The organism is Bacillus sp. A015 (genome assembly GCF_053851875.1).
The window spans coordinates 1-57671 of the sequence record NZ_JBSPZB010000021.1; the positions used below are offsets into that span (position 1 = coordinate 1).

General features: G+C 42.4%; 54 protein-coding genes and 3 pseudogenes (1 of these 57 running past the window's edge). 42 read left to right on the forward strand and 15 right to left on the reverse strand.

Going from position 1 to position 57671, the window contains the following annotated elements:
- Positions 1 to 136: 136 nt before the first annotated feature.
- Both ACSLGF_RS15480 and ACSLGF_RS15485 read right to left on the reverse strand, forming a co-directional pair.
- Positions 137 to 1102 (reverse strand): sensor histidine kinase, encoded by a 966-nt coding sequence (locus ACSLGF_RS15480; protein WP_456006978.1) that lies wholly within the window; start codon positions 1100 to 1102, stop codon positions 137 to 139.
- 11 nt (positions 1103 to 1113) lie between these two features.
- Positions 1114 to 1815 carry a LytR/AlgR family response regulator transcription factor gene (locus ACSLGF_RS15485; RefSeq protein ID WP_456006980.1) on the reverse strand — a complete coding sequence of 234 codons (702 nt, stop codon included), beginning with the start codon at positions 1813 to 1815 and terminating at the stop codon, positions 1114 to 1116.
- Positions 1816 to 1976: 161 nt separating this feature from the next.
- Between ACSLGF_RS15485 and ACSLGF_RS15490 the strand changes: the two genes are divergently transcribed.
- The gene (locus ACSLGF_RS15490; RefSeq protein ID WP_456006982.1) at positions 1977 to 2717 is read left to right on the forward strand and encodes an ATP-binding cassette domain-containing protein; all 741 of its coding nucleotides are present in this window, start codon (positions 1977 to 1979) and stop codon (positions 2715 to 2717) included.
- On the forward strand, positions 2717 to 3892 hold the full coding sequence (locus ACSLGF_RS15495; protein ID WP_456006984.1) for an ABC transporter permease: 1176 nt from the start codon (positions 2717 to 2719) through the stop codon (positions 3890 to 3892). Before ACSLGF_RS15490 ends, ACSLGF_RS15495 begins: the two co-directional genes overlap by 1 nt.
- Positions 3893 to 3948: 56 nt before the next feature.
- On the opposite strand, the gene ACSLGF_RS15500 is transcribed toward ACSLGF_RS15495, so the two are convergent.
- Positions 3949 to 4500, reverse strand: coding sequence for a hypothetical protein (locus tag ACSLGF_RS15500; RefSeq protein WP_456006986.1), 552 nt, complete (start codon positions 4498 to 4500; stop codon positions 3949 to 3951).
- A gap of 948 nt (positions 4501 to 5448) precedes the next feature.
- Positions 5449 to 6510, reverse strand: coding sequence for a DUF4352 domain-containing protein (locus tag ACSLGF_RS15505; protein ID WP_456006988.1), 1062 nt, complete (start codon positions 6508 to 6510; stop codon positions 5449 to 5451).
- A 538-nt stretch (positions 6511 to 7048) separates the two neighbouring features.
- Here ACSLGF_RS15505 and ACSLGF_RS15510 point away from each other — a divergent pair.
- A complete protein-coding gene (locus ACSLGF_RS15510; RefSeq protein ID WP_099726149.1) occupies positions 7049 to 7477 on the forward strand; it encodes a cell wall hydrolase in 429 nt (142 codons plus the stop codon).
- A gap of 117 nt (positions 7478 to 7594) precedes the next feature.
- Positions 7595 to 7963: pseudogene (locus ACSLGF_RS15515) on the forward strand (SDR family NAD(P)-dependent oxidoreductase); the annotation flags it as partial.
- Positions 7964 to 8031: 68 nt separating this feature from the next.
- On the opposite strand, the gene ACSLGF_RS15520 reads toward ACSLGF_RS15515, so the two are convergent.
- Positions 8032 to 9072, reverse strand: a complete 1041-nt coding sequence (locus ACSLGF_RS15520) for an acyltransferase family protein (protein ID WP_456006990.1) — start codon at positions 9070 to 9072, stop codon at positions 8032 to 8034.
- Between the two features lie 211 nt (positions 9073 to 9283).
- Positions 9284 to 10276 carry an LLM class flavin-dependent oxidoreductase gene (locus ACSLGF_RS15525; protein WP_456006992.1) on the reverse strand — a complete coding sequence of 331 codons (993 nt, stop codon included), beginning with the start codon at positions 10274 to 10276 and terminating at the stop codon, positions 9284 to 9286.
- A gap of 409 nt (positions 10277 to 10685) precedes the next feature.
- On the opposite strand from ACSLGF_RS15525, the gene ACSLGF_RS15530 reads away from it, so the two are divergent.
- The 18 genes and pseudogenes from ACSLGF_RS15530 to ACSLGF_RS15615 all read left to right on the forward strand — a co-directional run bounded on the left by ACSLGF_RS15530 (position 10686) and on the right by ACSLGF_RS15615 (position 28865).
- On the forward strand, positions 10686 to 11288 hold the full coding sequence (locus ACSLGF_RS15530; protein WP_058015234.1) for a TerD family protein: 603 nt from the start codon (positions 10686 to 10688) through the stop codon (positions 11286 to 11288).
- Between the two features lie 21 nt (positions 11289 to 11309).
- Positions 11310 to 11891, forward strand: a complete 582-nt coding sequence (locus tag ACSLGF_RS15535) for a TerD family protein (protein ID WP_456006994.1) — start codon at positions 11310 to 11312, stop codon at positions 11889 to 11891.
- Between the two features lie 41 nt (positions 11892 to 11932).
- Complete coding sequence (locus ACSLGF_RS15540) at positions 11933 to 12511, forward strand: TerD family protein (protein WP_456006996.1); 579 nt, start codon at positions 11933 to 11935, stop codon at positions 12509 to 12511.
- Positions 12512 to 12651: 140 nt separating this feature from the next.
- Positions 12652 to 13431, forward strand: coding sequence for a TerC family protein (locus tag ACSLGF_RS15545; protein ID WP_456006998.1), 780 nt, complete (start codon positions 12652 to 12654; stop codon positions 13429 to 13431).
- A gap of 99 nt (positions 13432 to 13530) precedes the next feature.
- Entirely contained in the window at positions 13531 to 14718 is a 1188-nt protein-coding gene (locus ACSLGF_RS15550; protein WP_456007000.1) for an HpcH/HpaI aldolase/citrate lyase family protein, read from the forward strand.
- Positions 14708 to 16039, forward strand: coding sequence for a phosphoribosyltransferase family protein (locus tag ACSLGF_RS15555; RefSeq protein ID WP_456007080.1), 1332 nt, complete (start codon positions 14708 to 14710; stop codon positions 16037 to 16039). Before ACSLGF_RS15550 ends, ACSLGF_RS15555 begins: the two co-directional genes overlap by 11 nt.
- A complete protein-coding gene (locus tag ACSLGF_RS15560; RefSeq protein WP_456007001.1) occupies positions 16032 to 17141 on the forward strand; it encodes a cysteine protease StiP family protein in 1110 nt (369 codons plus the stop codon). The genes ACSLGF_RS15555 and ACSLGF_RS15560 overlap by 8 nt, the downstream gene beginning before the upstream one ends.
- Positions 17138 to 17953, forward strand: coding sequence for an HAD family hydrolase (locus ACSLGF_RS15565; RefSeq protein ID WP_456007003.1), 816 nt, complete (start codon positions 17138 to 17140; stop codon positions 17951 to 17953). Before ACSLGF_RS15560 ends, ACSLGF_RS15565 begins: the two co-directional genes overlap by 4 nt.
- Positions 17954 to 18023: 70 nt before the next feature.
- Positions 18024 to 19640: a YceG family protein gene (locus ACSLGF_RS15570; RefSeq protein WP_456007004.1), complete on the forward strand. Its 1617-nt coding sequence runs from the start codon at positions 18024 to 18026 to the stop codon at positions 19638 to 19640.
- A gap of 14 nt (positions 19641 to 19654) precedes the next feature.
- Positions 19655 to 20749: a toxic anion resistance protein gene (locus tag ACSLGF_RS15575; protein ID WP_456007006.1), complete on the forward strand. Its 1095-nt coding sequence runs from the start codon at positions 19655 to 19657 to the stop codon at positions 20747 to 20749.
- Positions 20750 to 21148: 399 nt separating this feature from the next.
- Positions 21149 to 22378: a quaternary amine ABC transporter ATP-binding protein gene (locus ACSLGF_RS15580; RefSeq protein ID WP_099726138.1), complete on the forward strand. Its 1230-nt coding sequence runs from the start codon at positions 21149 to 21151 to the stop codon at positions 22376 to 22378.
- Entirely contained in the window at positions 22379 to 23233 is an 855-nt protein-coding gene (gene opuAB, locus ACSLGF_RS15585) for a glycine/proline betaine ABC transporter permease subunit OpuAB (RefSeq protein ID WP_456007008.1), read from the forward strand. It begins immediately after the preceding gene.
- Complete coding sequence (locus ACSLGF_RS15590) at positions 23233 to 24117, forward strand: glycine betaine ABC transporter substrate-binding protein (RefSeq protein ID WP_456007010.1); 885 nt, start codon at positions 23233 to 23235, stop codon at positions 24115 to 24117. Before opuAB ends, ACSLGF_RS15590 begins: the two co-directional genes overlap by 1 nt.
- Positions 24118 to 24226: 109 nt before the next feature.
- Positions 24227 to 24982: an alpha/beta fold hydrolase gene (locus ACSLGF_RS15595; RefSeq protein WP_456007012.1), complete on the forward strand. Its 756-nt coding sequence runs from the start codon at positions 24227 to 24229 to the stop codon at positions 24980 to 24982.
- 115 nt (positions 24983 to 25097) lie between these two features.
- A pseudogene (locus tag ACSLGF_RS15600) lies at positions 25098 to 25391 on the forward strand (SDR family NAD(P)-dependent oxidoreductase); the annotation flags it as partial.
- A 44-nt stretch (positions 25392 to 25435) separates the two neighbouring features.
- Positions 25436 to 26035: pseudogene (locus ACSLGF_RS15605) on the forward strand (YfcC family protein); the annotation flags it as partial.
- Between the two features lie 216 nt (positions 26036 to 26251).
- Positions 26252 to 27199 carry an L-lactate dehydrogenase gene (locus tag ACSLGF_RS15610; protein ID WP_456007014.1) on the forward strand — a complete coding sequence of 316 codons (948 nt, stop codon included), beginning with the start codon at positions 26252 to 26254 and terminating at the stop codon, positions 27197 to 27199.
- Between the two features lie 43 nt (positions 27200 to 27242).
- The gene (locus tag ACSLGF_RS15615; RefSeq protein WP_456007016.1) at positions 27243 to 28865 is read left to right on the forward strand and encodes an L-lactate permease; all 1623 of its coding nucleotides are present in this window, start codon (positions 27243 to 27245) and stop codon (positions 28863 to 28865) included.
- Positions 28866 to 29040: 175 nt separating this feature from the next.
- On the opposite strand, the gene ACSLGF_RS15620 is transcribed toward ACSLGF_RS15615, so the two are convergent.
- Positions 29041 to 30030 carry a LacI family DNA-binding transcriptional regulator gene (locus tag ACSLGF_RS15620; RefSeq protein ID WP_456007018.1) on the reverse strand — a complete coding sequence of 330 codons (990 nt, stop codon included), beginning with the start codon at positions 30028 to 30030 and terminating at the stop codon, positions 29041 to 29043.
- Between the two features lie 109 nt (positions 30031 to 30139).
- Here ACSLGF_RS15620 and ACSLGF_RS15625 point away from each other — a divergent pair, with 109 nt between their 5' ends.
- The 7 genes from ACSLGF_RS15625 (at position 30140) to ACSLGF_RS15655 (ending at position 36817) form a co-directional block, all read left to right on the forward strand.
- Complete coding sequence (locus ACSLGF_RS15625) at positions 30140 to 31465, forward strand: DegT/DnrJ/EryC1/StrS family aminotransferase (protein WP_456007020.1); 1326 nt, start codon at positions 30140 to 30142, stop codon at positions 31463 to 31465.
- Positions 31440 to 32306: an HAD-IIB family hydrolase gene (locus ACSLGF_RS15630; protein ID WP_456007022.1), complete on the forward strand. Its 867-nt coding sequence runs from the start codon at positions 31440 to 31442 to the stop codon at positions 32304 to 32306. The genes ACSLGF_RS15625 and ACSLGF_RS15630 overlap by 26 nt, the downstream gene beginning before the upstream one ends.
- Positions 32303 to 33349, forward strand: coding sequence for a Gfo/Idh/MocA family protein (locus ACSLGF_RS15635; protein ID WP_456007024.1), 1047 nt, complete (start codon positions 32303 to 32305; stop codon positions 33347 to 33349). The genes ACSLGF_RS15630 and ACSLGF_RS15635 overlap by 4 nt, the downstream gene beginning before the upstream one ends.
- A 54-nt stretch (positions 33350 to 33403) precedes the next feature.
- Positions 33404 to 34591 (forward strand): MFS transporter, encoded by a 1188-nt coding sequence (locus ACSLGF_RS15640; protein WP_456007026.1) that lies wholly within the window; start codon positions 33404 to 33406, stop codon positions 34589 to 34591.
- Between the two features lie 121 nt (positions 34592 to 34712).
- Positions 34713 to 35342: a LysE family translocator gene (locus tag ACSLGF_RS15645; RefSeq protein ID WP_456007028.1), complete on the forward strand. Its 630-nt coding sequence runs from the start codon at positions 34713 to 34715 to the stop codon at positions 35340 to 35342.
- Between the two features lie 111 nt (positions 35343 to 35453).
- A complete protein-coding gene (locus ACSLGF_RS15650; RefSeq protein WP_456007030.1) occupies positions 35454 to 35837 on the forward strand; it encodes a UPF0715 family protein in 384 nt (127 codons plus the stop codon).
- A gap of 221 nt (positions 35838 to 36058) precedes the next feature.
- Entirely contained in the window at positions 36059 to 36817 is a 759-nt protein-coding gene (locus ACSLGF_RS15655) for a YqcI/YcgG family protein (RefSeq protein ID WP_456007032.1), read from the forward strand.
- Here ACSLGF_RS15655 and ACSLGF_RS15660 read toward each other — a convergent pair.
- The gene (locus ACSLGF_RS15660) at positions 36812 to 38161 is read right to left on the reverse strand and encodes an amino acid permease (RefSeq protein ID WP_456007034.1); all 1350 of its coding nucleotides are present in this window, start codon (positions 38159 to 38161) and stop codon (positions 36812 to 36814) included. The genes ACSLGF_RS15655 and ACSLGF_RS15660 overlap by 6 nt on opposite strands.
- A 79-nt stretch (positions 38162 to 38240) precedes the next feature.
- On the opposite strand from ACSLGF_RS15660, the gene ACSLGF_RS15665 reads away from it, so the two are divergent.
- The 3 genes from ACSLGF_RS15665 (at position 38241) to ACSLGF_RS15675 (ending at position 40819) form a co-directional block, all read left to right on the forward strand.
- Complete coding sequence (locus tag ACSLGF_RS15665; protein WP_456007036.1) at positions 38241 to 38837, forward strand: DUF1989 domain-containing protein; 597 nt, start codon at positions 38241 to 38243, stop codon at positions 38835 to 38837.
- Between the two features lie 198 nt (positions 38838 to 39035).
- Positions 39036 to 39857 carry an ammonia-dependent NAD(+) synthetase gene (gene nadE / locus ACSLGF_RS15670; RefSeq protein WP_099726120.1) on the forward strand — a complete coding sequence of 274 codons (822 nt, stop codon included), beginning with the start codon at positions 39036 to 39038 and terminating at the stop codon, positions 39855 to 39857.
- Between the two features lie 404 nt (positions 39858 to 40261).
- The gene (locus ACSLGF_RS15675) at positions 40262 to 40819 is read left to right on the forward strand and encodes a shikimate kinase (protein WP_456007038.1); all 558 of its coding nucleotides are present in this window, start codon (positions 40262 to 40264) and stop codon (positions 40817 to 40819) included.
- Between the two features lie 204 nt (positions 40820 to 41023).
- Here the strand turns inward: ACSLGF_RS15675 and ACSLGF_RS15680 are convergent, their stop codons facing one another.
- Positions 41024 to 41809: a carbon-nitrogen family hydrolase gene (locus ACSLGF_RS15680; protein WP_456007082.1), complete on the reverse strand. Its 786-nt coding sequence runs from the start codon at positions 41807 to 41809 to the stop codon at positions 41024 to 41026.
- Positions 41810 to 42074: 265 nt separating this feature from the next.
- On the opposite strand from ACSLGF_RS15680, the gene ACSLGF_RS15685 reads away from it, so the two are divergent.
- A complete protein-coding gene (locus tag ACSLGF_RS15685; RefSeq protein ID WP_456007040.1) occupies positions 42075 to 43031 on the forward strand; it encodes an acetylxylan esterase in 957 nt (318 codons plus the stop codon).
- A gap of 236 nt (positions 43032 to 43267) precedes the next feature.
- Here ACSLGF_RS15685 and ACSLGF_RS15690 read toward each other — a convergent pair whose 3' ends face one another.
- On the reverse strand, positions 43268 to 43582 hold the full coding sequence (locus ACSLGF_RS15690) for a hypothetical protein (protein ID WP_456007042.1): 315 nt from the start codon (positions 43580 to 43582) through the stop codon (positions 43268 to 43270).
- Between the two features lie 60 nt (positions 43583 to 43642).
- Between ACSLGF_RS15690 and ACSLGF_RS15695 the strand changes: the two genes are divergently transcribed.
- The 5 genes from ACSLGF_RS15695 to ACSLGF_RS15715 all read left to right on the forward strand — a co-directional run bounded on the left by ACSLGF_RS15695 (position 43643) and on the right by ACSLGF_RS15715 (position 49884).
- Positions 43643 to 44446 (forward strand): nucleotidyltransferase domain-containing protein, encoded by an 804-nt coding sequence (locus ACSLGF_RS15695; RefSeq protein ID WP_456007044.1) that lies wholly within the window; start codon positions 43643 to 43645, stop codon positions 44444 to 44446.
- A gap of 161 nt (positions 44447 to 44607) precedes the next feature.
- Positions 44608 to 45525, forward strand: a complete 918-nt coding sequence (locus ACSLGF_RS15700; protein WP_456007046.1) for a proline dehydrogenase family protein — start codon at positions 44608 to 44610, stop codon at positions 45523 to 45525.
- A gap of 23 nt (positions 45526 to 45548) precedes the next feature.
- A complete protein-coding gene (gene pruA / locus ACSLGF_RS15705) occupies positions 45549 to 47096 on the forward strand; it encodes an L-glutamate gamma-semialdehyde dehydrogenase (protein ID WP_456007048.1) in 1548 nt (515 codons plus the stop codon).
- Between the two features lie 126 nt (positions 47097 to 47222).
- Positions 47223 to 48455 carry a PucR family transcriptional regulator gene (locus tag ACSLGF_RS15710; protein WP_456007050.1) on the forward strand — a complete coding sequence of 411 codons (1233 nt, stop codon included), beginning with the start codon at positions 47223 to 47225 and terminating at the stop codon, positions 48453 to 48455.
- A gap of 130 nt (positions 48456 to 48585) precedes the next feature.
- Positions 48586 to 49884, forward strand: coding sequence for an arsenic transporter (locus ACSLGF_RS15715; protein ID WP_456007052.1), 1299 nt, complete (start codon positions 48586 to 48588; stop codon positions 49882 to 49884).
- Between the two features lie 89 nt (positions 49885 to 49973).
- Here the strand turns inward: ACSLGF_RS15715 and ACSLGF_RS15720 are convergent, their stop codons facing one another.
- Together ACSLGF_RS15720 and ACSLGF_RS15725 are read right to left on the reverse strand one after the other, a co-directional pair.
- Entirely contained in the window at positions 49974 to 50651 is a 678-nt protein-coding gene (locus ACSLGF_RS15720; RefSeq protein WP_456007054.1) for an amino acid ABC transporter permease, read from the reverse strand.
- 12 nt (positions 50652 to 50663) lie between these two features.
- On the reverse strand, positions 50664 to 51479 hold the full coding sequence (locus ACSLGF_RS15725) for a transporter substrate-binding domain-containing protein (RefSeq protein ID WP_456007084.1): 816 nt from the start codon (positions 51477 to 51479) through the stop codon (positions 50664 to 50666).
- Between the two features lie 239 nt (positions 51480 to 51718).
- On the opposite strand from ACSLGF_RS15725, the gene ACSLGF_RS15730 reads away from it, so the two are divergent.
- A complete protein-coding gene (locus ACSLGF_RS15730) occupies positions 51719 to 52048 on the forward strand; it encodes a YckD family protein (RefSeq protein ID WP_456007056.1) in 330 nt (109 codons plus the stop codon).
- Positions 52049 to 52094: 46 nt separating this feature from the next.
- Here the strand turns inward: ACSLGF_RS15730 and ACSLGF_RS15735 are convergent, their stop codons facing one another.
- Positions 52095 to 52862 carry an MBL fold metallo-hydrolase gene (locus tag ACSLGF_RS15735; protein WP_456007058.1) on the reverse strand — a complete coding sequence of 256 codons (768 nt, stop codon included), beginning with the start codon at positions 52860 to 52862 and terminating at the stop codon, positions 52095 to 52097.
- A gap of 116 nt (positions 52863 to 52978) precedes the next feature.
- Here ACSLGF_RS15735 and ACSLGF_RS15740 point away from each other — a divergent pair, with 116 nt between their 5' ends.
- Positions 52979 to 53398: an Lrp/AsnC family transcriptional regulator gene (locus ACSLGF_RS15740; protein ID WP_456007060.1), complete on the forward strand. Its 420-nt coding sequence runs from the start codon at positions 52979 to 52981 to the stop codon at positions 53396 to 53398.
- 24 nt (positions 53399 to 53422) lie between these two features.
- A complete protein-coding gene (locus ACSLGF_RS15745; protein ID WP_456007062.1) occupies positions 53423 to 54229 on the forward strand; it encodes an aminoglycoside N(3)-acetyltransferase in 807 nt (268 codons plus the stop codon).
- A gap of 1 nt (position 54230) precedes the next feature.
- Here ACSLGF_RS15745 and ACSLGF_RS15750 read toward each other — a convergent pair whose 3' ends face one another.
- Entirely contained in the window at positions 54231 to 54617 is a 387-nt protein-coding gene (locus tag ACSLGF_RS15750) for a competence protein ComJ (protein ID WP_456007064.1), read from the reverse strand.
- Positions 54618 to 54825: 208 nt separating this feature from the next.
- On the reverse strand, positions 54826 to 55254 hold the full coding sequence (locus ACSLGF_RS15755; RefSeq protein ID WP_456007066.1) for a NucA/NucB deoxyribonuclease domain-containing protein: 429 nt from the start codon (positions 55252 to 55254) through the stop codon (positions 54826 to 54828).
- A gap of 367 nt (positions 55255 to 55621) precedes the next feature.
- Between ACSLGF_RS15755 and ACSLGF_RS15760 the strand changes: the two genes are divergently transcribed.
- On the forward strand, positions 55622 to 57671 hold the 5' portion of the coding sequence (locus ACSLGF_RS15760; RefSeq protein WP_456007068.1) for a hydantoinase/oxoprolinase family protein. 20 nt of this gene lie beyond the right edge of the window; only the first 2050 of its 2070 coding nucleotides appear in the window; the start codon lies at positions 55622 to 55624; the stop codon falls past the right edge of the window.

A 57671-nucleotide genomic window follows, 5' to 3' on the forward strand; every position in this document is an offset into this window, starting at 1 on the left:
AGCGAAGCTAGGCTAGGTGTGTGGGAGGCCTTTTTCATTAAATCTCATCCATCATACTTACGTTGAAAATAAAAAAGATTGTAGAAAAACATGAGTTTCTCTACAATCTGAAGGTGCGCAGCTGCACCTTATTTTTTTATGTCATCGTGAGAGGGATTTTGATCACGAGCCGAAAATTTGGAGAACGGTAAGTGAAATCGAGCGTACCGTCTGCTTTTTCAACAAGCTGATGGATGATATAAGTCCCCATTCCTTGGTGATCACCGCCTTTTGTGGAACGGCCAAAAGTTTTGAACAAATGATCTAATACGTGTTTCTCCATTCCTCTTGTGCTGTTTTCACAATGGATCAAAAATAGCCCGCTCCGTATAGAGGTCGTGACCGAGATGCTGCCCTCTTTCCCGGCTTGCTTCGCTTCAATTGCTGCATCAAGGGCATTGTCGAGCAGGTTGCCAGTAAAACTCACCTGATCAGCCTTAGAAAATGGAAGAGAAGAAAATGGTGCTTGAAGATCTACGGAAAGTGCAATGTTCTCTTTTTCAGCCCGCTGGAAAAAGGGATGAAGGGTTGAGGCCAGATAAGCGTTTTCCCCTTTGATCCAAGGGAAATGTTTGACGTATTGTTGAATCAAATCCTTGATATCATGATCGTCTTTCGACGAGGAAAAGGCATTTAAATGTCTGGCTGTTTCATGATGTTTACTGCGCAGCTCAAGCAGCAATTCATTGGTTCTCGATTCTGCGTTTGTCAGCTCTTGAAGCCGTCCGTTTAACCGGCGCTCCGTCTGCATCATCTTCAATGTAAGGAGATCTGCTGTGATCATGATCATGAAAGCCAAAAGATGGTGCAGCCCATTCCCTTGAGTCAGAAAAAGAGAAAGCCCTGCGCAGGTGATCAGCACAAAAGCACCTAATATCACGTATCCACTGATACTAGGCCAAAACCTTTTGTACATGAAGAATGTATAAAGACAAATGACACAAAAGGTGAGGAGCCACAAAACCACTGACGTCACCGGAAGAAAAGCTTCAGCAGTTGCTTGAAACGCAAGACCTAACCATATGAGAGCATATATGCGGAATCCAAAATAGAAAGCGTTCACGTTCGTTCTCCTTAAAAGTAGTATTTCTTAAAGTATTCTAATTGCTGCTTGGTCATCATGGCCTTTTTATCAGTGCCTTCAAAAGACACGACAAATGAATTTTTGGCATACGCCGAAAAGTTCTTAATGTAATGAATATTGATGATAAACGAGCGATGAGAGCGAATAAAATCCTTCTCAGCTAAATCGCCCTTTAACTCGTTTAATGTCTGGTACGTTTGGATATCTCCTGTTGTTGTGACAATGGTCGTTGATCGGCCTGTACGTTCAACAAAAATGACATCCTTCTTCTGCAGCACATGGATATCTGACTGCTGCTTGATGAGAAGCCGTCCATGAATGCTTTTCTCCTGCTTGGTTGACATGTAGCGCTCTAAGGATTTGGCGATTCGATCGGCGTGGTATGGCTTCATAATATAATCATGTACATTCAAATCAAACGCATGGACCGCATATCCGCTGTTTCCTGTCACAAATACAACATCGACATTCAGTGCGTGAGAGTGAATGAGGTCCGCTAATTCATAGCCGGACATTCCAGGCATTTCAATGTCTGCAAACAACAGATCAATGTCTCCCTGTTTGACCTTCTCGTATGCATCCTCTGCTGACTGCGTGACAAAGACAATGTCAACAGCCTCCATTCTGCCGACAATGGCGTGCAGCTTTTCTAAATCCACTCGGTAATCATCGACAAGACCTACTTTTATCATAAAAATCACCTATGACCATTCTTATTATTTGTCTATTTTATCATTTGTTTTTTTAAAATTGATCATTTCAAGACAGAAAAAGGACGTTTCGCGACATTTTTATGTCAGGCAGGCATCATTTTTTCTATCATAGACTTAGAAAGACGAAAGGGGCGAACCAAATGATTACTCTCAGCGATTGCAGCTGCTGGTTTAAAGATAAGAAAAAAATCGTGAAGGCGATGAAGCATATGACGTTCTCCGTGAAGGAAGGGGAAGTCGTTGGCATCCTAGGAGAAAATGGTGCAGGAAAAACCACATTATTGCGCGCCGTTGCGACTTTATTAGAGCCTACTCATGGAACCGTGAATGTTGCGGGCTTTGATACAGTAAAAGAAGCAACAGAAGTGAAGAAACGAATTGGTGTCTTATTTGGCGGAGAGACGGGGCTTTACGACCGTCTGACGGCTCGAGAAAACCTTGAATACTTTGGCAAATTATATGGCTTAGATCAGCATGAAATCAAAGCAAGAATAGAGGATTTAGCAAAGCGGTTCGGAATGAGACAATATATGGATCGTAAGGTGAAAGGATTCTCACGGGGGATGAAACAAAAGGTGGCGATTGCCAGAACATTGATTCATGATCCTGACATTATCTTATTTGATGAACCGACAACAGGCTTAGACATCACGTCAAGTAATATTTTCAGAGATTTTATTCATCAGCTTAAACAGCAAAATAAAACCATCCTATTTTCAAGCCACATCATGGAAGAAGTCAGTCTGCTTTGTGACAGTGTCATGATGATTCATCAAGGAGAGCTTGTGTACAAAGGCACACTCCCAGAATTATATGCACAGGAACAAAGTGAAGACTTGAACTATATCTTTATGTCGAAGCTCGCAAGGGGGATTTCATAATGTGGAAAACCGTATTTTTAAAAGAAATGACAGATGCGTTAAGGGACCGGAAAACGCTCCTCTTAACAGTGCTGATACCCCTTTTGACGATGCTTGGACTGGTGTTCTTCTATGAAAGCATGATCGCAGATCCAGGGGATGAAACCTATACGGTCGCAGTCAATGAAAAGCTTCCATCCGAAATGAATCAAATGATCAAAGAGGTCAAAAACATTCATCTTGAAACATTTGATGACCCGCAGCAAGCTGTCAAGGACGGTGAGGCAAATGCTTACCTGGAAATGCCGAAAGAGGCAGACGAAATGCTTCAGCATCAAAAGTCATTTGCAATTAAAATCCATGGGTATACAACGGACGATGATTCGGTCATAGCGGTTCAAATGCTGCAATCATTGCTGGAGCAGTACCAAAACCAAGTGGTGGAAAAGCGTTTAGCAAACGATCAGATCAACACGTCCGTTATTCATCCGTTTGAGGTACAGTCCGTTGATGTAGAAGAAGGCGAAGAAGGGGAAAACGGAATGACCGCTATGCTTTTGTCGATTCTCCTTCCTATGATTTTAGTAACTTCCGTCATCTCAGGCGCTTTGCCAGCTGCGCTTGATATTGTAGCGGGTGAAAAGGACCGAAAATCGATTGAAGCATTGTTCCTGACACCTGCCAGCAGACTCCAGATTCTCATAGGAAAATGGCTCGCTGTCTCCATGTTCGGTATTTTAAGTGGAATTGTGGCGATCGGCATGCTGCTTTTATCCACGCTGCTTTTTACAGAAAAGCTAAAACAAGCACTGAACTTTGGTGATCAAATGTGGAGCATTATCGCCGTCATGTTTGCGGCGCTTATCATCTTCTCATTCATGGTATCGATGATTGAACTGCTGCTCAGTGTCGTTTCAAGCTCAGTGAAAGAAGCACAGTCGTACATGTCCATGATCATTACACTAGGTGTGCTCCCGATGTTCTTTACCATGAGAGCAGGTGCTACGCAGCTAGATACGTATTACTTTGCGATCCCATTCTTAAATATTCATGCGCTGTGTAAGCAATTGATGTTTGGGATCATTGATCCAATGTCGATTGCACTCACCCTAGGCTCTACTGCGCTCGTTGTGGTTATCTTATTTGTGGCCGTTAGAGTCATGTTTATGAAAGAAAAATGGATGCTTGCCAAATAAAGAAACGCCCTCTATGATAGAGGGCGTTTTCAGGTGAATGCCGATCACCGTATTTTTCAGTTTAAAAAACCGAATTGATCCAAGTTCTCTAAATAAAATTGAAAATACTCGTCATGAATATCAACTGGATATTCTTCTAACCCATTTTCAATAATTGCACCTACAATTAAAGCATTTATATACCTATCAAGCTTTTCGCAGCTAGCTCTTACTTGAGATTCTGAAATATATAACCCATCTTTACTTTCTAAAATGATATCAATTCTTCTACCTTCTTGTTCATCAAGCAATAAGTGATTATACTCCCATTCTTTTACTCTCTTGGGGTTTAAGGGATGTTCACGATTATCAAGTATTTCTTCACGATGATTCTTTTTTTCCTCATTTGAAAACAATTGAATCAATATACTCGGATCATCAATGACAAAACATTTATATATCTTAGTATATTCAAAGTGATCATCATTTACTAAATCTAAAATTTTTGTTTTTGAAAATTCTCTAGCTTGAAATTTAGACGTTATCATCTCAACGACTTGTTCTTTAGTAAAAATCAATTGATCTTTTTTATATAAATACTGTTTATATAGCTTTTCGTAATTATACATTATTCACCTCTATTAACTATTTAACAGGACCTCCGTAGAATGAATGAGCTTTTGGAGTTCTTTTATAGGGGTGCCAGTGATAATAATACCCTTTCTTCGGCTTACCCTTGTACAAATCTACTTCCTTTATTGGTTTACCATTTCGATTAGCTCCAGCTGCAACAACTTCTGCCTGACTAGAAGAAATAGACCAAATATCCTTTTTTGACTTCATTCTAGCGATTGCTTGCGATTTACTTAGTCCTTTTCCAACATATACTCCACCTCGGATAACAGCTTCATAATGATTATATTTTTTTTGTTTTTAGACCTGTGCTTGTTGGCTTGTGTAGCAATTACATAACCAGTTCCTGCAACAACAATCACCGCACCAGTATGAAATAAAGCAGTCATAACACTACCTTAAAAAATGATTTAATTTCATGGTAAATTTTCTCTTTGATGTGGTTACTAATTCTAGCATAATAACAATGATAAAAAGTTTAAAATTACCTTAAAATGAGCATATAGAATCTTTTTTTTTGAATATTTTATTAAAATGGAATTATTTATATTTCGAAGAGTTTTATTAAGGAATAACTTAAATAGAAAAAAAGAGTTGGTGAATGAAAATGATGGTTTACTTTTATAATGAGTTAGGAAAGAAGCTAGATTTATAATATAGTTCAATAGAAATAAAGAATGAGAAGTACATTTTTTTACCTCGAGTTTACATTTCATCTTTAACACAAATAAGCAGAAAAAAATCTTAAGTACAAAAAAGAATAATCAGGATTGAATATCTCATAGTGATCAAGCTAAAGAAATGGAACACTGATTATAGAAAGAAATGTTGTCAAGGGTAAGATAACTTGACTATATTCTGGTTTTTTATGATAGAGGGGGTTCACGTTCGCCAAACCAGATTATAAATCATAACAAAAAAACCCCGGGGAACGGGGTTTTTCATTAGTTCTTGATGAACTTTTCAACCAATGAGCTTGTTTTGTAATCGTTTAAATCAAGTTTCCATTGGTCGATGTCATTTTTCTTCATGTTGACTTCCACTGTTTCTTCAGAAGATGATGGCCCTAATTTTTTAAACTCTTCTGGGTAGATCGAGAGTAAATATTTTTGTGCATCATCGTAAGACGCTGTACGGTTTTTGCTGTAGAACTCAGTTGCTTTCTCTTTCAAACGATCGACAAGCGAACTTGCATCAATCGGTGTAAGGGTCACAGTCACGATTGCTTTATCACGACTGATGGCTTTTGTTTTTGTTGATACTTTTGCTTTTTCAGCTAATGTTTCTTTCACAGCTTTTAGAAGCTTATCAAGGTTTTCGTCTTTCGCTGCGCTAGATGAAATACCAGATGAGGAGATATAGCCCTGTTTGAATGATTTATCAAATTCGTTCACAACTGTTGATTTGTTATCACCAGTTAATTTTTCGAAATCGTCGTTTTTCTTACCAAAAATCATGACATCAATATAAGAAGAAAGAGCTTTTGCAGATGCTTGAAGTGTATCTGCTTTTTTCATTAAGTCTTTTCCTTTAATATCAAATTCTAGTGTTTTATTATCTTTTTTCGATCCAGTACTAGGCTCTGTGTAAACAAGTTGATAGTCTTTGTCTTTATCAACAACATAGAAAAGACCGCCTTTTGATACTTTTCCTGCATTTAGAGAGCTTGCAGATAATACTTCGTTGTAGTCATCTGGAGAGATTGTAGACACCTGTGCGTCATCTTGGTAAAGCGTAAAGTTGCTTTTATCAACATTAAGAGGCTCTTTGCTGATGTTTTTCACAGATACGTTCACTTTTAGTACATACTGATCGTCCTGTACAGATGTATCGTATTGAGGTGGTAATGTGTACTCAGCACTTTCTACCTTTACTTCTGCTGCATCAAGGGATTTTTTTGTATCGTTTTCTTTCGCAGCTGTTTTGTCTTTTCCGCCACTACAAGCAGCAGCGACAACAGTTACACACAAAATTAGAAGAAACAGGGATAATTTCTTTTTAAACATGACAAGTTTTCCTCCTCGGGTTTATGGTGAATTTCATTGGAAATCTTTAGCTCATATCATTCTTTTTGCATAAAAAGAAAAATACTGTATGTTTTTTACTGTAGAATGAAGCGAAAGTACTGCCAATACCTTAGTGCGTTTCGAAGATTGATCAGCTTCAAGTAGTGAAAATGACACTAAGTTGAGAGGAGAAACTTGTATTTTATTGTTTGTTATCTCCTGTAAAAACTCAACATTTTATATTTTAAGGTTTTGAGTCGGATTGTTGAATAGGTTCAAATGACTGTTTTTGAAGAAGGTGCAGCAATTAGAAGGATTTTCATGACTTGTAAATGAGTCTATGGTAATGAATATTTTTTCCTGCTATGTGTATGATTGCTTGGTTTGTGTGTTGTTGACAGAGAGACACATGTCCAGCGAAATCTTGAGATGTATAGACAGGCTGTCGACACTGAACGTGCTTTTTCATGTCAAAATGGCAGTCATCTACACAGAAATGCCACATAAAATAAAAGAGAAATGAGAAGGAGGTGGATGTATGGCAGTGGTAAGAGCGACAAGCTCTGATATTGATTTAATGGCCAGACTGCTGAGAGCGGAAGCAGAAGGTGAAGGGAAGCAAGGGATGCTGCTTGTAGGAAATGTAGGCATCAATCGTTTGCGTGCCAACTGCTCTGACTTTAAAGGGCTGCGTACGATTCCACAAATGATTTATCAGGAGCATGCGTTTGAAGCGGTCACGCATGGCTATTTTTATCAGCGGGCACGAGAAACTGAAAAAGCACTTGCGCGAAGGAATATCAACGGAGAACGATTTTGGCCTGCGAAATTCAGCCTTTGGTATTTTAAACCGCCTGGAAATTGTCCACCCACTTGGTACAATCAGCCGTTTGTGGCAAGGTATAAGTCGCATTGTTTTTATCAGCCAACAGCTGAAACGTGTGAAAATGTCTATAACACCTTTTAGATTGATGAACAGCACAATCCTCTTTGAACGAATACAGGGGGTTGTGTTTTTCTTTTTTTCAAAATGGGTAACCATTGTGTATCAACAAGGTGAAGCGCGTGATTGGAGGAAATGAAGATGTATCAAGATTTAAAAGGGAAAACAGCCATTGTCACAGGTTCCTCAAAAGGAATTGGACAAGCCGTCGCATTGCGGTTTGGACAAGAGCAAATGAATGTGGTTGTGAACTATAAAGGTGATGAAGATGGAGCTGAAGAGACAGTACAAGCCATTCAGCAGCACTGAGGTCAAGCGGTGAAAGTACATGCTGATGTCCCCAAAGAGGAAGGAATTCAAGCCATAATGGATACGGCACTGGAACATTTCTATACAGTGGGTGTGTTCGTCAATAATTCAGGTTTTAACGGCGAAGAAGCGGTGCCGCATGAGATGACACTGGACCAATGGCAAAAAGTTATTGATGTGAATATCACAGGCACCACATTATTTGTGGATGGAGGAATGACGCTTTATCCTTCTCAAATCAATGATTAATAGAAAAAACATCCGTCCGATTAGCCGGCGGATGTTTTTTGTTCGTAGCGGTGTGCTGCTTTGGCTGGTTTGCCGAGCAGCATAGGATACTTGCTCAGGAAGGAAATGCATGGCACCATGAGCAGCAATGTGCCGATCGTATAAAAGAGTGTCCAAGAGAGCTGCGCTGTATCAGAAATATTGATGCCAAGTCCATAATAAACAAATGCTTTCATGATATCGATGCCGGCAAACTGCAGGACGAGAATGACAATGGAATTTCGTCCGAGATACGTCAAAATAGGGGATGTTTTCAATTTGAAGCTTAAATAAATAACAGCAGATGAACCGAGCAGTGCACATACATAGAAAATGAATAGATCGCCATAGTCGTTAACGCGCATATCGATTCGAGAATTAAAGCTTTGCATGTAAGCCGTCAGCACAAACAGACCTGTGCATAGCAGAAGAGTTGGATCTGTTTTTAATTCCACAAACCATTGCTTTGCCAAAAATCCAATCGAATAAAACACAACAGCCGTCAAGGCAACATTGGCATTCCAAGGAAGACTTTGATCTAAAAGAAAAGTAGAAGCATATCCAGCACCCCCGCAAAGAACAGTCAGTAAAATCAAGGCGGCGGGTTTTCCTTTTGTCAGGCGGTGCATAAAGAAAAATAAGATTTCCACTAAAAAGAGTGTCGTTAAAAACCAGATCGCTGGGTTATGTGTCAGCCTTGCTTCATCTGCATTGGATATAAAAATACCTGTAAATGGAACGAAGGGATCAATATCCGTTTGCCCCTTGAATGCGAAAAAACGAGTAACGGAGAACCAGAAAACATACGTAATGATGGAGAAATAGAGATACGGTAAGAGTAAGCTTTTGGCTTTCTTCTGAATAAATGACATAGCAGGGTGTGAAGATGATCGAAACATCATGCCTGATAGTAAAAAGAAAAGCGGCATATGAAAAGAGTAAATGAATTGCTTTAACGAATCTGGAATGGGCACATGCGCCATGACCACCAGCAGAATGCCGATTCCTTTTGCTGCATCTACCCAATCGAGTCTTTTTTTCATTGCCTATCATCTCCTACCCTCTCAGCATCGTGAACCGTTCATTCAATCTGTACCTCTACTATATAAAAGGTACACCTTTCATGCGTTTACAGTTCGCTAACGATTAGAAGACACATTTGCGATCAGATGACAGACGGAAGTTTTTTGACATCTCTATGTTACATTTCCCATTTTTTATGACAATGTAAAAAAGAAGCCAAGAGGATTGGCTTCAAAATAGTTGTGCTATTCGCTTGAAGGAGCGCTGTTTTTCTAGTGGGTCAAATGAATTGTTCAAAATCATGATGTCATCCGTTTGATAGCGATCCATTAAGATCTGTAATTGCTCTTTCACTGTTTGCTTCGAGCCAACAATCATTCGTCGGCGGTTTTGTAACACTTTTTTCTTTTCCTGTGCGGTGTAGTGATATTCAGCTGCTTCTTCTAAAGAAGGAACGCGGCTATCTAGTCCCTTTTCAACACGAAGCAGCCATAAATCTGTACTCCTGGCGATCCGGTCGGCCTCCTCATCTGTTTCACCGCAGATCACAAAGACAGCAAACATAGATTGAGGTTGGCGGGAAAAAACAGACGGAGAAAAGTGTGACCGATACGTCTCAAATGCTTGCTTGCCGCGCGCAGGGTGGATAAAGTGGCCAAAAATATAGTTGATGCCAAGCTCCGCCGCCTGCTTGGCACTATTTTCTCCTAGTCCAAGCAGCCAAACCGGCGGATGAGAATCAACAAGCGGAGCCGCTTTTACCCCTGCATGCGGATGACCGGAAGGCAGACTGTCTGATAAGTAAAAAAGCAGATCCTTCAGCTGGCGGTCAAACTGAGACAGGTCTTTATTCACGCCGTCCGTCAAAGCGAGTCTCGTCCTTTCAATCCCCCCTGGAGATTTGCCGACACCAATCTCAATTCGTCCAGGATAAAGAGCTTCAAGCTGCCGCGTGACCTCCGCTACTTTAAAAGGACTGTACTGCGGAAGTAAAATACCGCCAGACCCTGTACGCAAGGTCGATGTATGAGCCGCAATATGAGCCATTAATATTTCAGGCGCTGTACTAGCGAGCCCTCTTGTGCTGTGGTGTTCAGCGAACCAATAGCGCTCATACCCAAGTGTTTCAGCAAGCTGTGCCAGCTGCGTTGTGTGAATCAATGTCTCCTGCGCTGTCTGACCCTTAGGAATGGCGACTTGATCTAATATATGAAGTGATGGCATCATCAACATCCTTTCATCAACACGTTGAATGTTCTCTATGCACAAGTATAAAGAAATTCATGGATGGAAGGAAACGAAAGGGTTTATCCTCCAAACGAATGCATTTATATTTTCTATATCAACATATGAAACCTTGCCCACACTCCGTTTATCAGTAAGGGCTGTTTACCGGGAGCATTCGACAATGTTTCACATGAAACACTTCGATTACGACATGGATCTTTCTTTAAAAAAATATCATGTTGTTGAAACCTATCATGAACATAGATCGTATATACTAGTAAATAGAAAAAAGAGTAAGAGGCTCCAATGTCATTTCATGAATTTTGTCGAATTTTCATGTATGATGATTTTAATAGGGTCCATCGCTTAATAAATAGATTGTTATTATGCTTGAGGAGTGATTGATTTGGCGATTACATTAGAAAAAGGTCAACGTATTGATTTAACAAAAGGGAAAGCAGGGCTAACGAATATTCTGGTTGGACTTGGCTGGGACCCTGTATCACAAGGCGGCGGTTTTTTAGGCAAGCTGTTTGGCGGCGGAGGCGGCGCTGATATTGATTGTGACGCTTCAGTACTGATGCTGAAAAATGATAAGTTTACTGAAAATAAAGATTTGATTTATTTTGGCAACTTGAAAAGCAAATGCGGCAGTGTCGAGCATACAGGTGACAACCTGACAGGAGAAGGAGACGGAGATGATGAACAAGTCCTCGTCAACTTAAGCAAGGTGCCAGGCAATGTGAATAAATTGGTGTTTGTCGTGAACATCTATGATGCCCTTAGAAGGAACCAACACTTTGGTATGATTCAGAATGCTTACATTCGCATCGTTGATCGTTCAAATAATCAAGAATTAGTGAAATATAATTTGAAAGATGAGTATGCAGGAAAAACCTCATTAATCGTCGGAGAACTTTATCGTCACGAGAATGATTGGAAGTTTGCGGCTGTTGGAAATGGTACAAATGATGCGAAGCTAGCCGATATTACGAGAAATTACATTTAACTCAGAAGGGAGAGGTTCCTAGTGGGAATTTCTTTAGCGAAAGGTCAAAAAATTGATTTAACAAAAACGAATCCAGGTTTAACAAAAGTGGTAGTAGGTCTTGGCTGGGACGTAAATAAGTATGACGGCGGACATGACTTTGATCTAGACGCAAGTGTATTCCTTTTAGATGCGGCAGGTAAAGCGAGCTCTCCATCTGACTTTGTCTTTTACAATCAAACAACTGGCGGAGGCGGCAGTGTCGTACATACAGGCGATAACCGCACTGGAGAAGGAGACGGAGATGACGAGCAGGTCAATGTCGACCTTTCAGCTGTGCCGGCGAGTGTTGAGAAGATTTCATTTGTCATTACGATTCATGATGCAGAAGCACGCAGTCAAAATTTCGGACAGGTGTCTAACGCATATGTACGTATTTTAAATGCGGCATCGAATGAAGAGCTCATTCGTTATGATTTGGCAGAGGACTTCTCAATAGAGACAGCCATTATTGTAGGTGAATTATACCGTCATGGCGGGGAATGGAAGTTCTCAGCTGTCGGATCGGGCTATCAAGGCGGACTTGCACGTATTGCAACGGACTTCGGCTTAGATATCGGGTAACGACTAGTTTTCATATTTTCAAAGACAGGAGAGAAACGAATATGGCGATTCAGCTTTCAAAAGGACAACGTGTCGATTTAACAAAAACCAACCCAGGGCTGACAAAAGTGATGATCGGACTTGGCTGGGATACGAATAAATATTCTGGCGGAGCCGAATTTGATTTGGACGCTTCGGCTTTCTTAGTGGATGCAAACAATCGTTGTCAGCAAGATACAGACTTTGTGTTCTATAATAATCTTCAACATCCGAGCGGCTGTGTCACTCATACAGGTGATAACCGGACGGGTGAAGGAGATGGAGATGACGAGCAAATTCTCGTTGATTTCTCAAAAATTCCTGCTAACATTGATCGTATCGGAATTACAGTTACGATCCATGATGCAGAGACGCGCAGCCAGAATTTTGGACAAGTCTCGAATGCATTTGTTCGTGTTGTAAATGAAGAGGGCGGGGAAGAATTGATTCGCTTTGATTTAGGGGAAGACTTCTCAATTGAAACAGCTGTCGTGGTGTGTGAATTGTACCGCCACGGAAGCGATTGGAAGTTTAACGCAATCGGAAGCGGATTCTCTGGCGGACTTGCAGCTCTTTGTCAAAATTATGGGTTAGAAGTGTAAATAAGAGAAACAAATCAATTCGAGAGGCGCTGTCAATGACTCATATGAGGGTCTTTTCCAAAGTGAGAAAGAAACAGCGATCAAGAATAGCAGCAGGCGAAAGCCTGCTGATGCTTCTAAACTTATAGGAGGAAAACCAGTTGGACATTTTGAAACATATGTTGGACACGTATGCCTCGTTTTTTGATTGGCATATGTGGGCAGAGGTATTATCAAACCCTGTCTCTTGGGGGCTCATTGGGACCCTTGTTGTGCTTGAAGGATTGTTATCAGCAGATAACGCACTTGTATTAGCGGTCATGGTGAAACATTTACCAGAAAAACAGCGTAAAAAGGCATTAACCTACGGATTAATTGGCGCTTATTTCTTCCGTTTTCTATTCATTGGCGTAGGGATGCTGCTCATTAAGTTCTGGTGGATTAAGGTTCTAGGAGCTGCATACTTAGCTTGGCTTGTCATTAAGCACTTCTGGTTAGGTGATGGAGATGACGAAGCGAAGGAATTGAAAAAAGAAGGCTGGATGATTCGTGTATTTGGTGTCTTCTGGGCAACCGTTATTTCTGTAGAAATTATGGACCTTGCCTTCTCGGTTGACAGTATTCTTGCTGCATTCGCTGTATCTGAGGAAGTATGGATTCTTCTATTAGGCGGAATGCTTGGCATTCTCATGATGCGTACAGTGGCACAGTTATTCCTTGTTCTCATTGACCGTATACCAGAGCTTGAGAATACAGCATTTATTCTCATTGGGATTATCGCAGCCAAAATGGCATTGAGTGCGGCTCATATTGAAATCCCGCATCTTGTATTTTTTGCGATTATTATCCTAGCCTTTATCGGAACGTTTATTGTTCATAAAATCAATAAGAAGAAACATCAAGATGTGACAAATGAAGCTGCGGCTTCAAAAGAAGAATAGGACGATCAAAAAGGAATGGAGTTGACTAGCGGCTCCATCCTTTTTTGAATTATCAAGTCATTTGTTCGATTTTCTCTAAACAACAGGAGGTGGCACAGCATGCGATATTTTCGATTTTTATCAGAGGCGAGGCAGCACGATATTTTTTTGAAGCGGCCGGCGGCGATTCATTCAATGACGCCAAAGCATGTACTTGCGCATGCATTAGGTGCTACTTTGTATATGCCTGCGACAAGACAGGATGTAGCAGACATGCTGCTTTCGCAGAAATATGAAGCGCTTTGCTCTGTTGTGTTTTGTTTGGAGGATGCCATCGGTGATCAAGAAGTGGACATGGCCGAACAGAATGTAGTGGCACAATTGGCCAGTCTCAAGGAGAAATTAACTCGTTTTCCTGAAACAGCTGAACATTTGCCGCTTTTATTTATTCGGGTGCGTTCGCCGAAGCAGCTGCTCAAAATGGCAGACTTGCTCGGTTCGTCTCTTCATTTACTTACGGGTTTTGTGTTCCCGAAGTGTTCCGTTCATAATGCAAAGGAATATTTGAACAGCCTGAAACGGGCTTCAGCACAAACGAAGACGACACTTTATGGAATGCCCATTTTGGAAACACCCGATTTATTAGAAAAAGAGACGAGATATGCGGTGTTGTCTGAGTTAAAGCAGATCATGCTGGGTGACGAGGAATATATTTTGAATATTCGCATTGGGGCAACAGATCTTTGTGGGTTGTATGGCATTCGCCGTGATCGCGAGACCACCATCTATGAGATCAGACTCATTGCTGATTTGATCACAGATATCATCAATTATTTTGGCCGTTCTTTTGTGATATCTGGTGCTGTATGGGAACATTTTGGCCCGGCACGAAAAGAACAGAAGCCATTCATCCGTGCGCTCTCTAAGGGCGTGGAGTCTTTTTCATCTGAGTTCGATCCTGTACAAGGCTTACTCAAGGAGACAAGGCTGGATGTGGCAAACGGCATACATGGAAAGACAGTGATTCATCCAACACATCTTAAGCCAGTTCAAAGCATGTACGTTGTGACAAAGGAAGAGTATATGGATGCATTAAGCATTTTGGAACATGCAGATGGCACAGTTGGTGTGATGAAGAGTGTATTCTCTAATAAGATGAATGAAACGAAGCCGCATTATCGTTGGGCAGAGCACATTTTAATTAAGTCAGACATTTATGGGGTGTTTCATGAAAATAGAAGCTATATCGACATACTCACAGAAGCAGAAGCTTCATACGCTGAACATCTTGGAACATATGGAGGTTGACCTTGACCTCAAAGAAGGTGCGCTTCAGCTTGAAAAAGAGCATCTTTTTGAGATGGCGGCAAGGGTGAATAAAAAAAGAGCCTTTTTATTTGTTAGTAAGGTGCTCGGTAAACATATTCCCGTTCATCCAGTGAAACCGCTCCTTGTTTCGGGTCTTTTGGCAATGGCTTATGCCAAAGAGCAAACGGGCAAGACGCCCCTGCATCAAGACCGTCTAGTAGAGGCACTTAAGACGGAAGACCACGCAACGTTAACAGAAGCCTATGAAGCGCTCAAAAAAGAGAAGCTTTCGGCAGGCAAACAGCCTATCGTGATCGGTTTTGCTGAAACGGCAACAGCACTTGGTCATGGTGTGTATGACGTGATAGAAGGGGCATCTTACATTCATACGACACGTGAACAGCTGCTAGATCTTGATCCTGCATTGGTATTTGAAGAAGAGCATTCACATGCAACGGATCAGCTTTGTTATGCAGACGAAGCATTACTTCGCACAGACCGCCCCATTGTGTTAGTAGATGATGAAGTCACGACAGGCCGCACAAATATCAACATCATTCGGGACCTTCATGCAAAGTACCCGCGGAATTCTTATACCATTCTTTCCATTTTGGACTGGCGGACAGAGGAGCACGAGGAAGCCATGCTTCAGCTTCAAGAAGAGCTTGGTATTCACATCACAGCATTGTCTTTATTAAAAGGGCAGATGGTCTTTCGGGGCAAAACATTGGATGAGCCTGCTTATTCATATGAGATTACTGAGCAAGAGAATAGACCAGATCTCTCTTTTCATTCCCTTCAATCTTTCTTTAGGCAAGTTCCATATTCACTTTCTCATGCAACAAATTTGGCTGGTCATACGCCATATATACATGAAACAGGTCGTTTTGGTTTAAACGAAGCGGATACGGACGCCATCGATCAAGCAGCTGCTGAGGCTGGGCTGAAACTAAAGAAGGAGCGAAAAGGGAAACAGACACTCTGTTTAGGAACAGGTGAGCTGATGTATGTGCCGATGAGACTTGCTGCACATATGGGAGACGGCGTTCTCTTTCATTCAACGACGAGAAGCCCGATCCATCCGGTCGAAAAGGATGGATATGCTGTTCAGAATGGGTTTACGTTTATGAGTCCAGAGGATGCTCGAATTCAGCACTACGTGTACAACATACCAAAAGATCAATACGATGATGTATTTCTCTTTTTCGAGAAAAAGGTCTCTCAGAAGGCATTGCTTCCGTTTGTTCACTTATTTGCCGAGCGGCATGTGAAGCATGTGCATATTGTGACTTTATCAGACGAGGTGAAGGTGAATGGCTAATGTGTATACAAAAATGGGAAGCTATCCAGAGCAGGATGTAACCTTCTTACTCAAGGATTTATCATCAATTGAGATGGAGAAAAGTACAGAGGAGCGAGAACGTTCTATTCAGAGCGGTGCGCATTATTCAGAAATGCTGCCAATTGAATATAAGCCAACGGCATCTTATATGACCTTATTCTATCAATCTCTTGAAGAAAGTAAGCAAAAGGTAGCAGAAGCAGTAGCGGTTGTGGCAGAACAAATTGTGAAAAAGCGAGGCTTCCAAACCGTGCTTTGCAGCTTGGCTCGGGCTGGGACACCGATCGGGGTGCTCATCAAACGGTATATTCGAAAGACGTATGGTCTCGATCTGCCTCATTACAGCATCTCTATTATTCGAGACCGAGGAATAGACGAGAATGCCCTGCATTATATGCTCAACAAACATCCGGGCTTTGAGGTTGCCTTTATTGATGGTTGGACTGGAAAAGGTGCTATTTCCAAAGAGCTTCAAAAGGCTGTGATTGAGTTTGAACATAAATATGGGATTCGTCTTTCTAGTGAGCTGGCTGTACTGGCTGATCCTGGCTACTGTACAAATATATACGGAACAAGAGAGGATTTTCTTATTCCAAGTGCCTGCCTGAATTCGACGGTATCGGGACTTGTTAGTCGAACGGTATTAAATAACCGCTGGATCAATGCCGATGATTTCCATGGAGCCAAGTATTACGAAGAGCTGCTGGATGAGGACGTGTCCAATCTGTATGTAGATACGATTGAAGAAGCATTTTCTCGTCTCGGACCAAATGTAAAAGAGAAAGCAGAGACCATTCTCGCGCAAGGGACGCCTGCAGATTGGCGGGGGATGACGTCCATTGAAGCGATCGGTCAGGAATTCGGAATTGAAAATACACATTTGATTAAGCCGGGTGTTGGTGAGACGACCCGCGTGCTGCTCAGAAGAATCCCTTGGAAAATCCTGATTCAGCCTAGGTCTCAGGAGAAGCTGAAGCATATTTTGCTTTTGGCAGAGGACAGAGGCGTTCCAGTCATTGAATATGCGAATATGTCCTATACGTGCTGCGGATTAATTCGCCCAATGGAGCAATCGTCATGAAGAAATGTGCGTTTGCCAGTGATTTAGACCGGACGCTGATATACTCACATCGAATGCTTGAGCAGTATGCGTATGAGGGATTATATGATTTAGTTGAGGTGCTGGATGAACGGCCGCTTTCCTATATGTCTGTTGAAACGAAAAAATCCTTACAGACGATTCATCAAACAGGCTGGTTCATCCCAGTGACGACAAGAACGACTGCACAATATGAACGGATCACCTTCTTTCAACAAGAGCTCAAACCGGAGTATGCCGTCACGACAAATGGCGGCTGTATCCTTCATCACGGTAAGCCGCTTGAGGATTGGCAGGTCATTGTTGATGAGAGACTCAGAGAGTGTATGCCAGTCAGAGATATGCTGAGAGCCATCTCTGAACTTCCGGTTGCCGCATGGGTCAAGCGCACCCGGACAGCAGAGAGAATATTTCTTTATTTGATCATGAAGGACGAGTATCTTTCTCACATTCCGCTTGCTGAATTGAAGCTGTGGGGCGAGGAGAGAGGCTGGCAGGTTTCACTTCAGGGCCGGAAGCTCTATTTTATTCCACAGCCGCTCAATAAGTGGGCTGCTGTTGCTTTTCTAAAGGAAAGGCTACAGCTTGAATACGTATATGGTGCGGGCGATTCCTTGTTAGATGCAGATCTCATTCGTCAGGCGGATACGGGCTTTGCCCCAAGGCATGGGGAAGTTCTCGACTTTGACCCATCACTTGAGCCGACAGCAGCATTTGGCATGGCTGCGGCAGATGAAATCACCGCTTGTGTCATAGAGCAGATGACCACTGCAAAAAAGCCTTCAATTCGATAGCAGAAGTAGAAGGCTGAATGATATGATAGTAGTAGCTTTCGAGAAAATATAGGAGAAAGGAAGGAGCGGCGTGAGCTATAAAGAAATCAATGTTACCCATACACGGGCGGAGCAGGAAGCCTGGAAAAACGTGCTGAAAAAGCCGCTCCCTGAACGAGACGGCTATGTAAAGGACGAGCATACGTTATCCTTGCCGCATCTCGCCGCCCGGGTCCTTGGAACTCCGCATGATGCAACCGATTATTTTATTTATTTACATGAATTATTTGAAACAGATGGCATGCATATTTTAAGTGAAACACTCAATCGTCATATTGAGCCGGAGCATTTTCAAGCTCTTCAACGAATTCATTTGATTAACCAAGAAGAAAAGGGATTGTCCGTGAATCGCTTTGTGGCTTTTTTAGATGGCGAACAGCTGATTGTACGCCATCCAAACCCTGTGATGAACCGGCATATCCGCCTTTCATTGATCAAGGTGTTTGAGCATTTCAAGCAGCTGCATGAGGGCGGATTTCAGCATCCCGATTTCCGCCGCGTCCTACTAGATGTGGTGAAGTTTTCAAATAACCATCTAGGGCCATGGCTGAAGGAAGTAAATGTAGAAGAAAAAATGCCGGCAGTCATTTGGTATGGAGAGGCGAATAAAAGTCAGCTTTATTTTCTTTACTATGTCATGCTGATTGGCTGTGATGTTGTGCTATTTCATCCAGAAGGCAAGGATCCGTTCCGCGAATTAGATCCAGAAGAAAAGCTGACTTTTATTGATCAGTATCCGGGGACTTCAGAACTTGAGCCGTTCCCTACTGAAAAGCCTGAGAGAAAATCAACGGTGGCGTACCGCTCGACAAGAGAGCTTGAAGAGGTGCTTCACACGGAAGATTCAATGCTGTATAAGCCGTGGCAATTCAGAGATCATACACCTCATTCCATTACGTTAAAGACAACGTATGACGAGCTGTTTTTAATTGCGAAAGAACGATCTTTTATCCGCCCTAATTTCAAAGCAGACCGGGACACAATACAAATTCCGAATCTTTTTGCGAAAATGATGGGGGTCACGCGAGACAAGCGTGAATACTGGGACCGTATCCACACATTAATGGAGGGGAAAGAGACGAAGACCATTCGCCATTTCCCTTTTACGAAAGAAGTGTCTTCGAATTATCAATTTCATTATCAGCATGCACTTTCTCCAGCTGGAGAGATTGATCCTGAATTATTAATGAAAAGCAATGTGTGGCAGTTTTCTCATTTATATGAGGGCACGCAGCGCGCGATGGCAGAGGCGATATCTCGAATCTGTCAGCATCCGAAGCTATTAAAAGAAGGCCATGAGACCGAATTAGATGTCCGCATTTATTTATTCAAGCAGGTTCTGCATATCAGCCACGATCTCATTGAACTCATTCAAACCTTTGATTATGCACAAACCGTACCGAAAGTGATTTTATACCATACGGAATACAATGGTGAGCTGACTCGTTCTGATGCGGCTGCCCTGATTTTTCTGAATGAAATGGGTGTGGATCTTTTCGTGTATCATCCGGCGGGATATCAGTGTATAGAGCGGTATATAGATGACCAATTATTTGATACACATTGGCTCGATGAGATGGTCATGAACCAGGAGTTTAAAGAGCCGTCCATCGTCAGAAAGTTATTTCAATCCATTAAAAACCGATAAGGAGATCAAAGCTTATGACAAATACAAACGGAAATGACATCATTTCAATTGATAAAGAGGAAATCACCATTGAGAAGGCAGACGACATTCGCGTTCAGCTTCGAAATGAACCAGAAGTGCAGAACATTGCGAGACAGATTGATGCGAAAAATCAGCTGGAGCTGCTTGAATACGGAAAGCAGCCAGCCGTCGAAATTTCTAAGTTCTCTGATCGTATCCTTTCCATGATGCGTTCAACAAGCGTCACAGACTCAGGTACGATGCTCACGCAGCTTGGAAAGATTATGGATCGTTTTGATAAAAATGATTTTGACGAACCAAAGGGTGGTTTTTTGTCAAAAATCTTTAAGCGCGGCGGCAGCATGATCGAAAAGATTTTCAGTAAATATCAAACACTCGGTGCAGAAATTGAAAAAATCAATGTGGAAATCAGTAAATATAAAGACGAAATGACCAAATCCACTGTAACGCTTGAAGAAATGTATGAGCATAACATTCAATACTATATGGAGCTTGAAAAATATGTCGTAGCAGGTCAAATGAAAATCGAAGAATTAAAGCAATTGGTTCCATCTTATGAAGAAAAAGCGGCTGGTGGGAACCAGCTGGCACAAATGGAGCTTGATACGCTTCGTAATGGCATTCAAGCGCTGGAAGAGCGTGTATATGACCTTGATATGGCACGGATGGTGGCTCTTCAAACGGCACCGCAAATCCGTTTGCTGCAGCGTGGTAATACGAAATTGATCGGGAAAATCAACTCTGCCTTCATCATCACCATTCCAATTTTCAAAAATGGAATCATTCAAGCTGTCACAGCGAAGAGACAAAAGCTTGTGGCTGATTCAATGAGTGAGCTGGACAGAAGAACAAATGAAATGCTGAAGCGAAATGCTGAAAATATCTCTAGTCAAAGTGTTGAGATTGCCAAGTTATCCGGCCGTCCAAGTATCGACATTGAAACGATCGAATCCTCCTTTAATACGATTGTACAGGGGATGAAAGAGACGAAGCAGATCGAAGAGGAAAACAAACGATTACGCGAAGATGGAACAAAACGTATGCTCGAGCTTCAAGATAATATTAAGCGGGCTGCCCTAGAGTCCTAAAAAAACGAGCTGTCTGTAACAAAAGTTGCAGGCAGTTTTTTATAAATTTTATTAAAATTTGAATGAAAAAGGTTTTTATGTGACCATTTTCGGGTAAATCCTTTTCAGGGGAATGGTTCACCCATCAATGAAAAGTCCGGTGTCATGAGCATTCGACTTATTTTTTAGCACAATTAGGAATTCACAGTAAAATATTGTCTGATGAGAGAAAATACCCCGTAAAATATGTAGTTTATGAAGCATTCTATAGGATTTAAGAGTAAAACGGCGTATGGTCTCTAATCACCAGACCTCTATATGGAATTCATACATATTGTGCGGAAATAAGCGAATTCTAAAGATTGTTCGCATCATAACGCTTATGTTACGGTTATAAAGATGCTAATTTGGAGGGAAAAAATGAATTCTGAAGAGAGAAATATCAAGATCAAGATAAATAATGTATCTAAAATTTTCGGTAAAAATGCAAAAAAAGCATCTCAAATGCTTGAACAAGGGAAAACAAAAAGAGATATCCTAAAAGAGACTGGCGCAACAGTTGGTGTCAATCGAGCAAATTTTGATGTTTATGACGGCGAGATATTTGTCATCATGGGGCTATCAGGGAGCGGAAAGTCCACACTTGTGCGGCTGCTAAATAGGTTAATCGAACCAACCTCCGGAGAAATATATATTGATGGGGATATGATAACAAATATGTCAAAGGATCAATTGCGTGAAGTGAGACGAAAAAAGATGAGCATGGTCTTCCAAAACTTCGCATTGTTCCCGCATCGTACAATTCTGGAGAACACAGAATACGGACTTGAATTGCAAGGTGTAGAAAAAGAAAAACGAAAGCAAAAAGCAATGGATGCACTCAAGCTTGTAGGTCTTGAAGGGTTTGAGGATCAGTATCCAAACCAATTAAGTGGAGGAATGCAGCAACGTGTCGGACTAGCTCGGGCACTTGCAAATGATCCAGACATTTTATTAATGGATGAAGCATTCAGTGCGCTTGATCCACTTATTAGAAAGGACATGCAAGACGAGTTATTAGACCTGCATAGTTCGGTCGGCAAAACAATTGTTTTTATTACACATGATTTAGATGAAGCTCTTAGAATTGGTGATCGTATTGTATTAATGAAGGACGGTAACATTGTACAAATTGGTACACCAGAAGAGATATTAATGAATCCTTCAAACGAATATGTAGAGCGATTTGTTGAGGATGTAGATTTGTCTAAAGTGTTGACAGCTGGGAATATTATGAAAAGAGCTGAAACGGTTCAGATTGATAAGGGGCCAAGAGTTGCTCTAACCTTAATGAAAAACTTGGGTATATCTTCGATTTATGCTGTTGATAAACAAAATCGCCTGTTGGGGGTCATTTCTGCTGAAGAGGCGCAGCGTGCAACGGAAAATCAACTGACTTTAAAAGATGTGATCCATCAAAATATGAAAACCATTCACCAAGATACGGTTTTAACCGATCTTTTTGAACTTGTTTCGGAATCCAATATCCCAATTGCTGTAGTAGACGATAAAAACCGTATGAAGGGTATCGTTGTGAAAGGAGCACTCATTGGAGCGCTTGCAGGAAACGATCAATACATTAATTTAATTCATACACAGGAGGTGAACTAAATGCTATCTTTATCATCACTTCCTAGAATCCCTTTAGCAGATTGGATTGATCAATTTATTGATTGGTTAACTGCGACTTTTGGCGGTATATTTGATGGTATTGCTAATGGTTTAGCTGCATTTGTTCAAATGATTACAGATGGTTTAGGATTTGTTCCACCCATCATTTTGACGATTATTTTTGCTGGTCTTACGTGGTTTATTAGTAAAAGAGGAATTGCTATCTTTGCTTTAGTTGGTTTCTTTATTATTGATTATCTAGGCTATTGGAGTGCCATGTTACAGACATTATCCTTGGTCTTAACATCTGTTATCATTTCGATTATTATCGGTATTCCAATTGGCATTTGGGCTTCACAGAAAAATACAGTTAGGCAGATTGTTACACCTATTTTAGACTTAATGCAGACGATGCCTGCTTTTGTTTATCTGTTACCTGCTATTTTCTTCTTTAATATTGGGGTAGTACCTGGAGTTGTAGCTTCTGTTATTTTTGCGATGCCTCCAACGATTAGAATGACGATATTAGGTATCCAACAAGTTCCGGCTACTTTAATTGAAGCGACTGAGGCATTTGGTTCGACAACGAGTCAACGATTAATTAAAGTACAGCTGCCACTTGCGACAAAGACCATTATGGCAGGGATTAACCAAAGCATTATGTTAGCCTTATCTATGGTTGTCATTGCATCAATGGTTGGTGCGCCTGGATTAGGTGAAGAAGTATACCGAGCTGTGACTCAATTGAAAACAGGAACTGGTGTAGAGGCAGGGATTGCCATCGTTATTTTGGCTATTGTTCTTGACCGAATTACACAAAACATAAAAACCAAAAAAACTAAGGGGGACGTTTAATGTTTAAGAAAATTGTAGGGATAAGTGCGGCGGCGATTTTGACTTTGGGATTAGCTGCTTGTGGTAGTGCAACAAATAATAAAGATGCAACAGTTGGAGAACAGGTGAAGTATAAAATTACTGGAATTGACCCAGGTGCGGGAATTATGGAAGCTGCGGATAATGCTTTAAAGGATTACGATTTATCTAAGTGGTCAGTGACTTCAGGATCTAGTTCTTCTATGACAGCGTCTTTAAAGAAAGCTTATGATAAAAAAGAACCGATCATCATCACTGGATGGAATCCTCATTGGATGTTTTCTAAGTATGATTTGAAGTATTTAAAAGACCCTAAAGGTGTGTTTGGTGACGCAGAAGAAATTCACACAATCACAAGGAAAGGTTTTGCAGAGGATCAACCTCAAGCAAATCAACTACTTAGTCAGTTTAACTGGTCTGAAGATGACATGGGAGAAGTAATGCTTGCGATCCAAGAAGGGAAAAAGCCAAAGGATGCGGCTGCGGACTTTGTGAAGAAGCATAAGGATTTAGTAAGTAAATGGACTAAAGGTGTAGATAAGGTAAATGGAGAAAAAATGAAACTTGTCTACGTTGCTTGGGATAGTGAAATTGCTAGTACAAATGTGGTAGGAAAAGTGTTAGAGGATTTAGGTTATAACGTCACATTGACTCAAGTTGAAGCTGGTCCAATGTGGACAGCGATTGCTGATGGAAGCGCAGATGCTTCACTTGCAGCATGGCTGCCACAAACACATAAAGTATACGCAGAGAAATTTAAAGGCAAATATGAAGATGTAGGTATAAGTATGAAAGGCGTTAAAATTGGTCTAGTTGTTCCGACATATATGAAGAACGTGAATTCCATTGAGGATTTGAAAAAATAGCCAATTTTGTGATCGTTCCCTTATAATAGAAGGGAGCATATGGAAAAAGCAGTCTGCTCAAAAAGCGGCTGCTTTTTTCTTATACATAAGGATGGTGGACGAGTTGTCGATGATGGATAAGCCAATCATGATTTTCCTGCATGGCGGAGGAGTAAGCAGCTGGATGTGGCAGGAACAGATTGAAACATTTAAAGAAGTATATGATTGCTATACCCCTGATCTCATCGGTCACGGGACAAGAGCAAATGAACAGCCGTTTTCCATGCGAGAAAGCACCCGTGAGATCATCTCATGGATTGAGGAGCATGCGCACGGCCGTACAGTCATTCTCATTGGATTCTCTCTAGGTGCCCAGATTGCCGTTGATCTGTTATCGAGAGAGCCAGACATCGTAGACATAGCCGTGATCAATAGCGCCCTTGTGATGCCATTGCCGTGGCTCTATTTGATGGTGAAGCCTATTTTACCTCTTACGTACCCGTTATTAAAGAAAGATTGGTTTATCCAGCAGCAAGCTGAAAAGATGGGGATTCCAAAGCATGTACTGGAACATTATGCGGCTGATTCGAAACATTTGCAAAAGGAAATTCTTCTTACAATGTTTCAAGAAAACCTTCATTACAAGCTATCAGACACGTTTCAGCAAGCAAAAGCACGGATTCTTGTGACAGTGGGAGAAAGGGAAAGAGGCATCATGAAACGGTCAGCGAAAAAAATAACGAATGCACACCCAAAGGCAGAAGGATTCATCGTTCCAGCCATTGGACATACGTTTACTTTTGAAAAGAAAGACCTCTTTACCGAAATGATCAAATGCTTTGTAGAGGCACGTGAGTTACCAGCAGAATTAATAGAAATCAGGTAGTCATGCCATGAGGAAGTGAAGACAGGCATAAAAGGGGCAACCGTGTCTTAGAATTTGTATGATATAGGTATAAACATGCATACAGCTGAGCTGTTGCACGACTGGCAGCTCGTGAATTACCTACATCCAAGCATTGCTTCCGCACGTAAGGAAATCTGAGAATGGAAAGATCCTCGTGATTGGCTCTACTGCGGGACTCGACCATACGAACCTGCCGCAGGTTTCCTTTGTAGCGTCTAAATTTGGATTGCGCGGGATTGTGAATGCACTGAGAGAGCATGTGAGAAAAGATAAAATATCCGTGACCTGCATCAATCTAGGAGAGCTTGCGAGATGCGTGATTCATTTATCAAGGGTATCTTGTGTGAAAGAAATCAACGTCCCAGCGATGACAGATTTGAATGCTTAAATGGTCGTGATAAAGTAGACCACCCGCTTTAAGAAAAGACGGGTGGCTTTTTATATGGTGCGCTTCAACTTGGCTGGACCGATAAGGAAATGGCGGGTGTGTTCATTTTTATGGCAATTGCTGCTGGACTGCTCGGCGGATTAGCAGCCAATGATATTGCGAAAACGTTTATTGTCGGCTGTCAAAGCCTTGTATACGGCGCACTTATTGTCGGGATGGCACGCTTCATTTCAGTTATTCTAGAAAACGGTAAATTGCTTGATACAGTGGTCAATGGCTTGGCGAGTATGCTGACAGGATTTAGTCCAATTGCTGGTGCGATCGGGATGTATATTGCGAGTGCGCTCCTTCACTTTTTGATTTCATCAGGGTCAGGAGAAGCTGTTGTCTTTATTCCGATTCTTGCGCCGCTGGCTGATTTAATGGGCATCACCAGACAAGTAGCTGTAGAAGCAGTCATGCTTGGAGAAGGAGTGGTCAACTGTATCAATCCTACTTCAGGTGTGTTGATGGCTGTGCTTGCTGCAAGTGGTATTCCTTATGTGAAGTGGCTGCGTTTTATGGTGCCGCTTGCGCTCATTTGGTTTGTCATCGGTCTTGTGTTTATTTGTATCGGAGTGATGATCAACTGGGGACCTTATTAAACATGTATGAAGCTGCTGAAGAGAGTTTGGCAGCTTTTTTCTTGTGGAAATAGTATGGAAACAGTGGGTTTGAAACCACAATAAGTTTGTTCACAAATTCGCTACATATTTTTTTGAGTCACCTTCTTGCAAAAGTTTGTGAAATGTTGCACAATAATAATGTGAAATACTTCACAAATAAAAGCAACCTAGTTTTACTCAGGAGGATGAGGAAACATGACAAACGAAAAAGTAAACAAAGTAGCACTTATTGGAGCAGGTTTCGTCGGCAGTAGTTATGCCTTTACATTAATAAATCAAGCGATCACAGACGAATTGGTTGTGATTGATCTGAATCAAGATAAAGCAATGGGTGACGTAATGGATTTAAACCACGGGAAAGCATTTGCCCCGCATCCTGTGAATACGTGGTATGGAGATTATGAGGATTGTAAGGATGCAGATATTGTGTGTATCTGTGCTGGAGTGAACCAAAAGCCAGGTGAAACGAGACTTGACCTTGTTGAGAAAAATTTAAATATCTTTAAAGGCATTGTAGACAATGTGATGAAAAGCGGATTCGATGGCATTTTTTTAGTTGCCACAAACCCTGTTGATATTTTGACATATGCCACTTGGAAATTCAGTGGACTTCCAAAAGAACGAGTGATTGGTAGTGGGACCACTCTTGATACCGCAAGATTTAGATACATGCTCAGTGAGTATTTTGAAGCAGCGGCACACAACGTGCATGCGTACATCATTGGAGAGCATGGTGATACAGAGCTTGCTGTTTGGAGTCATGCGAATATCGGGAGTGTACCGATTACAGAATTAATGAAGAGAAATGATCAATACAAACAAGAAGACTTAGATGAAATCATGGAAAATGTCCGTCACGCCGCATACCAAATTATTGAGAAAAAAGGTGCCACTTACTACGGCGTAGCGATGAGTTTAGCCCGCATCACAAGAGCGATCTTGCACAATGAAAACAGCATTTTGACTGTCAGCACTTATTTAGATGGAGAGTACGGAGCAGAAGATGTCTACATTGGTGTACCTGCCCTTGTGAACCGAAATGGTGCAACAGAAATTATGGAGCTTGCACTGAACGAGACAGAAAAAGAAAAGTTCGCACACAGTGTGAATGTGCTAAAAGAGATTTTGGCTCCTCATTTTTAATCAATCAAAGGCAACCTATCTGAGCAGAAAAGGATGAATCACTATGTGGCAGCAAATATATAATCCGTTTGGTAATGAGTTCGTGAGTGCATTGGTGGCAATGCTTCCAATTTTATTTTTTCTACTTGCATTAACCGTATTTAAGTTAAAAGGTGTTTTAGCCGCTTGTTTTACCTTAATCGTCAGTTTTGTAACAGCTGTTTTCTTCTTTCATATGCCAGTTGAAAAGGCACTATCTGCTGTGCTGCTCGGTATATCTAATGGGCTGTGGCCGATTGGATATATCGTCATCATGGCCGTATGGCTCTATAAAATTGCTGTGACATCTGGAAAATTTGATGTCATTCGTTCTAGTATTGCAGGAATATCTCAAGATCAACGTCTTCAGCTCTTATTAATTGGTTTTAGTTTTAACGCATTTTTAGAAGGAGCAGCTGGGTTTGGGGTACCGATAGCGATCAGTGCCGCCCTCTTAACAGAGCTTGGATTTAAACCACTTAAAGCCGCAATGCTCTGCTTAATTGCCAATGCTGCGTCTGGCGCATTTGGTGCAGTGGGCATCCCAGTCATTACAGGGGCGCAAATGGGCAATATGACGCCGCTCGCTTTATCTCAAACCCTTGTGTATACGATCCCATTTATTTCTTTCTGTATCCCGTTTCTACTCATTCTGATTGTAGACGGCTTCAAAGGGATCAAAGAAACGCTGCCAGCCTTGCTTGTTGTTAGTGGAAGTTATGCGATTTTGCAAGCTGTAACGATGGTGACGATGGGTCCTGAGCTTGCCAACATTATTTCAGCCTTAGCAAGTATGGGAATTTTGGCTTTATTTCTTCGAAAATGGCAGCCAAAACACATTTATCGTGAAGAAGGAGCACCAGCCATTGAACAGAAACACACGTATCGCGGAGTTGAAGTCTTGAAAGCATGGTCTCCATTCTATATTTTAACTGCCGTTATTACTGTATGGAGTCTGCCAGCATTTAAAGCATTGTTTGCTGTAGGAGGACCACTCAACTGGACGACGGTTTTAGTGAAAATGCCGTTTCTACATCAGCAAATTGTGAAATTACCACCAATTGCACAAACAGAAACCCCCATTGATGCGATCTTTAAAATTGATGTCATCAGTGCAACAGGTACTGCCATTTTCATTGCGGTCATGCTGACAGGATTGTTTAGTAAACATATTAAATTAACAGAAGGCGCTGCCTGCTTAAAAGCAGCGGTGAAGGAGCTGTGGGTACCTGTTCTCACCATTTGTTTTATCATGGGCTTTGCAGGCTTGGCGAACTTTGCCGGACTGAGCTCTGCAATTGGACTTGCGCTTGCAAAAACAGGCGATTTGTTCCCGCTTGTCAGCCCAGTACTTGGCTGGATCGGCGTGTTTATTACGGGATCTGTCGTGAGTAACAACGCATTATTCGGTAACCTTCAAGCGGTTACTGCTTCTCAAATCGGCTCACAGGCAGGTTTGTTAATCGGTGCGAATACGACCGGTGGGGTCATGGCGAAGTTAATTTCTCCACAATCAATCGCCATCGCTACAGCAGCCGTTGGAGAAACAGGTAAAGAATCTGAGCTATTCCAAAAGACAGTGAAGTACAGCGTCATCCTGCTTGCCATCGTGTGTATATGGACGTTCATTCTTGCTCAATTTGTATAGGTTTTAAAAAAGACTGAGAGCCATCTCAGTCTTTTAGCGTGTAGACAAACCCTCGCATTCTGTGTCAGTCCTGCGTGCCGGTGCTCACGAATCTCAAATTCGCTCCGCTCCTCGTCCTTCCTATACTTCAAAGGTTTTCTATCACGCTGAGAGTCATCTCAGTCTCTTCTTTTGTTTATGTAGATTCTCTTGTCACGAGCCGGGTAGGCAGCTGAATATGTTCACGCTGTAATGGTTTTTGGTCTTGCAGGAGCTGGATCATTTGCTGCACAGACCGCTGGCCAAGCTCTACGATCGGGATGTCGATGGTGGTGATCGTTGGAGCCGTCACCTCGCAAATGTCTTGGTTGTCGTAGCCGATAACCGCTAGATCCTCGGGGATTTGATAACCATATGAAATGGCCTGTTTAATGAGCCCTGCTGCGACTTGATCATTGCCGGTAAAAATCGCATCAGGTGTATCCGGCATGCCATGGATCAAATCCATTAAGCGAAAGCCGTCTTCAATGGTAAAGGCTTCCCCAAACAGCCAATCTTCATTTAGCGGCAAATCGTGAGCAGAAAGCGCATCAAGATAGCCCTGTCTTCTTTGTTTCTGTGCCTCACTACTTTCTGTATCAAAGCAAAACCCAATCGATTTACGTCCTGACCGAATCAAATAGTCAACAGCTTTATAGGCGGCTTCGCGCTCATCGTATCCAATAATCGGGATGTCTGCTGTTTGATGATATTCATTCGCCATGACAATGGGGCCGTTTGCTAAAAATGGCTCGATCTTTTCCCACTTATTTTCTAATGCCCCCAAGATGACACCATCTACTTCTTTTCTTTTTAATAATTGAAGCCCTTCAATCTCTAGTGATTCTTGGTAAAACGTCTGGAGCACGATAGCTTTATACCCTTGATCCAGTGCTTCCTTTGAAATGCCTTTAATCAATTGTGCAAAAAAAGGATGGTCCACAGCCGGGACAGACACAGCAATGGTCTTTGTCTGATGTGAACGAAGGGTGCGAGCCGCTGAACTCGGTGTATACTCCATTTCCTTCATCACCTGTAAAATGTGCTGCCGCTTTTCCTCTGACACATATGGATGATGATTCAGCACCCTAGAAACAGTAGTGGTTGAAACCCCGCAGCGCTTGGCAATTTCATAAATTGTACACATATTAACAAATCCTTTACACAAAGTTATTGTTCTGAAATCGATAACATCATTTACAATGTGAAACAAGTTAAATATTAACAAATGGAATTGACTAATTGGAGGGAATGGAATGCAAATATTGACGAAGATATCAGGTAAAAGCAAGGATTATCTACCTTTGCTGGATATGATCAATCAAGGTGTTCAAGTAAAGTCTGATTCAGTTGAAAAGCATCTAGCGAATGAAAAGCTGGTGACGTTCCTGGAGCAAGATATTGAGCGCGCGGGCTTGGAAAAAATTCTCTTCCATTATAAACAAAATAAGGAAAAAAAGATACCATTCCTGCCAGTTGATAAATTGATTTCAGAGGATGAGATCGATGATATTATGCAGGTGTTGAAAGAAGTATTGAATTCTGGCCGTTTTACCTCAGGGCCATATATTCCACGTTTTGAAAAAACGCTCGCTGAGTACTTAGGGAAAAAATATGTCATTGCCACGTCAAGTGGAACAGATGCCCTCATGATCAGCCTCATATCAGCAGGCGTCCATCCAGGAGACGAGGTCATTCTGCCAGCCAATAGCTTTGCTGCAACAGAAAATGCAGTACTTGCCATTGGGGCTGCTCCGGTTTTTGCCGATATTGACCCAGACACCTACTGTCTGGCACCGAGTGAAATAGAGAAGCATATCACGGATAAGACGGTATGCATTCTTCCGGTTCATTTATATGGAAAGCAAGCGGATATGAAGGCCATTTCGGCAATTGCGAAGCAGCATGGTCTGAAAATCATTGAGGATGGCTGTCAGGCGATTGGCAGCAGCGACCTTGGGGCATTTGGAGATGGACTTGTTCTCAGCTTTAACCCATACAAAAATCTCGGAGTCTGCGGAAAGGCAGGAGCCATCGCAACGAATGATAAAGCCTTAGCCGAAAAATGCATGGAGATCAGCTATCACGGCTTTGAACCTGGAAAGAAAAATGTCAAACGCAGTGACTACGGCTTTAATTCCAAGATCGATAACTTGCAGGCAGCGATCGGACTAGAAAGGATGAAGTATTTAGGTCTGCAAAACTTTAAACGTTTTTACTTAGCAAAGCGATACATTGATCAGCTGCAAACGCTTGAGGATGAAGGGTATATTAAGCTTTCGAAGTTGACGGATGATCATGTATGGCATCTATTCCCAATCAGGGTGCTGAAAGGAGACCGAGATGAGCTGGCGGCGCAATTGCTGGAGATGGGCATAGAGACAGATGTCTATTACCCAATTCTATCGCATCAGCATCAAACAAATCTTGTTTCTAAAAAGTATAAACAAACGACGCTTCCGCACACAGAAAAAGCAGCACAGCAATTGCTCCATTTGCCGCTTTATCCAGGAATGCCGCCGCAAGATCAGGAGAAAGTCATCGAGGGGGTCCGTCATGTTATCAAATCTTCCATTCAATAAAGAGCTGTTAAATCAGCCGCAGAACCCTCAGTGGATCGTCTTCTGTGACTTTGATGAAACCTATTATTCTCACGGGATGACGGAGAAGCAGAGAGAGGATGTAAAGCGGCTGGAAGCATTTGTGGCAGAAAAGAGCGAAGCAGGGCAGCTCATGCTGGGCTGGGTAACGGGAAGCAGCCTCGATTCTGTCACGAGCAAAATGGAAAAAGGCGGCTTCAGCCAATTTCCGCATTTCATTGCGTCGAACTTAGGGACTGAAATTGTGTATACGTCGGATGCTCATTTTGGACAGCCAGATGCGGAATGGATGAAACGGCTGGATGCGCAGGGTTTTTCAGATGAAAAAATCGAAGACATCCTGCAAACCGTACGTGAAAAGGGGATTACCCTCAGGCCGCAAACGCAGCTGGGCAGCTCAGGATATAAGAAAAATTTCTATTATCAGGAGCAGAATGAACGGACAGATCTTCATCATCTCTCGTTCATACAAACACTTGCCAAAGAGCGGGGTGTGGCAGTCAACATCAACAAATGCAACCCACTCGCAGGAGACCCTGCGGATTGCTATGATGTCGATTTTTTACCAGTCGGGACAGGAAAGGATGAAATTGTCCGCTTTATGCTGAGTCAATATGATCTATCAAAAGACCAAGGCTTTGCCTTTGGTGATAGTGGGAACGATTTGCGGATGCTTCAATCCGTCACGCACGGGTTTCTCGTTCAAAATGCGACGGCCGAGGCCAAACGGCACCATCACCAAATTTGTCATCATGGGTATGCAAAAGGAATCTACGAAACACTGAAAACAGTGATGTATAAACATGAGGAGGCACATTCATGAAGAAAATTGGAATTGTTGGAGCAGGGAATATTGCAAAAGCACATGCAAGAGCATTATCAACGATCAAAGGTGCAGAATTATCCGGAGTCTATGATTTGCACGAATCAGTCGCACAGGGATTCATTAAACAGTACGGCGGGCGGGTGTATTCAAGTATCGATACGCTAGCGGATGCATCTGATGGGTTGATTATTGCTTCCCCTAACTTTTGTCACAAGGACCATGCCCTTCAGGCGCTAAGAGCGGGACAGCCGATTTTGTGTGAAAAACCGATGGCTGTTTCGTTGAAAGAAGCGAAGGAAATGGTGGAGACAGCCAAACAATTCCAGGTTCAGGCCAGTATGGGCTTTAACTATCGTTACTTATCCTTTGTAAATATTTTGAAGAACTTAATTGCCAACGGTGAATTGGGCCGAATTTTAACAGTCAGGACACACTTTAAGAAAAATAGTGCCCTCAGGAGAAAAACATTTTCGTGGAGAGACAGCGGCGAGAGTCTGCGTACAAGCGGCGCCCTGGGAGATCTTGGGATTCACTTGATTGATATGCTGTGGTACTTATTTGGCAGTGAAATGAAAAAAGAATCTCTTAACACGAAGATGCTGACACATATAAAGGAAAAAGAAGAGAAAAAGGTGCAGGTCGATGATCATACCGAAATTTTTGGTCAAATGGAGAATCAAGTGTTCTTTCATTTGGTGACGTCTAAAAGCTCGCAGTCTGAGGAATGTGGATTTAGTGTAGAAGTGATTGGCCATGACAAGGTATTCAAATACCATACGAACATGAAAAACGAATATGAAATCAGTGATGGTTTAAGTGTAGAATGTCATCAAATGCCGCAAACCCTGCTGACTGATCCGCCAAATGAATTTTACGGATGGTCCGATACGTTCCGTGATCAGCTGATGCATTGGATGAATACAGATCCATACCCATCTCATATGAAAGTGGCTGATTTTGAAGATGGATATCGTGCGCAGGCTGCGCTCAATACGTGCTTCGAGAGGGAAGAGGCTGTCGTGTCTGCCCGTGCATATTAAAGAGATGGAGCGGAGGATTTTATGACTCCGCTCCTTTTTAGAGGAAGTGAAAAGATGAAAAAGGTGTTTTATTTTGGCTGTGTCTTTTATTTTTTTATTGGGACCATTCATGTGTTTTTTGGCAGCTTAACTCCTTATTTGCTGTCCAGTTATGATAAGGGTCCCGGGGAATTATCTTCTTTAATCTTTTTTCAGTTTATTGGTTTTTTGACAGGTGTTCTTTTATCCCCCATTCTTGTGAGAAAAAAAGGCTATGGCGCTGTTCTGACCATGGGTTTGCTGCTGATGATCGGCTCACTTCTCCTTGGGCTTTTGGTGCCGGGCTGGACAACGCTTGTGCTGGCAGGTTTTTTTCTTGGGAGCGGTGCGGGCAGTCTTGAGACAACAGCTGGGGCGTATGTGATTTCAATGGCAAACAGTGCTAAACGAATTAGCATCATGGAAGTCTTTTTTGGATTGGGTGCACTGCTATTCCCTCTTTTGATTCTGCTGACCGTCACAGAACAGACGTGGCATTATGTGTTTTTATTTCAGGTGGGTGCGCTGACATTTTTCCTCATGCTCTGGCTTGTCTTTATGAACAAATTGCCTCATGGGCAGATGGTAGCTCCTTCTCAAGAGATGAAGAAACCGTCTTTGTTTGTTGAACGCAGCAATCGAATGATTGTCGTGCTCATGATATGCTTTGCTTTTTTCTATGCAGGGATTGAAACGAACTTTGCGAACTTTTTGCCGTCTATCATGCTGGAAAAAGGGGGGGACAATTGGGGTCTCTTTGCTGTCTCCACTTTTTGGACGGCGATTGTCATCGGTAGAACCGTGATTGCGAGAAAGGCAGATCAGCTGCATCCGCTGCGTTTTTTAAAGCTCAGTGCGGCTCTCATGATCCTGCTGCTCGTTGTATTTGCACTGACAACCCATATAGCCGTGCAGCTGATTCTCATCTTTTTCATCGGCTTGTGCGCAGCTGGCATGTTTCCAATCGCGCTGACTGCATCTGCATTAATGATTGAAAATGCCATCGACGAGGCAACGAGTTATTTTATTGCTGCCGCGAGTTTGGGCGGAGCCTGCTTGTCCTTCTTGATTGGATTTAGTCTTGAATGGGCAGGAGCGGCAAGTGCCATCTTTGTTTTCGCCTTCTTAGCCGTTCTCCTGTTTGCAGCTGCCATTCAAATGAATCGCTCCAGGAAAAGAGAAACGGCACTTCCGCAGCAGTCGGCGCTGAAAGCAGATCGGTAAGCAGCTTACCCAATGGCTCCTCTTTTTTTGAGTCCGCCTGAAAAGATGACAAGGGACTTGTACTAAAACACAGAAAGTTTGAATAACATGTACAAGTCAGCATCAAAAGGAGGACGTCTATGTGGCGGTGTTTTTTGGTTATATCTTTTTAGGGTTGTCACTTTCAGCGCCTGTTGGGCCAGTCAATGCAGCCCAAATCGACAGAGGGATTAAAAGTGGATTTTGGCACGCGTGGATTTTTGGTGTGGGGGCTATGGCTGCGGATATTGTCTATATGCTCCTCATATATTTTGGTGTCGCCCAGCTTTTGACCGCACCTCTTGTGAAAATCTTTTTGTGGCTGTTTGGCTTTTTCGTTCTGACCTATACCGGCATTGAGAGTCTGCGTAAAGTCAATTTGCAGGAGAGTCCAAAGAAGGACGGAGGAAACACGTCAATCGGTCAGTCGTTCATGACGGGATTTTTCATTTCTCTTTCCAATCCGCTCAGTATTTTATTTTGGCTTGGAATCTATGGCAGTATTTTGGCCAATACGATCGAAAAGTATGGGGCTTCCCAAATGCTGTTGTACAGCATGGCTATTTTTATCGGCTTGCTCATATGGGATTTCAGTATGGCGTTACTTGCCAGTACGTTTAGGCGCTACTTGAATGAGCGTATTTTACATGGCTTATCTGTTCTTGCAGGTCTATCCTTACTTGGCTTCGGTGCCTATTTTGGGTATCAAGGGATTATGGCATTGATTGGGTAGAAATGTTGAAAAACAGACTGACGCAATCAGTTTATTTTTTGTAAGGATTGACAGACATAGAACATTCTTGAATAATGGTGGAATATAAAATTGATTCAAGGAGCTTCTGCCATGCGCATTTTTCTGCCAGTATTCAACTATGCATGTATGCTGATGTTGTCTGTCATTTCAGCGACATTTGTGTATACCATCCTATTCACCCCGCCTGAAATGGGCTTCAGTTATATGGAGATAACCAGTCTTTTGATTTTGATTGCTTATGTGATTTTTGCTGCACCGATACAAATTGTTTTACATCGAAACTCTAAAAAGTTTCGAGGCCGTGATTTGTTGGTTTATTTTATTGGGGTGTGGGTGGTTTGTTCGGCTTTGGCGTTATGGATTGATTATGGATTTGTCGTATTTATTAGCTACAAAGTCTATCTGTTTAGCTTTTACGCCGCTTTCATTTATTGGTTGTTGGATTCCGTCTTTTTGATGAAGAACCGATCATAGGGTTTTACGAGGTCATCTGTTTGTTACTAAAGCGAGAGTGCGCTCTCTATTAAAAGGAGTAGCATGATGGTTACATACACTAGTCAAATCATACATAATTGGACTCAATTGAACCAAAAGTTCCACCTTATGGATGCGCAGGGAAAGTCGTTGAAGGACAGTCACCACAGCCTTTTTTCCTCATAGGCTATGGAGAAGACGCTAAAACGAGGTGGAAGGAAATGGCCCAGCTGTATGCAAAAAGTGGCCTTGAACAAAATCTACGATCGTTAGAAGAATGGAAGCAGGATGCTTTCACGCAATTTGGAGAAATGGTAGGAGATGAGGCAGATACATTCCCTTGTGTACCAGGAAGACAAGGATTTTTCCTCGATCATTTACGTTATGGTTTTGTCGGTGACCCGAGGGGAGAAGAAGCTGTCAATGAGCTTGCAGAGCTGTTAAGGGCTTATCAAAGCTGTTCAAGACAAACCGGTCAATATGCTTCATTCATCTGCTTTTTTGAAACGCCTCAGGATTTGCAAGAACGTTCGATTGAAGAGTTTGAGGAGGGGTTCTGGGAGCTGGTTCAGCGATTACATCAAAAGGATGAAATGAAATGGCCTGAGGAAATTCCAACAGATCCTGAGCATCATGAATGGGAGTTTTGTTTTCACGGGGAGCCTTATTTTATTTTGTGCTCGACACCCGCTCATCGTCTCCGAAAAAGTCGACATTTCCCTTATGTCATGATGGCGTTTCAGCCAAGGTGGGTGTTTGAGAAGATGAATGGTTCGACTACATTTGGGCAAAAAATGAGCAAACTCGTTCGTAAGCGGCTCAAGGCGTATGATCAAGTAGATGTACACCCTGCGTTAAAATGGTACGGCGATCAGAAAAATGTAGAGTGGAAGCAATATTTTCTATCAGATGAAGAGGCGGAGAAACCAGCCTCCGCCCAATGTCCATTTACTGCATTAAAAAACATGATGAAATTATGATGCGGTCTGATCCTGCTTCCACTTTTTCCTCATAATTAGCACCATGATGGCAATCACTCCAATGATCCCAAGGCTGATAAAAAAGCCAGGTCGTCCGCTTGCCTCTGTCAGTGTCCCTGAAACGGCGGCTCCGATTAGAAGCAGCGCAAGAATCATTTCGCACGTTTGCCGAGTGGATGGCTTTGATAGCTTTTTACTTGAGAACAGGATGAACACCCATGTGTACAGAAGGGTAAGACCGGCTGCTGTTGTGAGATGCTCGTAGATGTGTTTGGACAAAAAGAGTGCAAGCAAAATCGAGACAATTAATCCTGCAGCGGTTAAGATGATCGAAGACCATCTGACATGAGATGGGTCTTTTTGTTTAAAACAAGCAGGTGCATCTTGATGCTCTGACATTGTGCCAAGCAGTGTTGTGACCGCATAGAGAGAGGCAACCAATGTAGAAAAACCGGCAATAATGAAAATGCCATTAAAGATATGAAGAAAAATTGATAAATGAAATGGCTCTAATGATGTAATAAATGGACTGCTGTTCTTGTTAAAGGCCGTCACTGGTACAAGCAAGAGAGCAAGTCCGATCGAGACGATATAGATGACCGCTAGAATGATCAGCATGACACGTCCAGACTTTGCAGCATCCTTCGGGTCCTTTAAATGAAACGCCATCAGCCCCATCACTTCAATTCCCCCGAACGCGTAAAACGCATAAATCAACCCATTCCAGAGACCAAGCGGTCCAATCGGCATCCATTCGTGATCTTTGTTTGGCAGATGCAGGGACGGTTTATGATCTGTGAGAATACCGCATAGGACAAGGACAGCGAGGATCATAAACAGCAGGATCGCCCCGGTCTTCAGCACCGCAAGGACGTTTTCCGTCTTTTGAAAAGAAGAAAGCCCAATGATAATCACGAGCAAGGCAAGAGCCGAATAAATCGCAGAAAACACCCAAAGCGGAACGGATGGAAACCAGTGACGGGTAAAAAGAGAAATCGCGGTCAACTGACTTCCTGTAATCAGCATTTCTGCAAACCAATACACCCAGCCATTGCTAAAACCTGCCCAGCGTCCATACGCTTTACGAGCATAAGAACAAAACGACCCTTTATCTGGGTTATCGGCTGTCATCGCAGCCAAATGTTTAAAGACAAGATATGTGCCGACTGCAGCAAGTAAAAATGAAATACAGACGGAATAACCGGACTTTGTAATGGCGATGCTGGAACCAAGGAAGAAGCCAGTGCCAATTGTACAGCCGACTCCGATGAGAGAAAGCTGCCACCAAGATAAAGATTGTTCTTCTTTCAATGCATGTGCAACACCTTTCCGCTTCAATAACATTAGCTTGTGATCCTCTCTTGTTTTTATACATGTTCGGGGAGAGGTTTTGGGCATACTGTCATGGAAAGGAGTGCATGTGATGAACGGAGAATACGTCATTTTACCAAAAGATGGACAAGGCTTTCGTTTAGGAAAAGGCCAATGTATGCGAGTGGTTGATGTCGAAGGTCAGCAAGTAGCAGATGTGATGGCGTATCATGAGAATGATTTTTATGAAAAATTTGATCAAGGCGCAACAATGGACAGCCTGTTCTCCTCCAAAGTGAAAAAGGGCGATAAGCTCTATTCTAATTTATATAAACCGATGTTTACGGTCATTGAAGATACAGTGGAATGTCATGATTTGCACATGCCTGCCTGCCGGCAAGAAATGTATCAGCTCTTATATGGCCGAACGCACTTAGAGGTCATGCATACATGCTACGATAATCTGCGGACAGCCTTTGAGCCGTTCGGTATTCCGAAGGAGCATATGTATTATCCTTTTAATGCTTTTATGAATACAGTCATTGATGAAAAAGGAAAGCTGTCAGTGGAGCTGCCAAAATCGCTGCCCGGTGACTACATTCGCCTCCGTGCGGAAATGGATCTCATTGTGGCCGTGTCCGCATGCCCGGCTGACATTGGCAAATGTAATGGCGCAAGCTGTACATCCATACGGGTGGAAATTGATTGAAAAATGAAAGGCCATTCACAAACGACTTGGTCTCTTTCGCATGTGAATGTTTGATCATTTATGAAAAAGGGGAACGTCTAAAAAAATATCCTTTATCAAAACATGGTATAATTAAATTTCTAAAATCGTTATCAAATCAATTGAATTGAGAGTAAAACCTGTTCTCTTCATGTAGAGGATGCTTAGGAGGAAAAGTGTATGAGTTTGCAGAAAAAGATCAGCCAAGAGTTGCATGTGCAGCCCTCAATTGACCCAAAGCAGGAGATCGAAAAACGGGTTGGATTTCTAAAGGATTACTTGAAAAAGACTGGCGCAAAAGGGTTCGTCCTCGGCATTAGCGGCGGACAGGATTCGACGCTTGCGGGTCGTCTCGCTCAGCTGGCTGCATCTGAGCTGCGTCAAGAAGGAAAGGAAGATGCTGTCTTTATTGCGGTGCGTCTACCGCATGGCGTGCAGCAGGATGAAGACGATGCTCAGCTCGCTCTATCATTTATTCAGCCGGACAAGTCATGGAAATACGATATTGCGCCTGCGGTGGCTGCATTCAGTGATCAGTATCAAAAGGAAACAAACAAGCCGCTGTCTGACTTTAATAAAGGAAATGTCAAAGCACGCATGCGAATGATCGCACAGTATGCCATCGGTGGAGAGGAAGGGTTACTTGTCCTCGGTACAGATCATGCGGCAGAAGCAGTGACTGGCTTCTTTACAAAGTATGGTGATGGCGGTGCGGATGTCCTTCCGCTCACAGGTCTAACCAAACGCCAAGGACGGACTCTGCTAGAAGCTCTTCAAGCACCGGAACGCCTGTACTTAAAGAAACCAACAGCCGACCTGCTGGATGACAAGCCTCAGCAAACGGATGAAACAGAACTCGGTATTACGTACAATGAAATTGATGATTACTTAGAAGGAAAACCAGTTTCCGATCAAGCTGCTGAAGCGATTGAAAAGCGCTATGTTCAATCAGAACATAAACGCCAAGTACCAGCTTCAATGTTTGATGACTGGTGGAAATAAGAAAATGCCGGAACCCTCTCCAGTGAAGGAGAGGGTTCAGCGTGTACACAAACCCTCGCATTCGCCCGCAGGTCTGCGTTTCGGTGCTCACGAATGTCAAATTCGCTCCGCTCCGGTACTCGCCCTTCCTAGACTGCAAAGGTTTTCTATTACGCTGAAAAGAAGACAAAGGGTTAAAATAAAGATCATTTTAGCCCTGTACAAACTTCGTGATGAAAAGATTTACTGAAGAAGTCATTCCTCAGTTGTAGCAAAAAGTGAAGGCACACGCCAAAAGCTCTCCGAACAGCTCGGTTACGTTGTCAAACACAATTTTTAAGAATGCCTATCTTTTCACAGCCCATTTATCATATAATAGAAACATTATGTAGCATTCCTTGTCGTAAGGAGGACGTGTCACGAACATGAAAAACAATAGAGAAATCCCTGTGAGACAGCGAAATATTGTCCTCATTGGCTTTATGGGCGTTGGTAAAACAACCATTGGGCAGCTCGTCGCCAAAAAGTTATATAGAGATTTTATTGATGTCGATCAGGAGATTGAGAAAAAGTACAACATGACGATTCCAGAAATGTTTCAGCAAAAAGGAGAAGCTTTCTTCAGGCAGGCTGAAAAGGATTATATCGTCGATTTATGTGAACATACTCAGCTGAAGATCGTGTCCCTAGGGGGCGGTGCGTTCAAACAGGAAGAAATCAAACGATCCTGCTTGAAGCATTGTACAGTTCTTTTCCTCGATTTATCTTGGGAGAATTGGAAACAGCGGCTGGATATTTTAATTGAAAACCGTCCTGTTCTTCACAACCGGACGATTGACGAGATGAAAGAGCTGTTTGAAGAGCGCCGGGAAATTTATGCCCTTCATAATTCAAGAGTCGAAACAGATCATTTAGAGGCTGAGGAAGTCGCCAATTATATTGTGGACACACTCAAGCTTGGCTGGGATTTATACTCGAAATAAAAACAGCGTGTAGACAAACCCTCGCATTCGGTGTCAGTCCTGCGTTCCGGTGCTCATATCACGCTGAAAAGAAGACAAAGAGCTAAAATAATCTTTATTTTAGCCCTTTGTCAACAATCTGAAAAGTCTACCGTCTAGGGTAGACTTTTTTCTATATAGAAGAGGGCTAAACAAACGTTTAATTAAACACGAAGATTTCGTTTTTTAATATAAGTCTAGACGCTGATCTGTCATGACAGGAATTTGTTGTCTCACTTCATCCACTAGCTGAAGATCAATTTCTGCATAATGAATGTCTTCGTCATGGCTTGTTTCAAGCAGTATACGGCCGAGTGGGTCAATCACCATGGAATGTCCAGGGAATTCAGTGTCCCTGCTTGTGCCCGTCCGGTTGACAGCAATCATAAATGATTGGTTTTCGATGGCTCTTGCGATGAGCAGGCTCCGCCAATGGTCCACTCTTGCTGACGGCCATTGGGCGGTATTGACGAGCACCTTCGCACCTTTGTTCACAAGTGTTCTGGAAAGCTGCGGGAAGCGGAGATCATAGCAGATCATCGCGCCGATCTTCACATCTTCACCATAGTCAAATAAACCAAGCTGATCACCAGCGGTTAAATAGTTGTGCTCATCCATTAAGCGGAATAAATGAATTTTATCATAATCTAATACAAGCTCACCTTGGCGGTTAAACACATACATCGTGTTGGTGATGTCTTCATTTTCTGCATGCTTATTCAATACACTTCCTGCGATGAGATACACTTGGTGCTTGCGGGCAAAGGAAGAGAAGAGCTGTTTCGTGCGTTCTCCGTTTACATCGGCAAGCTGATCTGCCTGTTCTAGCGCATATCCGGTATTCCACATTTCGGGAAAAATGATCAGGTCAGGCTGTTGACGGATCGCTTCTTCTAAAAACGCTTCTGCTTTCTTAAAGTTCACATCAGGTTCTCCAATTTGTACGTCCATTTGGATAAGGGCGATTTTCATGACGGTTCCTCCTTTATTCGTTTGCGTGCAAATGTAAAAATTCATGAATGATCCACCTTCATGAATGAATGTATAGGCTGGTCCTGCCTGAGAGCATCTAGGCTTCAAGCCAGTTTCTTTATCATAAAGGTTTATGTCATCTTTGCCAATAGAAATGTCAGAAGGTTTCGTCTATATTGATAGAAGAGAGTGAAAATGACTGTCTATGTAAGGAAATCAATGATATGATACATATAGCTAATAAAACAAAGGGGAATAGTATGATATGCAATTGTTCGATTTACCACTAGAAGAGTTAAAAGGATATAAACCAAAGAAAACAGCACGTCCTGATTTCTCTGCCTTTTGGAAGACATCGCTTGAAGCATTGCATCAAGTGGAGCCGAAAAAAGCACTTGAACCTTACGACTATCCAGCAAAAGGGGTCAAAGTGTACCGCCTGACGTATCAAAGCTTTGGGCATTCTCGTATTGAAGGCTGGTATGCTGTCCCGGATCAAACAGGTCCGCACCCAGCACTTGTTCAATTTCATGGCTACAATGGCAGCTATGACGGCGGCATTCATGACATCGTCAACTGGGCGCTGCATGGCTATGCGACGTTCGGAATGCTTGTTCGCGGTCAAGGCGGCAGTGAGGATACGGCGGTAACACCAGGCGGGCACGCATTGGGGTGGATGACAAAAGGCATTTTATCAAAGGATACCTACTATTATCGCGGCGTTTATTTAGATGCGGTTCGTGCACTTGAAGTCATTCAGTCCTTCCCAGAAGTTGACCAGCACCGCATCGGCGTGATTGGCGGAAGTCAAGGGGGCGCATTAGCCATTGCAGCTGCAGCACTTTCAAACATTCCGAAGGTCGTTGTGGCTGATTACCCTTATTTATCAAACTTTGAACGTGCAGTCGATGTGGCCTTGGAGCAGCCTTATTTAGAAATCAATTCATACCTTCGAAGAAACAGTGATCCAGAAGCTGAAGAAAAGGTATTTGAGACATTAAGCTACTTTGATTTAATCAATTTAGCCGGTTGGGTGAAACAGCCAACATTGATGGCGATCGGTCTGATTGATAAAGTGACACCGCCATCTACTGTATTTGCGGCATACAACCATTTAGAAACTGAGAAAGAGCTCAAGATTTATCGGTATTTTGGGCACGAGTTCATACCCGCTTTTCAAACAGAGAAGCTGTCCTTTTTACAAAAGCATTTGCTTATATAAAAAAGAAAGAGGCCGCTCAGAGTGAGGGCCTCTCAGCGTGTAGACAAACCCTCGCATTCGTTGTCAGTCCTGCGCGCTGGTGCTCACGAATGTCAAATTCGCTCCGCTCCAGTACTCGTCCTTCCTAGAATTCAAAGGTTTTCTATCATGCTGAAAAGACAAAGGGCTAAAATAAAGATCATTTTAGCCCTTTGTCAACAATCTGAAAGAGGCCGCTCAGAGTGAGGGCCTCTTTTTCAATAACTCGAGTTCTGTCTTGTTTTTTCATCAGTCATTAAAGCAGTGATGATGAGGACAAGAGCAGTGATGATATGCAGGATGAATCCGAGAATCGGAATCCAGGCCAGGCAGGATGTGACAATTCCGATGATACTTCCAATCATTGGTCCTTGGTCTCGCTTCGATAAGACGAGTGTGATAATATGCAGAATAAGCATGACCATGAGCGGTGTATAGCCATTGCTGATGACAAATAGTCCTCCAATCACAGGGATGGCAAGGCAGGCTTCAAAAATTCCAGTGATCCATTTCATGATGCGAGATATAGACATCAGATCCAACTCCTTTTTCATATATGTCTTATTCGTATTTTCCCAAAACGTGAAGAAGTCATGCAGAATTCTAAAGAAAGAGTTGATGGACGCTTGAGAGAGAGAATCAAGGAAGAGCTGAAAATCATCGAAGAAACGTATGACGTCAAGATTTGTCTTGCCGTCGAATCAGGCAGCAGGGCATGGGGATTCCCCTCGACTGACAGTGATTATGATGTTCGTTTTTTATACGTTCCTCGGAAGGAATGGTACTGGTCGATTGAAGAACATCGTGATGTCATTGAGCTGCCCATTGATGACGAGCTTGATATGAGCGGCTGGGAGCTTAGAAAGGCGCTGCGCTTATTCAATAAATCAAATCCATCCATTATGGAATGGCTGTCTTCTGATATTATCTATGCTGAATCTTTCTCTTTGGCAAAGCAGCTAAGAGAATTAAAGGATCGAGCGTTTTATCCAGCAGCATTGATGTATCACTATCTCAATATGGCCAAGCGGAATGAAAGTCAATATTTACGAGGAGAGCAGGTGCGAATCAAGAAGTACTTTTATGTGCTTCGTCCTCTGCTTGCCTGTCAGTGGATTGAACGCTACCGGACGGTTCCTCCTATAGATTTTCATGAACTTCTAGAGGAACTGGTGGAGGATGGACCGCTTTTAGCTGAAATTCATGAGCTGCTCAAACGCAAAATGGATGGAGAAGAAATGGATTTAGAGAACCGCCTCGCCTATGTCCATCCATTTATCGACAAAGAGCTGGCTCGCTTTCATGAATTGGTGAAAAGCTACAATCAGCCGAAAGACAATCTAACTGAAGAATTAAATGAGCTACTGCACTCTACCCTTGATGAGGTGTGGGCGTAAGCGAGGAAGAGCCAGCCGGTTAGCGGCAGGCTCTTTTTTATCTCTTATTGTGATAAAACCACAAAAAAAGTCAGAATTTTTGTCATCTTCAAATATTGTAGCGGACAGCTCATGAGCCTTACAATAAAGACATAGCTTACAAAGAGTGGGAGGTGCCCTTTATGGAGTCGGTCACAAGAAATTTCTTCTTGTTTTTGTCAAAGAGCAGTCTCTTGAACCATATTGCTCGTAATTGGGGAAGTGCTGTTGCATCAAAGAAGATCATCGGGGGGAAGAATTTTGAGAGCGCTATCCCTGTGATCAAACGATTTAATAATCAAGGTATGGCCGTAACAGTCGATCACCTTGGTGAGTTTGTCACAAAGGCAGAGATTGCAAATGAGCGGACGAATGAGTGTATTCAAACCATTCAGCGAATTGCAGAGGCGAAACTCAATTCCCACGTGTCACTCAAAATGACATCACTTGGACTAGATATTGACGATGACCTTGTGTATCGCAATATGAAAAGCATTTTAGATGTGGCAGAGAAGCATCGTATCATGGTGACAATTGATATGGAGGATGAACAGCGCTGTCAAAAAACGCTGGACATTTTTAAAGAGATGAAATCTCAATATGAGTATGTCAGTACGGTTCTTCAGGCGTATTTGTACAGAACAGAAAAGGATCTTGATGACCTAAATGAGTTACAGCCATTTTTAAGACTAGTAAAGGGTGCCTATAAGGAGTCCGCCGAAGTGGCGTATCCAATCAAAAAAGATGTCGATCAGAATTATAAGAAGCTGATCGAAAAGCAATTACTGACAGGGAACTATACAGCCATTGCGACTCATGACGATCAAATGATCGAGTTCACGAAAAATATTGTGAAAAAACACAATATACAGACAAGTCAGTTCGAATTTCAAATGCTGTATGGCATGAGATCAGAAACCCAGCAAGCGCTTGTGAAAGAAGGCTATCAAATGAGGATCTATACCCCGTATGGACGGGAGTGGTATGGCTACTACATGAGACGTCTTGCAGAACGGCCGGCAAACATTGCATTTGCTTTAAAAGGGATGACGAGAAAGTAATTTGAAACGGGAGCGTGACAAAGATGACAACACCTTACAAACATGAACCATTCACGGATTTTAGCCAGGAAGAAAACCGCCAAGCGTTGGAACAAGCATTAGCAAAAGTAACTGAATCTCTTGGTCAAACCTATCCGCTAGTGATTAACGGAGAAAGAATCGAAACAAAAGACCAGATTGTATCGATCAATCCGGCGAAAAAGGATGAAGTCGTTGGAACTGTGTCAAAGGCGGGGAAGGAAGAGGCGGAACAAGCGGTTCAAGCTGCGGCAAAAGCATTTGAAACATGGCGCTATACCTCTCCAGAAGAAAGAGCAGGCGTATTATTCCGTGCTGCGGCAAGTATTCGCCGTAAAAAGCATGAGTATTCAGCACTTCTTGTAAAAGAAGCAGGGAAGCCTTGGAATGAAGCAGATGCAGATACAGCAGAAGCGATCGACTTCCTAGAGTATTATGCCCGCCAAATGCTGGAGCTGGCGAAAGGGAAACCAGTGAACAGCCGCGAGGGCGAACGAAATCAATACGTGTACACACCAACTGGCGTGACGCTCGTCATTCCGCCGTGGAACTTCTTGTTTGCGATCATGGCAGGAACAACTGTAGCTCCAATCGTAACGGGGAATACAGTCGTCTTAAAACCAGCAAGTGCTACTCCTGTCATCGCTGCCCGCTTTGTGGAAGAGCTTGAGCAAGCAGGTCTTCCAAAGGGTGTTGTCAACTTTGTACCAGGAAGCGGAGCAGAGGTGGGAGATTACTTAGTGGATCATCCGAAAACAAGCCTCATTACATTCACTGGTTCAAGAGAGGTAGGGACACGTATCTTTGAACGTGCGGCAAAAGTGCAGCCAGGTCAGCAGCATTTAAAACGTGTCATTGCTGAAATGGGCGGTAAGGATACAGTTGTTGTAGATGAGGATGCAGATGTTGAACTAGCAGCTAACGCCATTTTTACATCAGCCTTCGGTTTTTCAGGACAGAAATGTTCGGCTGGATCTCGCGCTGTCGTCCACGAGAAGCTGTATGATCAAGTGATCGAGCGAGTGAAGGAAATCACAGAAACGAAAACAACAGCCAATCCTCTATCAGCTGATGTCTACATGGGACCTGTCATTGATCAGGCTTCCTTTGACAAGATCACGGACTATATCGAGGTTGGCAAGCAGGAAGGCCGCCTAGTCACTGGCGGAACGAGTGACGATTCGGAAGGATACTTTATCCATCCAACCATTTTTGCAGATCTTGAGCCAACATCCCGCTTGATGCAAGAAGAAATCTTTGGACCTATATTGGCCTTCTCAAAAGTCTCAAACTTTGATGAAGCACTTGAAGTAGCCAACAATACAGAATACGGTTTGACTGGTGCTGTCATTACAAATAATCGTGATCACATCAACCGTGCTAAGCAGGAGTTTCACGTGGGGAACCTCTACTTTAACCGTAACTGTACAGGAGCAATCGTGGGATACCACCCATTTGGCGGCTTCAAAATGTCAGGGACAGATTCAAAAGCAGGCGGTCCAGATTACCTAGCGCTACACATGCAGGCGAAAACGATTAGTGAAATGTTTTAATTTGGAAAAGCATGAACCTGTGCAGGCGGGTTCATGCTTTTTTTTGCTTGTCTGCGACTTGTTTCTATACAAATCTGACTGGAAAGCAGTATGATAAATGTATCACTTAATCAGGGAGCAATCGGGATGGAAGAGATATTAGAAAAGCTTCATACATTTTTTGATGTCGATAAATTAATTGCATTTATTAGCGGTTATTTAAAAAAACCAATCATTTTAGAAAGCACAGAATGTCAGCTGCTTGCTTATAATTCTTACAGCATTCAGCAGTTCGACCCAGTCAACCAGCAAACGATTTTCTCAAAGGAATGCCCGAGGTCTGTGGTCGATTGGTTAAAAAAAACAGGGGTGATCGAGCGGCTTCTCGCAGATTCAAATCCTTTTTATGTGAGTGGTCACGAGGAGCTCGGTTTTAATCGGCGGGTGGCTGTGAGCGCAAAGCATAAACAAGAGGTTGTGGGCTTTATTTGGGTGCAGGACATTGAGGATTCCCTCTCTCAGGAGGAGCTGCAATTTTTGCACGAAGCTTCCTTTCAGGTTGGAAAAGTTATTTATAAAAATAAGAAACAGCTGGAGAAAAAGGAAGGCAAAATTGAGGAATTTTTCAAAAAGGTCATGGATGATCATTTTTATACAGAAGAAGAGCTGAAATGGGAGGCTGAGAACTTAAGCATTCCGCTTCCGGCTGTATTTACCGTCATGGTTGTACACGCTGCCGATAACAAAAGTGAGACGGCAGAAGATGTGAAGGATGTCATTAGAACGTATTTGCAGCTAGAAGATAAGGTCAATCACGTCTATTCCGTGCAAGCAGACATCGTCGTCATATTAGGCAGTCTGTCAGACCGGCACTCACCGAAAGCGACCGCCGCTGATGTCATCGCTCATCTGCAATCGAAAACGCATTCACATCCATCCCCTTTGTATATTGGGATGGGAAGAGAATATCGCGATGTGATGAAAATGAGTACAAGTCGATTTGAAGCGATAGAGGTAGTGAAGGCTGTGAAAATTGTCGGGGGACAGGAACTGATTCCCTATGATTACGAGAATCTGGGGGTCTTCCGTTTCTTAGACTCGATTTACAGCCACCAAAAGAAGAAAAACGACTTCAATCCAGATTTGTTACGTTTGAAGGAAAAAGACCGCGATAGCCAAACCTCTTTTTTAAAAACCCTTGAGGTCTACTTATTGAATAATTGCAAGCTAAAGCCAGCTGCGGAGCAGTTGTTTATTCATCAAAATACATTAAACTATCGAATGAAACAAATCTTTGATATGACCTCGATTGATTTGAGTCATTTTAGTCAGCGATGTGAGTTATTTATTGAATTGATGCTGATGAAAAAAGATCAATAATCATGGAATCCGCAGGTGCTCAGGATCACCTGCGAATTTTCATGCGAGTGGCGAAAATGGCATACAACTGCTGCGTTTCGTTGTATGATAGATAAAGATTTTATGAGAAAAGTGAAAGGGGGGCCACCCTTTGGGATCAGTCACCTTGGCCATTTTGATTTTCATCATGACCCTCGTCCTTGTCATTTGGCAACCAGGACGTTTAACCATTGGATGGTCAGCATGTGGCGGAGCCATTCTTGCTCTTGCCTTTGGTGTCGTTCATCTGAGCGATGTGTGGGAAGTCACGCAAATTGTATGGAACGCCACCTTTGCATTTATTGGCATTATTATCATTTCGTTAATTTTAGATGAGATCGGTTTTTTTGAATGGGCTGCACTGCATATGGCAAAAGCCGCAAGAGGGAACGGTGTCCGCATGTTTATTTATTTAACATTGCTCGGCGCTGTGGTGGCAGCTTTCTTTGCCAACGATGGAGCGGCACTGATTTTAACCCCTATTGTCTTATCTGTGGTGAGAGCGTTGAAGCTGGATGAGCGCATGATCCTGCCCTTTGTGATGGCAAGCGGCTTTATTGCAGATACCACCTCCTTGCCATTTGTCATTAGCAACCTCGTCAATATCGTATCTGCCGATTATTTTCATATTGGCTTTCTCGAATATACAGCGAACATGTTCGTGCCAAACCTCGTGTCGCTTGGAGCGAGCATGCTTGTGCTTTATGTGTTTTACAGAAAGTTCATCCCAAAAACATACGATCTGTCACAGGCGAAGGAGCCAGCGTCAGCCATTCGTGATATGCGCATGTTCCGCTTGTCTTGGTATGTGTTAGGATTCTTGCTAGTTGGTTATTTCGCAGGGGAATTGATTGGCATTCCCGTGTCAATCATTGTAGGAGGCATTGCCCTTGCTTTCTTGTGGCTGGCGAAAAGGAGTCCGCAAGTGGCGACAAAACGAGTGATCAAAGAAGCACCGTGGTCCATTGTGTTTTTCTCTATCGGCATGTATGTCGTCGTCTATGGACTGAAAAATGTCGGTCTTACAGAGATATTGGCCGCTTGGATTGAACAAGGAGCATCGCATGGTTTGCTTGCAGGAACGATGTTTATGGGCGTGCTTGCCGCAGTGCTATCCTCTGTGATGAACAACCTTCCAACCGTTTTAATTGATGCGATTGCCATTGGTCACACAGATACAGCAGGCGTCATGAGAGACGGACTGATTTATGCCAATGTCATCGGCTCAAACCTTGGTCCAAAAATGACCCCAATCGGCTCATTGGCGACATTGCTGTGGCTACATGTCTTGCAGAAAAAAGGTGTCCATATCTCTTGGGGCGCATATATGAAAGCTGGAATCATTCTGACCATCCCAACATTGATCCTCACTTTATTGGGGCTATATGTGTGGTTATGGCTGATACATTAAAGAGCAGGTGCTCTCAGTGTCAGGTCTCGTCTTTTCTTCATCTACGCTGAATATAAAAAAGAGCAGATCGATTGGATCTGCTCTTTTTGTTACAGATATTTTGCATAGCGTTTTTCCAAATAGTCTTGCAGCAATGAGACCACACTGCAAATGCCCCAGTAAATCAATGCGACCAAAATATACATGGTCATATAATCGAATTCTCGTCCGCCAACAATTTTTGCTTGCTGGAAGAGCTCTGGTACAGTAATCATCGCTGCCAGTGAGGAGGCTTTGATTAAGTCGAGCATGACATTGGTCAATGGCGGCAGTGCAATGCGAACGGATTGAGGCAATATGACACCACGCATGGTTTGCCAATAGCTGAGACCTAATGATTTAGCGGCTTCCACCTGACCACTTGGAACAGAGGAGAGGGCCGCTCGGTTGATTTCTGCAATATAGGCAGCACTATTGAAGGTGAACCCAATAATGGCAGCAGTTACAGCTGTAAACTCAATGCCGATATAAGGGAATCCGAAATAAAGAATAAACAAAATCACCAGAATGGGAACGCCTCGCATAAATGAAATATACAGCCGTGCAGGCAGCCGAAGAATCCACGTATTCGCCATTCTGGCAAGGGCAATAAAAAAGCCAAGAATCGTGCCAAAAAACATGCTCACAAAGGATATGAGCAGCGTCAGCCAGATGCCTTTCATAACAAACGGAAACGACGCCTTTGCCAGTGCAGGATTAAATATATATTCTAAATGAATATCTCCCACGATTGCGGCTCCTTATTTGGAAATGTCGACATCTTCGACATCAGCATCAATTTTCTTTGAGACGTCTGCATGATGAAAGAATTTCTCAGAAATCTTTTTCATAGTTCCGTCTTTTTTCATGTCGTTTAATACACGATTCAATTCTTTTTGAAGCTCTGTGTTGTCTTTCTTCATCACAAAACCTTGTTCATTCGGCATGTATTTCAAGTCAGGGTGTATCGTAATATTTAATTTAGGAAATGCAGCAAGAGCCAGTGTTTGCAAGTAATAATCATTTAAAATGACATCTGTTCGGCCGTTTGCGACATCCTTTAAGTATTGCTCGTTTGTGGCATTATCATAAATGACTTCCTTTGCACCGTACTTACGGGCGACATCCATGTAAATGGTCGTTGCAGCACCTGCTGCTTTCTTGCCTTTTAAATCTCTTAAAGTTTTAATGCCAGACAAATCATCTTTCCGTACGATAGCCGTTCCGTAGGAATATTTATAAGGAGTTGAAAATGCAAACTTATCCTTCCGGTCATCTGTGATGTCGATATCGTTTGCAGCGGCATCCACTTGACCAGAATTAATGGCACTCAGCATCCCATCATAGCCCATTTCTTTAAATTCTACTTTCACGTCAAGGCGTTTAAAAGCTTCTTTGACGACTTCAACTTCATAGCCAGTCAGCTGATCCTTGCCGTTAGATGTATCATGGTAAGACGTAGGATAAAGGGTGCCTGAAGTAGCAACCACGATTTTCCCTTTCTTTTGAATCTGATCCCACTTTGATTCTCCAGACTCAGATGAGCCTGATTGACTGCAAGCAGACATGACAAGCATGAGAGCAGACACAACAAGCAACACCCATATAGGTTTTCTATGATAAAAACGACTCATTTAAGAATCCTCCTCTATTTTTTATACAAAACAAAACATAGCACGCTTTTTCAGTTAGGACAACGTTTTCAGACGAAAAGCGAAAAAGTAAGAATATTATGCGCAATTTGATGTTGTGAAAGAATGTATAAAAAAGGAAGGAGCGTACAAAATAAATTCGAATAAAGGAGGGAACAAAAGATATGAAAAAAATAAGTGGCTTGATCTTATTATCAATGATGCTGTTATTTGGTTTTCATATGGAAACGGCTCATGGAGAAACACCACAAATGGAAAAGCGTCCAGTGACACATCAAGTAAAATTAACGACAGAACAACAAAAACAAATCGAAAAGCTTGAGCAGCAAATTCTTTCGAAACGAAAAGAAGTCATTGAGAAATATGTTCAATATGGTGTGTTAACAAAGGAACAAGGCACACACATCACGAAACGAATGGATGAACATTACAATCACTTAAAAAATAATGGATTTGTTCCACTACTGAAAAAACCACAGCACCATCAACCATAATGATGAAACCGGCAGCGAGGTGCCGGTTTTATCTTGTTTATCGATCCTATCTGAAGGTGAGAGTCTCACCATCTTTAGGGACAAAAATAGCTTGATCTGCATGATGTTCATGAATGTAAGCTTCCAATGCAGCTCTTGTTAACAAGCAATGATTCACAGCTTCAAGATGACAAGCGATCATTTGAGCATTTGGGTGAGAGCGGTGAATGTCTAAAATCTCTTCCTTGGTCATTGTGATCGGATCGCCTTCTAAAAATTGAGCAGCCCCACTATTGACCACAATGACATCTGGCTTGCATGTATTCACAACCTCTTTCGGCTCATCACACCAAATGGTATCACCCGCAATATAAAGGGTAGGTTCATCAGGATGAGAGAAAATAAAACCGCTGACCTGTCCCATCCGTTTTGCAGTTTCCCCTGTCCCATGCTGCCCGTCTGTACGTCTAATATGAACACCACAAATGTCCATTTCATCTTCAATGCATGTGACATGCTGGAAGCCAGCTTCTTTGACTTCTTTTCGATCCTTTTCCGATTGAGTATAAATTGGTTGATCTTGAGCTAATGTCTTTTTCGCCTCGTCGTCAAAGTGATCCACGTGTAAATGAGTGAGCAAGACAGCATCCGGCTGTAACATCTTGTCTAAATCAATGTTTACAGGCAGATCCACAATGGGGTTGTTCAAATGTTGATTCGCTGTATGAGGGAACGGTGGATATGTTCCTTTGGCTGCTAAAAAGGGATCGATTAAGAAAGTTGACTGACCATAGTGAAGGTATAAAGTAGCATTACGAATGAGCGTTATTTTCATCAAAAAGGCCTCCTTTTTTTCTGATTAAGTTTACAGTATATTAAAAGAGCTTCATGTGAAAGAGGATCATGAAAGTCTTTCAGCGGAAGGACTTGATTTTTGAAAGAGGTGAGCCAATGCTAGATCAGACAGATATGGATATATTAAAAGAACTCTCAAAGAATAGTCGATTGACGATGAAAGCACTTGGTGAAAAAGTTCATTTAACCGGTCAAGCGGTTGCAAATCGTGTGTTAAAGCTAGAAGAAGAGGGTGTCATTGAAGCCTATACCATTTCGATCGATTGGCGGACACAGAAGACCATCCAAACATTTATGCAGATCTTTACCCGAAGCCATCATCATGAACCGCTTCTGTCGTTTCTTCATCAAAAGGAAGAAATCAAGAACCTGTTTAAAATAAGTGGAGAGGGCTGTTATATGGCCGAAGGACATTTCTCCAGTCATGATGAGCTTGATCAGTTTTTAACGGAGCTGACAAAATACGCAAATTATAAATTGTCTATCGCGGTTAAACGTCTCATTCATCAGGAATAGAAGAGACGCAGGAGGAAAGCAACAATGCAAAAATTAATTAAAAATCAAGCTGAACCGATGACAAAGGAAAGAATCAAAGCAGACCTGGTTCAACTTGGTGTGAAAAAAGGCATGATTTTATGTGTTCACTCATCCTTATCATCTATCGGCTGGGTGAATGGAGGTGCTGTAGCCGTCATACAAGCATTAGTGGAAACCTTAACAGAAGAGGGAACACTGGTTATGCCGGCACAAACGTTAGAGCTGTCTGATCCCGCCGATTGGATCGATCCGCCCGTTCCCTATTCATGGTGGAAATCGATCAAAGAGACGATGCCTGCATTTGATCCGGCTTACACGGCTCCAACAGCAATGGGAAAGGTAGCGGAAACATTTTGGAAGTACCCAGGCGTGGCGAGAAGCACTCATCCCAACTTTTCATTCACAGCTTGGGGGAAAAGGAAACATGAAATTCTGAAACACCATGCGCTTTCTTATGGTTTAGGAGAAAATTCGCCCCTTGGGCGCATGTACGATCTTGATGCTCAAGTGCTGCTGATTGGTACGTCATTTGAGAGCCATACAGCCTTCCACTTAGCTGAATATAGAATCTCTCAGCAAGACCTCATGATACGAGGGGCCCCTATTTTAGAAAATGGATGGAGGGTATGGAAAGAGTATCAAGATATCATGACAAGAGAAGAACTATTTGAACAGATTGGTCGTGATTTTTTACATTCAGGATATACCCATTACCGTGGTCAAATCGGGCTTGCCAATTCGTATTTATTACCGGTAAGAGGATCGGTAGACTATGCGGAAAAGTGGCTTGAACAGTACGACCAGTCATGATCTACACAGTCTGAAAATGAAAGTAATAGAGATCTTGATCAGGTTGTTGTGAAGTATAGCAGGTGAGCTGATAGTCTCCTTTTGGAATGGAGAAAGACAGAACCTGTGCCATGACGCTTGTGATATGAACTTGATCGCTTGAATGTGTAAATGGCACCGTTATGACTCTATCAAAGGATGCTGGGGGCTCATTTTCATTTAATGTCACGAAAATAAAAGCTTGTCCATTGTTGACGCCTTCAAAAGAAACACCCTGATCTCCAGTTGCGAATCCTTGAAGAATGTCATCATCTGTCCAATCAATCACAGGGGGTGTATCGCTTCCAGCGTATACGGTGATTTGGTGATAGGAAATCGATAAGGAATAGGTTTGATTTAAGTCATTCATATAAAAAACTCCTTTATTCATGGATTTACGTTGAAAAGTGAATGTTTGAAAGAATGAACTTTGAAGAGAATGTTATGTTAGGCAGCAAGACGATTGTCACCGTCTTGCGCTACTGTTTGAGGGGTCTAGATGTGAAATTGTGAGACCATTTCTTTTAAGTCTCCTGCTAAATGGGCAAGAGCTTCTAATGTAGAAAAGATGAATGGGACTAATCAATGATAAATTGAATTTTTGTGCCATCAGGATCATCTGATAATTGATGACTTACCCAAGAGCCTGCCCCTCTGTTATCTGAAGGACGTATATATTTAACAGAAGCTCCTGTGCCTCCTTCTTTACACATCGCCATCGGCCATTCGTCCCGGTCATATCCGCGCTTTGTCGGGATGCCGCGAAGTGAGCGGTCTCTCTGCTCATCGCTATTTTTACGATCAATTGTACAAATGGAGGATTGACCTTCCTCAATTGCCTCTTCTATGTGCTTCGCTGTTTCTGGATAACGATCTGATGGAAAGTGAATGGTTTTGTCGTAAGATGAATTCGTCGTCTCTTGTTTACTTTGCTCCAGCTGGATATAGCCTGTTGCTACACCAATGACAATCAATAAAAGCAAGAGAATGGTTTTAAGAAGTTTCATAGATGCTAGCTCTCTTTCTTTTTTGCGTATTTTGTAAACAGAAGTATAGCAGAATGACTTACCAATTTCTCCTGGTTTTGAAAAAACGTCTTTTAAAGTTCGAAAAACGTTTTTTAACCGTTTTCTCTCCCTTCATATTTGTAGAAATTCATAAAAATTTTAATTTTGCTGCTCATAAAATGATTATGCTTATGCAAAACGGCTTTATCACTGCTTTTTGGGCTAATTTCAAGAATTTAACACACAGAAATTTTTAAAAAATAAAATTGACTAGACCGATATGCTTTAATAATATGGAGTCAAATATCAAAAAATGTCGTAATTTATCAAAATATGATTCCATTTACATTGCAGGAGGGAAGTACAAATGGCGGATGTCTCTTATCGGCTCGGAATAGACATAGGCGGAACATTTACTGATTTATCGCTGATGAATGAAGCAACAGGGAAGCTGACCGAACTCAAAACACCCACAGTGACAGATGACCCAGCCCAGGGAATTATTAATGGGCTAAATCTTTTAAAAGAAAGAGATGTCGATTTATCCAAAATCCAATATCTCGTACACGGCATGACAATCGGTCTTAATACATTATTGCAGCGAAAAGGAGCAGATTTAGCCCTTTTCGTGACGGAAGGTTTTCAAGATATTTTATCACTACAACGTTTACGACTACCCATTCCTTATGACTTCAATTCTCGTTTGCCAGAACCATTGATACCACGAAAGCATGTATATCCAATCTCTGAAAGATTGATACACGATGGTACGATCAAAAAACCTCTCCACCTGCAGCAATTAGATGGTGCTGTCCAGCAGGTCATATCCAAAAAGCTAGCAGGTATTGTCATTTCTTTTTTACATAGTTATCAAAATCCAGTTCATGAATTACAGGCAAAATCCTATATCAACCATCATTACCCGCAGTTAGAAGTCCTTACTTCATCTGAATTATGGCCTCAAATGAGGGAATACGAGCGTACAGTGATGTCTGTTGTCAATTTGTACATTCAACCAAAGGTGAAACAGTATTTACAAACATTGAAAAGCCGCTTGAAAGAAGAAGGTGTACCAATTTCTCCATACATTACGCAATCAAATGGCGGTTTAATGGATGCAGAAAGTGCAGCAACCTCACCCGTTAAAACCCTTTTTTCTGGTCCGGCAGCTGGTGTCATTGGTGCAGCAAGAATTGCAGCATCTGCGAACGAATCCAATCTAATCACTTTTGATGTTGGGGGTACAAGTGCGGATATCTCGATCATTCAAAATGGGCAGCCTACAATGGCCCAATCAAATCAGCTTTCAGGTTTTCCTATCATTCTTCCATCTGTTGCGATGTATTCAATAGGAGCAGGTGGAGGTTCTGTTGCGTGGATTGATCAGGGCGGACTTCTAAAAGCAGGACCGGAATCCGTTGGCTCGCAGCCGGGTCCAGCTTCGTATGGAAAGGGAAAGAAAGCAGCTTTAACCGATGCGTTTCTCATATGCGGTTATCTCAATCAAGAACGTTTTGCCGGAGGACATTTACAATTGCAGCTGTCTGCAGCGAAAATGGCCTTTCAGCCAATTGCGGATCAGCTTCATAAAACGATTGAACAGGCGGCTGACCAGCTGATTCAAGTAGCTGTAGCCAATATGTACACAGAATTAAGCAATGTCATGGAGCAGCAAGGGTTTGACCCGAGAGATTTTAGTTTGCTGGCGTTTGGCGGTGCAGGACCTGTTGTGGCAAATTTCCTTGCAAGAGAAATTCATGCAAAAAATGTGGTCGTTCCTCCAAGTCCTGGCACATTATGTGCGTTAGGTGCTCTCACAGCTGATTTTATTCATGATGCGGTGTTGTCTAAGAAAATATGTTTACAAGACTATACGATAGAGCAATTAAAACAAGATTATGAGATGCTTTCGCGTAAAGCGACTGATTGGTTCAGTCAGCAAAACATTCAACATATCAAACAGACGTCTATTCTATTATTGGCCGACGCACGCTATCAAGGGCAGGCATTTGAGATTGAATTGCCATTATCGGCTGATTGGCTGAGGCAAGAACAAGACATCCATCAACTCACTGAAGCATTTCACAAACTGCATAAGCGTCAATATGGACATAGGGACGATCAGGCGAACATTGAATTTACGCATTTACGAGTTCGAGTCATAGGCGAGACGCCGCCCCTGCCTTTCTCTTCTGTTCATGAGAGCAGCGGACAGTCTTTGAAGCCGCATGAATTTAGACGTATCTTTATAGAAGAAAAAGAGTACGAAGCATCTGTTTATAACCGAGAAACTCTGTCAGTAGGTTCTGTCGTAAAAGGACCTGCCATTATGGAGCAGGATGATACGACAACATTGATCCTGCCAAACTGGTTAGGCAGGATTGATCCATCAGGAAACTTAGTAATTTCAAGGGAGG

What these genes read in the sequence shown, in the direction of transcription:
- ACSLGF_RS15520 (WP_456006990.1), bottom strand. Translation starts at nt 9,072, where the DNA reads ATGAAAAAAAGACTCGATTGGGTAGATGCAGCAAAAGGAATCGGCATT.
- ACSLGF_RS15625 (WP_456007020.1), top strand. Translation starts at nt 30,140, where the DNA reads ATGCAAATATTGACGAAGATATCAGGTAAAAGCAAGGATTATCTACCT.
- ACSLGF_RS15735 (WP_456007058.1), bottom strand. Translation starts at nt 52,862, where the DNA reads ATGAAAATAACGCTCATTCGTAATGCTACTTTATACCTTCACTATGGT.
- ACSLGF_RS15565 (WP_456007003.1), top strand. Translation starts at nt 17,138, where the DNA reads ATGAAGAAATGTGCGTTTGCCAGTGATTTAGACCGGACGCTGATATAC.
- ACSLGF_RS15595 (WP_456007012.1), top strand. Translation starts at nt 24,227, where the DNA reads ATGATGGATAAGCCAATCATGATTTTCCTGCATGGCGGAGGAGTAAGC.
- ACSLGF_RS15525 (WP_456006992.1), bottom strand. Translation starts at nt 10,276, where the DNA reads ATGCCATCACTTCATATATTAGATCAAGTCGCCATTCCTAAGGGTCAG.
- ACSLGF_RS15685 (WP_456007040.1), top strand. Translation starts at nt 42,075, where the DNA reads ATGCAATTGTTCGATTTACCACTAGAAGAGTTAAAAGGATATAAACCA.
- ACSLGF_RS15675 (WP_456007038.1), top strand. Translation starts at nt 40,262, where the DNA reads ATGAAAAACAATAGAGAAATCCCTGTGAGACAGCGAAATATTGTCCTC.
- ACSLGF_RS15660 (WP_456007034.1), bottom strand. Translation starts at nt 38,161, where the DNA reads ATGTTATTGAAGCGGAAAGGTGTTGCACATGCATTGAAAGAAGAACAA.
- ACSLGF_RS15650 (WP_456007030.1), top strand. Translation starts at nt 35,454, where the DNA reads ATGCGCATTTTTCTGCCAGTATTCAACTATGCATGTATGCTGATGTTG.
- ACSLGF_RS15485 (WP_456006980.1), bottom strand. Translation starts at nt 1,815, where the DNA reads ATGATAAAAGTAGGTCTTGTCGATGATTACCGAGTGGATTTAGAAAAG.
- ACSLGF_RS15555 (WP_456007080.1), top strand. Translation starts at nt 14,708, where the DNA reads ATGGAGGTTGACCTTGACCTCAAAGAAGGTGCGCTTCAGCTTGAAAAA.
- nadE (WP_099726120.1), top strand. Translation starts at nt 39,036, where the DNA reads ATGAGTTTGCAGAAAAAGATCAGCCAAGAGTTGCATGTGCAGCCCTCA.
- ACSLGF_RS15615 (WP_456007016.1), top strand. Translation starts at nt 27,243, where the DNA reads ATGTGGCAGCAAATATATAATCCGTTTGGTAATGAGTTCGTGAGTGCA.
- ACSLGF_RS15510 (WP_099726149.1), top strand. Translation starts at nt 7,049, where the DNA reads ATGGCAGTGGTAAGAGCGACAAGCTCTGATATTGATTTAATGGCCAGA.
- ACSLGF_RS15620 (WP_456007018.1), bottom strand. Translation starts at nt 30,030, where the DNA reads ATGTGTACAATTTATGAAATTGCCAAGCGCTGCGGGGTTTCAACCACT.
- ACSLGF_RS15750 (WP_456007064.1), bottom strand. Translation starts at nt 54,617, where the DNA reads ATGAATGACTTAAATCAAACCTATTCCTTATCGATTTCCTATCACCAA.
- ACSLGF_RS15655 (WP_456007032.1), top strand. Translation starts at nt 36,059, where the DNA reads ATGGCCCAGCTGTATGCAAAAAGTGGCCTTGAACAAAATCTACGATCG.
- ACSLGF_RS15730 (WP_456007056.1), top strand. Translation starts at nt 51,719, where the DNA reads ATGAAAAAAATAAGTGGCTTGATCTTATTATCAATGATGCTGTTATTT.
- ACSLGF_RS15740 (WP_456007060.1), top strand. Translation starts at nt 52,979, where the DNA reads ATGCTAGATCAGACAGATATGGATATATTAAAAGAACTCTCAAAGAAT.
- ACSLGF_RS15635 (WP_456007024.1), top strand. Translation starts at nt 32,303, where the DNA reads ATGAAGAAAATTGGAATTGTTGGAGCAGGGAATATTGCAAAAGCACAT.
- ACSLGF_RS15745 (WP_456007062.1), top strand. Translation starts at nt 53,423, where the DNA reads ATGCAAAAATTAATTAAAAATCAAGCTGAACCGATGACAAAGGAAAGA.
- ACSLGF_RS15500 (WP_456006986.1), bottom strand. Translation starts at nt 4,500, where the DNA reads ATGTATAATTACGAAAAGCTATATAAACAGTATTTATATAAAAAAGAT.
- ACSLGF_RS15540 (WP_456006996.1), top strand. Translation starts at nt 11,933, where the DNA reads ATGGCGATTCAGCTTTCAAAAGGACAACGTGTCGATTTAACAAAAACC.
- ACSLGF_RS15640 (WP_456007026.1), top strand. Translation starts at nt 33,404, where the DNA reads ATGAAAAAGGTGTTTTATTTTGGCTGTGTCTTTTATTTTTTTATTGGG.
- ACSLGF_RS15700 (WP_456007046.1), top strand. Translation starts at nt 44,608, where the DNA reads ATGGAGTCGGTCACAAGAAATTTCTTCTTGTTTTTGTCAAAGAGCAGT.
- ACSLGF_RS15695 (WP_456007044.1), top strand. Translation starts at nt 43,643, where the DNA reads ATGCAGAATTCTAAAGAAAGAGTTGATGGACGCTTGAGAGAGAGAATC.
- pruA (WP_456007048.1), top strand. Translation starts at nt 45,549, where the DNA reads ATGACAACACCTTACAAACATGAACCATTCACGGATTTTAGCCAGGAA.
- ACSLGF_RS15550 (WP_456007000.1), top strand. Translation starts at nt 13,531, where the DNA reads ATGCGATATTTTCGATTTTTATCAGAGGCGAGGCAGCACGATATTTTT.
- ACSLGF_RS15580 (WP_099726138.1), top strand. Translation starts at nt 21,149, where the DNA reads ATGAATTCTGAAGAGAGAAATATCAAGATCAAGATAAATAATGTATCT.
- ACSLGF_RS15755 (WP_456007066.1), bottom strand. Translation starts at nt 55,254, where the DNA reads ATGAAACTTCTTAAAACCATTCTCTTGCTTTTATTGATTGTCATTGGT.
- ACSLGF_RS15575 (WP_456007006.1), top strand. Translation starts at nt 19,655, where the DNA reads ATGACAAATACAAACGGAAATGACATCATTTCAATTGATAAAGAGGAA.
- ACSLGF_RS15610 (WP_456007014.1), top strand. Translation starts at nt 26,252, where the DNA reads ATGACAAACGAAAAAGTAAACAAAGTAGCACTTATTGGAGCAGGTTTC.
- ACSLGF_RS15680 (WP_456007082.1), bottom strand. Translation starts at nt 41,809, where the DNA reads ATGAAAATCGCCCTTATCCAAATGGACGTACAAATTGGAGAACCTGAT.
- ACSLGF_RS15495 (WP_456006984.1), top strand. Translation starts at nt 2,717, where the DNA reads ATGTGGAAAACCGTATTTTTAAAAGAAATGACAGATGCGTTAAGGGAC.
- ACSLGF_RS15490 (WP_456006982.1), top strand. Translation starts at nt 1,977, where the DNA reads ATGATTACTCTCAGCGATTGCAGCTGCTGGTTTAAAGATAAGAAAAAA.
- ACSLGF_RS15630 (WP_456007022.1), top strand. Translation starts at nt 31,440, where the DNA reads ATGTTATCAAATCTTCCATTCAATAAAGAGCTGTTAAATCAGCCGCAG.
- ACSLGF_RS15505 (WP_456006988.1), bottom strand. Translation starts at nt 6,510, where the DNA reads ATGTTTAAAAAGAAATTATCCCTGTTTCTTCTAATTTTGTGTGTAACT.
- ACSLGF_RS15690 (WP_456007042.1), bottom strand. Translation starts at nt 43,582, where the DNA reads ATGTCTATATCTCGCATCATGAAATGGATCACTGGAATTTTTGAAGCC.
- opuAB (WP_456007008.1), top strand. Translation starts at nt 22,379, where the DNA reads ATGCTATCTTTATCATCACTTCCTAGAATCCCTTTAGCAGATTGGATT.
- ACSLGF_RS15590 (WP_456007010.1), top strand. Translation starts at nt 23,233, where the DNA reads ATGTTTAAGAAAATTGTAGGGATAAGTGCGGCGGCGATTTTGACTTTG.
- ACSLGF_RS15710 (WP_456007050.1), top strand. Translation starts at nt 47,223, where the DNA reads ATGGAAGAGATATTAGAAAAGCTTCATACATTTTTTGATGTCGATAAA.
- ACSLGF_RS15725 (WP_456007084.1), bottom strand. Translation starts at nt 51,479, where the DNA reads ATGCTTGTCATGTCTGCTTGCAGTCAATCAGGCTCATCTGAGTCTGGA.
- ACSLGF_RS15665 (WP_456007036.1), top strand. Translation starts at nt 38,241, where the DNA reads ATGAACGGAGAATACGTCATTTTACCAAAAGATGGACAAGGCTTTCGT.
- ACSLGF_RS15560 (WP_456007001.1), top strand. Translation starts at nt 16,032, where the DNA reads ATGGCTAATGTGTATACAAAAATGGGAAGCTATCCAGAGCAGGATGTA.